The organism is Corynebacterium sp. MSK006, assembly GCF_030232385.1.
Lineage (GTDB): Bacteria > Actinomycetota > Actinomycetes > Mycobacteriales > Mycobacteriaceae > Corynebacterium > Corynebacterium frankenforstense_A.
The window spans coordinates 1-57,671 of the sequence record NZ_JASPJZ010000012.1; the positions used below are offsets into that span (position 1 = coordinate 1).

A 57,671-nucleotide genomic window follows, 5' to 3' on the forward strand; every position below is an offset into this window, starting at 1 on the left:
GGCGAAGCCCGCGTCGCCCGCGGCGCGCGCGGCACACGCAGCACCCGTAACTCTCGGACCGGGCGGGACCGACGGGACGTCGGTAATCGAACGCGCAACGCACCCACGAGCCAAAGGAGATACCACCGATCATGAAGCACGTCCTCGTCGCCGGCGGCGGCACCGCCGGGCACATCGAGCCCGCGCTGGCCGTCGCCGACGCGCTGAGCGCGCGCGGGGCGACCGTCGAGGCGCTCGGCACCACGCGCGGTCTGGAGACCGACCTGGTGCCCGCGCGCGGCTACCGGCTGCGGCTGATCGACCCGGTGCCCATCCCGCGCAAGCTCTCGGCGGACCTGCTCAAGGTCCCCGGGCGCGTGACCAGGGCGGTTCGGCAGGCCCGCGAGATCCTGCGCGAGGGTGACTTCGACGCCGTCGTCGGCTTCGGCGGTTACGTCGCCGCGCCGGCCTACATGGCCGCGCGCACGCTGAAGATCCCGTTCTACGTCCACGAGGCCAACGCGCGCGCCGGCATGGCCAACAAGCTCGGCGTGCGCCTGGGTGGGGTGGGCTTCAACGCGATGGCCGACTCGGGCATGCCCGGCGAGGTCGTCGGCATCCCGGTGCGCCGCGGCCTGACGGGCGACCGCAGCGGCGAGGCCGCCGCGCGCGGGCGCGAGCAGTGGGGCCTCGACGAGGACCGCTCCACGCTGCTGGTCACCGGCGGCTCGCAGGGCGCGGTGCACCTCAACGCCGCGCTCGCCGACGCGCTGCCGGAGATCCTCGGCGAGGGCTTCCAGGTGCTGCACGCCTACGGCAAGAAGAACCCGGCGCCGGAGCCCGCGGAGCACTACACGGCCGTGCCCTACATCGAGGACATGGCGGCGGCCTACGCGGTGGCGGACCTGGTGGTCTGCCGCTCGGGCGCGATGACCGTCGCCGAGGTCACCGCCGCCGGGCTACCGGCGGTCTACGTGCCGCTGCCGCACGGCAACGGCGAGCAGGGCCTCAACGCCGCCGACGTCGTCGCCGCCGGGGGCGCGCGGTTGATCGCCGACGCCGACATGACCGGCGAGGTGCTCGCCGAACAGGTCAAGGAGATCCTCGGCCGACCGGACATCTACCAGGACATGCGCAACGCCGCGCACGCCACCGGCGAGGAGGGCGCGGCCGACCGCATCGCCGCGCGCGTGCTCGCCGACCTCGGGGCCGGCGACCCCGGGGTCGCGGAAGGGAAGGACGCTTAAACCATGGCCGAACACCACGACATCTCCCGGGTCCACTTCGTGGGCATCGGCGGGGCCGGCATGTCCGGCCTGGCGCACATCCTGCTCGAGCGCGGCGGGGTCGTCTCCGGCTCCGACCGCTCCGACGGGGAGAACCTGCGCTGGCTGGAGTCCCTCGGCGCGCACGTGGCCGTCGGGCACGCGGCGTCGAACCTGGAGCTCTCCGGGCAGGCGCCGACGGCGGTGGTGACCTCGTTCGCCGCCATCCCCAAGGACAACCCCGAGCTGGTCGCCGCACGCGAGCGGGGCATCCCGGTGCTGCGCCGCTCGGACCTGCTGGCGGAGCTGCTGGCCGGGCACAACCAGGTGCTCGTGGCGGGCACGCACGGCAAGACCTCGACGAGCTCCTTCGTCGTCGCAGCGATGACCGCCGCCGGGCTGGACCCCAGCTTCGCCGTGGGCGGGGTGCTCGGCTCGACGGGCACGAACTCGCACCAGGGCTCGGGGCCCGACTTCGTGGCCGAGGCCGACGAGTCCGACGCCTCGCTTTTGAGCTACCGCCCGGACATCGCGGTGGTGACCAACATCGAGCCGGACCACCTGGACTACTTCGGCGACGCCGAGAGCTACTTCAAGGTCTTCGAGGACTTCTGCGACCTGCTCGGCCCCGGGGGCACCCTGGTCGCCTGCCTGGACGACCCGCACGCCGGGGGACTGGCGGCGCGCCGCCACCACCAGGGCGTGCGCGTGGCCGCCTACGGCACCGCCCGGGCCGCCGCCGAGCACCCGCACGTGCCGCGCCTGGCGCGGATCCTGGCCACGGAGCACACCGCCACGGGCACGCTGGCTCGGGTGGACCTGGACGGCACGACCGTCGAGTTCACCGTGCACACCCCGGGCGAGCACATGGTGCTCAACGCCACCGGCGCCCTGGTGGCCGGCTACCTGTGCGGCGGCGAGCCGGAGAAGCTGGCCGCCGGCATCACGGCGTCCTCCGGGGTGCACCGCCGCTTCGAGTCGCACGGGACGGTGGCCGCCGGGCGCTGCGCCGGCGCCGAGGTCTTCGACGACTACGCCCACCACCCGTCCGAGGTCGACGCCGTGCTGCGCGCCGCGCGCGCCCGGGTCGAGGCCCGCGGGGCGGGGCGCGTCGTCGTGGCCTTCCAGCCGCACCTCTACTCGCGCACCGCGGAGTTCGCCGACGAGTTCGCCGAGGCGCTCTCGCTGGCGGACGAGGTCGTGGTCCTCGACGTCTACGCCGCCCGTGAGGAGCCGGTCGAGGGCGTGGACGGCGGGCTGATCGCTGGGAAGATCGACGGCGCGGTCTTCGAGCCGGACGCCGAGGCCGCGCCCGCGCGCGTGGCCGAGCTGGCCGGGCCGGGGGACGTGGTGATCACCATGGGCGCCGGCTCCGTGACGAAGCTGGCCGACCCGGTATTCGCCGCCCTCGGCGGGGAGGCGGGGGACGCCGCCGGGGCCATCGACGCAGACTCCGCCGACGCTGACGCCGGGGCTGCCCGGTGAAGCGGCGGGTGGCGTTGATCGTCGCGGCCGTGGTGGCCGTGGCGGTGCTCGCGGGCGTGGCGGTGTGGGCGCTCCCGGTCTTCACGGTGCGCGACATCGAGGTCGAGGGCAACACCAACGTCGCGACCGAGCAGGTCGTCGACGCCACCGGGGTCGGCGAACGCCAGAACCTCGTGCGCGTGGACACCACGGCCGCGGCCGGCGGCGTGGCCTCCCTGCCGTGGGTGCGCCAGGCCACCGTGTCCCGCCATCTGCCCGGCACTCTGAAGGTCTCCGTCGTCGAGCGCACCGCCGTGCTCAAGAGCGGCGACAAGCTCATCGACGAAGAGGGCGAGGAGTTCAGCGTGGACAACCCGCCCGAGGGCATCCTCGAGGCCGAGGGCGCGGCCGCCGCCCCCGAGGTCGCGGAGGCCGCCGCCGCACTCGACGGGGAGACCCGCGGGCAGATGGCGAAGGTCTCGGCCGCCTCGCCGGAGGAGATCACCTTCCACACGAAGGACGGCCGCGAGATCTACTGGGGCTCGGCCGAGGCCGCCCACGACAAGGCCCTGGCCACCCGCACCGTGCTCAAGCGCGAGGGCCAGCACTGGAACGTCTCCAACCCGCAGCTGGTCACCGTCCGCTAGCGGCCGGAAAGCACGCCTGGACCGGAGCTTCGGGTGAGGCACGCCTGAAGGGGCGACAGCCGGGCGGCGTGTCCACCACGCTCGGGTGCACCCACGTCGCGCCCGGGGGAGGGCCGCGCACCCCCACGCGGCAGGCAGCGAAGGCGCCGACGCGTCCCCACACCCGCACCTGCCCCGCGCCCACGCCGCGCCCGCCCCCGCCCCGCACCCACGCGGCGCGGAACCGCGCACCTGCACGGAGGGGGTTGTCGGAAAGCGGCAGGGTACAACCCTCAAGTAGTCATTGAGGGTAGCGACACGCCCGCGAAATGTCCCCCAATTTCGCCCCGCTATCGCGGAAGATGGGGTGCGAACCGCCGGACGTCTTTGGCCGGCCGAGAAGCGTAGTCCCGAAGAATTAGCGAAAGGCGAGCCAGAAGCACATGACCTCTCCGAACAACTACCTCGCCGTCATCAAGGTTGTCGGCGTCGGCGGCGGCGGAGTCAACGCCGTCAACCGCATGATCGAGGAGGGCCTGAAGGGCGTCGAGTTCATCGCCGTCAACACGGACTCCCAGGCCCTGATGTTCTCCGACGCGGACGTCAAGCTCGACATCGGCCGCGAGGCCACCCGCGGGCTCGGCGCCGGCGCCAACCCGGAGGTCGGCCGCGGCTCCGCCGAGGACCACAAGAGCGAGATCGAGGAGTCCCTCAAGGGTGCCGACATGGTCTTCGTCACCGCCGGCGAGGGCGGCGGCACGGGCACGGGCGCGGCGCCGGTCGTGGCGGGCATCGCCAAGAAGATGGGCGCGCTGACCATCGGCGTGGTCACCCGCCCGTTCAAGTTCGAGGGCAAGCGCCGCACGCGCCAGGCCTACGAAGGCATCGACAACCTGCGCGAGGTCTGCGACACCGTCATCGTCATCCCGAACGACCGCCTGCTGCAGCTCGGCGACGCCTCGCTGTCCATGATGGAGGCCTTCCGCGCGGCCGACGAGGTCCTGCACAACGGCGTCCAGGGCATCACTAGCCTGATCACCACCCCGGGCGTGATCAACGTCGACTTCGCCGACGTGCGCTCCGTGATGGCCAACGCCGGCTCCGCCCTGATGGGCGTCGGCTCCTCGCGCGGCGACAACCGCGTGATGGCCGCCGCCGAGCAGGCCATCAACTCGCCGCTGCTCGAGTCCACCATGGACGGCGCGACCGGCGTGCTGCTCTCCATCGCCGGCGGCTCCGACCTGGGCATGATGGAGGTCAACGAGGCCGCCAGCATGGTCCAGGAGCAGGCCGACGACGACGTCAACCTCATCTTCGGCACGATCATCGACGACAACCTGGGCGACGAGGTCCGCGTGACCATCGTCGCGACGGGTTTCGACGCCGCCAACAACCAGGTGGCTGAGGGCGCCGCTTCGTCCGCCTCGGCCGCCCCGGGTGCCGACGCCGCGCAGCACGCCGCGGGCGCGTCCGCTGCGGCGGGCGCGGGTGCGGGCGCCGGCGCAGGCGAAAACCGCCCCGCCGCGGACCCGACCCCGGCCCCGCGCGGCTCACTCTTCGCCGACCGCGGCCGCCACCACCGCGCCGACGAGGGCATGTTCACCGGCGCCGACGACTGGCAGGCCCCGCGCCGCGAGGAGCGCCCCGCCGCCCGCCCGGCCGAGCCGGCCCCGGCCGACGAGGACGACCTGGACGTCCCAGACTTCCTGCGCTGAAGCCCGGACGGTTGAGCCGCTGAAAAGCTGACGCCATGCTGAGGCACCTGTTCACCGCGCGGGCCGGGGGTGTCTCCGCCGCGCCGTACGACTCGCTCAACCTCGGCCACCACGTCGGCGACGACCCGGCCGCGGTGGCCGCCAACCGGGCGCGCCTCGGCGTGGACCCGGAGCGCATCGTGTGGATGGATCAGGTCCACTCCACGACGGTGCGCGTGGTCGACGCCCCGGCCGCGGCGCCGCTGCCGGCCACCGACGCCGTGGTCACGGACCGTCCGGGCGTGGTGCTCGCCGTGCTCGTGGCCGACTGCGTGCCGGTGCTGCTCGGCGACGCCGAGGCCCACGTGGTCGCGGCCGTGCACGCCGGGCGCGAGGGCGCGGCCGGCGGCATCGTGCCCGCCGCGGTGGAGACGATGGTCTCCCTGGGCGCGCGCCCCGAGCGCGTGACCGCCTGGCTCGGCCCCGCCGCCGGGGGTGCGAGCTACGAGGTGCCCGCCGAGATGGCCGCCGACGTCGAGCGCACCCTGCCCGGCTCGCGCTCGACCACCGCGGCCGGCACGTGCGGGTTGGACCTGCGCCGCGGGCTGGCCGCCCAGCTGCGCGCCGCGGGCGTCGCCGAGATCCACGTCGACCCCGCCGACACCATCACCGACGCGCGTTTTTTCTCCCACCGGCGCGAGGGCACCACCGGCCGGCAGGCGGGACTGGTGTGGTGCGAGAGAGGATCCGAAGATGACCGAGATTGACGACGTCGCGCCCGAACGCGTCGCAGAGCTGCGTGCGGCGTTGGCGCGGGTCAAGGCCCGAATTTTTGACGCCGAGCGCGCCGCCGGGCGCGAGCCGGGTTCCGTGCGCCTCCTGCCCGTCTCCAAGTTCCACCCGGCGGGCGACATCGCCGCGCTGGCCGCGGCGGGGGTCGAGGCCTTCGGCGAGAACCGCGAGCAGGAGGCCCGGGAGAAGGCCGCCGCGCTGCCGGGCGTGAAGTTCCACATGATCGGCCAGATCCAGACCAAGAAGGCCAACTCGGTGGCCCGTTGGGCGGCCGTCGTCGAGTCGGTGGACTCGGTGCGCCTGGCCGAGAAGCTCGACCGGGGCGTGGCCCTGGCCGTCGAGCGCGGCGAGCGCGCCGAGGGCGAGCTGCCCTGCCTGGTGCAGTGGTCCGCCGACGGTGACCCCGAGCGCGGCGGCGTGGCCGACGCCGACCTGGACGCGGTGTGCGCCGCGGTCGTGGACGCGGCGCACCTGCGCCTGGCCGGGCTGATGTGTGTGCCGCCGTTGGGCGCCGACGCGGAGGGGACCTTCATGAGGGCACGCGCGATCGTCGATAATTTAGGGGACGGCATGATCCTGTCGGCCGGCATGTCCGCCGACCTGGAGGCCGCGGTCGCGGCGGGCAGCGACCTCGTGCGTGTCGGAACCGGGATCTTCGGGCCGCGCCCGTTAGCCTGAGAACCAACCAATCGCCCTGCCAGCGAGAACCACCACAGACCAACCGGAAGAAGGGGAGAAGATGTCGATCATCAGGAGCGCCCGGGAGTTCTTCGGACTGACGCCGATGGACGAGATCGCGGACGACGAGTACTACGCCGACGAGCCGCGCGAGACCGAGCGTGAGCGCTACTCGGCGCACCGTGAGCCGGCCGCGTCCTACGAGCCGCGCCGCTACGACTACCAGCGCCGCGCCTCCGTGGTGCCGGTCGTGCTGACCTCCTACCGCCAGGCCTCCCGCGTCGGCGAGCCGTTCCGTGACGGCGACGCCGTGGTCTTCGACATCTCCGGCATGGAGCAGAAGGAGGCGACCCGCATCGTCGACTTCGCCGCCGGCATCTGCTTCGCCCTCGAGGGCAAGATGGTCAAGATTGCCCCGCGCGTCTTCGCCGTGACCCCGAAGGGCGCGGACATCGAGCAGTCCGAGCTTGAGCGCGCCGCCCGCGTCCGCTGACGTGGCTGATCGCTGATAGGGTGGCACCTCGTGGAAACCGTCGGAGTGCTGCTGCTGTTTTTGATCGGCCTTTTCCAGCTGGTGCTGGTGGTGCGGATCATCGTCGAGATGATCCACTCGTTTTCCCGCCAATTCAACCCGCCGCGCTGGTTTTACCCGATCGCTGAACCGTTGTTCCGGTTCACCGATCCGCCGGTGAAGGCGCTGCGCAGAATCATTCCCCCGCTGCGTATGGGTGGGGTGGCGCTCGATATTTCCGTCATCGTCCTTTTCATCATCATCCAGCTGATTTCGTTGCTGGTGACGCTGATCTTCTTCCCCGCGCCGGGAATTGCGGTGTAACGGGTCAACGGCCGTTGAGCGGCGTGTTGGTTGGCGAGACGGCTCAATATCAACTAAAGATTAAAGGGGAAGCCCCTGCTTTTCCACTGTTGCCGACGGTACACTGTCGGGGTAGACACGTAAGATATTCACAAACAACCGGTGCGGGCCTGGCAGCTTGCACTCCGTGAACCGAAGGGAACGCCCATGCCGCTGACACCAGCTGATGTGCACAACGTCGCTTTCAGTAAGCCGCCGATCGGCAAGCGTGGCTACAACGAGGACGAGGTCGACCAGTTCCTTGACCTCGTGGAGGACACCCTCGCCCAGTACCAGGACGAGAACGAGGACCTCCGTCAGCGGGTGAGCGAGCTGCAGTCCGGCGAGGGTAAGGACGCGGCCGCCGCGACCCCGGCTCCGGCCCCGGCCGCCAAGACCGAGGACCAGGTCGACGAGGCCGCCCTGCGCAAGGAGATCGAGCAGAAGCTGCGCGCCGAGTACGACGCGAAGCTCGGCGACGCCAAGAAGGCCGCCGACCAGGCCAAGGCCGACGCCGAGAAGGCGCGCAAGGACGCCGAGGAGGCCCGCAAGTCCGCCGCCTCCGCCGGCGAGCAGAAGGCCGCCGCTGCCGCCCCGGCCGCGGGTGCCGCCGGCGCCGCCGGCGGTGCCGCCACGGCCGAGACCCACATGCAGGCCGCCAAGGTGCTCAGCCTGGCCCAGGAGATGGCCGACCGCCTCACCTCCGAGGCCCAGGCCGACTCCTCCTCGATGCTCGAGGAGGCGCGCACCTCCGCCGAGAAGCAGATCTCGGACGCCGAGACCCGCGCCAAGGCCCTGGTCTCCGACGCCGAGAAGAAGGCCGAGCAGACCACCTCCGAGGCGAACTCCCGCGCCCAGGCGCAGATCCGCCAGGCCGAGGAGAAGGCCGCGTCCCTGCAGAAGGACGCCGAGCGCAAGCACAACGAGATCATGACCACGGTCAAGCAGCAGCAGAACGCGCTGGAGACCCGGATCGCCGAGCTGCGTACCTTCGAGCGCGAGTACCGCACCCGCCTGAAGACCCTGCTGCAGTCCCAGCTGGACGAGCTGGACTCCCGCGGCAGCGCGGCCCCGAACGCCAACGAGGGCGGCGAGAACTAACCCGCCTCGCGGGGGCGCGCCGCGTCCCGCTGCGTCGACAGCGCGTCGGCGCGCCAACTCAGGCCCGGCCGGTGGAACCCCCACCGCCGGGCTTTCGGCGTGCGTGGGGGAGGGGACGAACCGCCGGCGCATGGCGGGCCTGGCCGCAGACCGCGCGCGTGCGCCTTGCCTGGGCGGGCAGCTGGAGCCCCCGCGACTACCCGCACGCCTGGGGCGACTGTGCGCCAAGTGGGCCCGGTGGGTGGATCTTCCACGGAGGCTCGTCCCGCGGGCTCGGCCGGCGGCGTGGGGCCGTGCGCCGCGCTAATCTCGGGGTAGCCCCGAAACACCGTCGAACACCCCGAGGAGAGGCCCCCGATGACGAGCGTCGTGCTGCTGCTTGCCTGCATTTCATTCGTGCTCTTCGTCGCCGTCGTGGCCACCAACAACACCGTGCTCGTGGTGCTGATGTTCATCGCCCTGGCCGCCGCCGTGGCCCTGTGGCTCGTCGACTTCCTCCGGATGCGCCGCAACCGCCGCTGAGACGCTTGACGAGTCCACCGGTCCGGCGCCACGGCCACCCCCGGTGGCGTCGAGGACGGCGATCCGCGGTCCATGGGCTAAACTGTTCGCCATCACGGGCAGTGAGCCGGCCATCACCGGGGAGCCTTCCGGAAGAACACCGGCGCCGCGCAAGCGGCGCCGGCAAGTAGAACCGGACGGGTGGGAACCGTCATCTTCCTCCACAAACGAAGCGGCCGCACCACGGTGCGGCAAGCGGGGTGGTACCGCGGGCCGCACACGGCCCGTCCCCGCGGTCGTCGGAAAGCAATGTGGAGGAAGCGATGAGCAAGAACGACGTGGGGCACGCCTACCCCAAGGTCGACATGACGGACGGGTCCACCCGGTTCGCCGAGATGGAGACCAACGTCCTGGCCTACTGGGACAAGGACGACACCTTCCGGGAGTCGCTGCGCCGGCGTGAGGGCCAGCCCGACTACGTCTTCTACGACGGCCCGCCCTTCGCCAACGGCCTGCCGCACTACGGCCACCTGCTCACCGGCTACGTCAAGGACATCATCCCGCGCTACAAGACCATGCGCGGCTACCACGTCCCGCGCGTCTTCGGCTGGGACACCCACGGCCTGCCCGCCGAGCTCGAGGCCGAGAAGCAGCTCGGAATCACCGACAAGGGCCAGGTCGAGGACATGGGGCTCGCGGAGTTCAACGACTACTGCGCCAAGTCCGTGCTCGCCTACACCGACGAGTGGCAGGAGTACGTCACCCACCAGGCCCGCTGGGTCGACTTCGAGGGCGGCTACAAGACGATGGACCTGACCTACATGGAGTCCGTCATCTGGGCTTTCAAGCAGCTCTACGACAAGGGCCTGATCTACCAGGGCTTCCGCGTGCTGCCGTACTCCTGGGCCGAGCACACCCCGCTGTCCAACCAGGAGACCCGCCTCGACGACTCCTACAAGATGCGCCAGGACCCCACCCTGACCGTCACCATTCCGCTGACCGGCGCCTGGGAGGGCACCGCCGGTGTGCAGACCTGGGCCGAGCACCCCGAGCTGCACGACGCCGCCGCCATCGCCTGGACCACCACCCCGTGGACCCTGCCGTCGAACCTGGCACTGGCCGTCCACCCCGAGGTCACCTACGAGCTCGTCCGCGTCGGCGAGAAGACCTCCGTCGCCGAGTTCGCCGGCGCCAAGCTGCTCGTCGCCGCCGAGCTGCGCGGTGACTACGCCAAGGAGTTCGGCGAGGATGCCGAGGTGCTCGGCAGCTTCCTCGGTGCCGACCTGGTGGGCCTGACCTACAAGCCCGCCTTCAGCCACTTCGCCGACCGCGCCGAGTCCGGCGCCTTCCGCGTGCTGGCCGCCGACTACGTCACCACCGAGGACGGCACCGGCATCGTCCACACCGCCCCCGCCTTCGGTGAGGACGACATGAACGTCTGCAACGACAACGACATCGACCTGGTCATCCCGGTCGACATGGACGGCAAGTTCACCTCGCTGGTGCCCGAGTACGAGGGCCAGCTGGTCTTCGACGCCAACAAGGAGATCATCCGCGACCTCAAGGCCGCCGGTCGCGTGCTGCGTCACCAGACCATCGAGCACTCCTACCCGCACTCGTGGCGCTCCGGCCAGCCGCTGATCTACATGGCGCTGCCGAGCTGGTTCATCTCCGTGACCAAGTTCCGCGACCTGATGGTCGAGCTCAACCACGACCAGATCGAGTGGATCCCGGACCACGTGCGCGACGGGCAGTTCGGCAAGTGGCTCGAGGGCGCGCGCGACTGGAACATCTCGCGCTCGCGTTACTGGGGCTCGCCGATCCCGGCGTGGGTCTCGGACAACCCGGAGTACCCGCGCGTGGACGTCTACGGCTCCCTCGACGAGCTCGAGGCCGACTTCGGCGTGCGCCCGACCTCGCTGCACCGCCCCTACATCGACGAGCTGACCCGCCCGAACCCGGATGACCCCACGGGCAAGTCCACCATGCGCCGTGTGACCGACGTCCTGGACGTCTGGTTCGACTCCGGCTCGATGCCGTTCGCGCAGAAGCACTACCCGTTCGAGAACAAGGGCTGGTTCGAGACCCACTCGCCGGCGGACTTCATCGTCGAGTACATCGGCCAGACCCGCGGCTGGTTCTACGTCATGCACGCGCTGTCGACGGCTCTGTTCGGCCGCCCGGCCTACAAGAAGGTCGTCGCCCACGGCATCGTGCTGGGCAACGACGGGCTGAAGATGTCGAAGTCGAAGGGCAACTACCCGAACGTCAACGAGGTCTTCGACCGCGACGGCTCGGACGCCATGCGCTGGTTCCTGATGAGCTCGCCGATCCTGCGCGGCGGCAACCTCATCGTCACCGAGCAGGGCATCCGCGAGGGCGTGCGCCAGGCGCTGCTGCCGATGTGGAACGCCTACTCCTTCCTGCGGCTGTACTCCTCGAAGCCGGCCGAGTGGTCCGTGGAGTCGACCAACGTGCTGGACCGCTACATCCTGGCCAAGCTTCACGACGTCGTGGCCGGCGTGCGCGACGCGCTCGACGCGACGGACATCTCGCGTGCGTGCGACGAGGTGCGCTGGTTCTGCGACGCGTTGACGAACTGGTACGTGCGCCGCTCCCGCGACCGCTTCTGGACGGGCGACGACGAGTTCCCGGAGGCCTTCAACACCCTGTACACGGTGTTGGAGACCCTGACGCGCACCGCGGCGCCGCTGCTGCCGATGATCTCCGAGGTCATCTGGCGCGGCCTGACCGGTGGGCGCTCGGTGCACCTGACGGACTTCCCGGACCCGGAGAACATCCCGGCCGACGCGGACCTGGTCGCCGCGATGGACGCGGCCCGGGCGGTGTGCAGCGCGGCGTCGTCGATCCGCAAGGCACACAAGATGCGCAACCGTCTGCCGCTGGCGAAGCTGACCGTCGCGCTGCCGGACACCGCGGCGCTCGAGCCGTTCGCCGACGTCATCCGCGACGAGGTCAATGTCAAGGACGTCGAGTTCACCGACGACGTCGACTCGGTGGGCTCCTTCCAGGTCGTCGTCAACGCGAAGGTCGCCGGCCCGCGCCTGGGCGGCGACGTGCAGAAGGCGATCAAGGCCGTCAAGGCGGGCAACTACACCCGCGAGGGTGACGACGTTATCGCCGACGGCGTGCGCCTGAGCGGCGACGAGTACACCGAGCGCCTGGTCGCGGAGAACCCGGACTCCACCGCTCGCGTCGAGGGCCTCGACGGCCTGGTGGTGCTCGACATGGAGCTGACCGAGGAGCTCGAGTCCGAGGGCTGGGCCGCCGACGTGGTCCGCGGCCTGCAGGACGCGCGCAAGGCCGCCGGCCTCGAGGTCTCCGACCGCATCGCGGTCGAGCTGTCCGTGCCGGAGGAGAAGGCCGAGTGGGCGCACCGCCACGAGTCCTGGATCGCCGAGGAGGTGCTGGCGACCTCGTTCCAGGTGGTCACCGACGGTCTCGGCGAGGACGCGCACGAGGTCATCGACGGCGTCTCCGCGGTGATCGCGAAGGCATAGCCACGTCGGCTCGGGCACGGTGTCTCTGGCACCGTGCCTCGGGCGCAGTGCCTTGAGCGCAACGGCTCAGGCGCAGTCGCCCAGAGCCCGGGAGGGGCGCACCGTCAGGAGCGCCCCTTTTCGCTTGCCGACGCCGCGCCTTCCGCCACTTGGCGCCGGACTCCCGCCGGGTGCGCCGAGACGTCGGCGCAGGGACGCCGAGGGGCCGTGTACGGGGTGCGCCGCACGGTCCCGCCGGCGTCACACGACGGGTCGTGCGAAGGTCTTCGCAACGCCCACCGCAACCGGGGGCGCCGGGCGGGGCGTACGGGACGTCGGCAATTGGGGGAGTGAATATAACTGCGCTCAAAATAGACCGCTTGGTACGCGACGGGGAGATAATCACAGACATGACAGTCTCCAGTCGACCAGGCGTCGCGCCCGCGCGCGACGAACACGCAGCGGAGACCGCGGGGTACCGCCGCGACCTCAAGCACCGCCACATCCAGATGATCGCCCTGGGCGGGGCGCTCGGCACGGGGCTCTTCCTCGGCGCCGGCGGCCGCCTGCACGCCGGCGGGCCCGGCCTGGCGATCGTCTACGCGGTGTGCGGGCTGATCGGGTACCTGATGCTGCGCTCGCTCGGCGAGATGGTCGTCCACCGGCCGACGTCGGGGTCCTTCACGAGCTACTCACGGGAGTTCCTCGGCGACAAGGCCGCCTTCTTCGCCGGCTGGATCTACTTCATGGCGTGGGTGACCGTCGGCATCGCCGAGCTGACCGCCATCGCCGTCTACCTGCGCTACTGGCCCGTCTTCCAGTCGGTGCCGCAGTGGGCGCTGGTGGCCGTCGCGCTCGTCGTGGTAATCGGGGTGAACCTGGCGGGGGTGAAGGTCTTCGGCGAGGCGGAGTTCTGGTTCGCGTTCATCAAGGTCGCGGCGCTGGTGGTCTTCATGGTCGTCGGCGTGGCCGTGATCGTCACCGGCCACCACGTCGGCGGGCACGAGCCCGGGCTGGCCACGCTCGCCGAGGGCGGCGGCTGGTTCCCCAACGGGGTCGTGCCGCTGGTCGTGATGACCCAGGGCGTGATCTTCGCCTACGCGGGCATCGACATGATCGGCGTGGCCGCCGGCGAGACCGAGGAGCCCGCCCGCGAGATCCCGCGCGCGATCAACACCACGGTCTGGCGCATCGTGCTCTTCTACGTCGGCAGCGTCTTCCTGCTGGCCGTGCTGCTGCCGGCGGACGTCTACTCCGGCGACGAGAGCCCGTTCGTGACGTTCATGACCGCGCTCGGGGTGCCGGTCGCCGGCGACATCATGAACCTGGTCGTGCTCACCGCCGCGCTCTCCAGCGTCAACGCGGGGCTCTACGCGACCGCGCGCATCCTCAAGCCGCTGGCGCACACCGGGTCCGCGCCGGCGTTCCTGGGGCGCATGTCGCCCAGCGGCGTGCCGCGCAACGGGGTGTGGCTGACCGCCGGGCTGATGGTCGCGGGCATCGTGCTCAACTACGTGGTGCCGCACCAGGCCTTCGAGATCGTGCTGAACCTGGGGTCGGTGGGGATCCTGGGGATGTGGCTGATGATCGTCGCCAGCCACGCCGGCATGATGCGCCAGGTGCGCGCCGGGCGGCTCGAGCGGCCGGCCTTCCGCAACCCGCTGGGCACGGCGAGCGACGTGGTCGTCGGGGCGTTCCTGCTCGGGGTGGTCGTGCTCATGGGCTTCGACTACCCGGTGGGCACGTGGACGCTGGCCACGGCGGCCGTCGCGCTGCCGCCGCTGTTCGTCGGCGGGTGGTGGGCGCTGCACCGGCGTCGGTGACGCGCGCGGGTGCCGATACCCTGGGGGCATGCAGCGCTGGGTCCTCCACATCGACATGGACGCGTTCTTCGCGTCCTGCGAGCAGCTGACCCGGCCCACCCTGCGCGGGCGCCCGGTGCTCGTCGGCGGGGTGTCGGGCCGTGGCGTGGTCGCGGGCGCGTCCTACGAGGCCCGCCGCTACGGTGCCCACTCCGCGATGCCGATGCACCGGGCCACCGCGCTGGTCGGCGCGAAGGCCGTGCTCGTCGCCCCGCGCCGCATTGTCTACTCCACGGCCTCGCGCCGCGTCTTCGCCACGGTGGCGCGCTTCGTGCCGGCCGACAAGATCGAGCAGCTGTCCATCGACGAGGCCTTCCTCGAGCCGCCCGACCTGGTCGGCGCCACCGCCGAGGAGGTCACGGAGTGGGCTGAGGAGCTGCGCGCCGCGATCCGCGAGGAGACGGGGCTGCCGGCGTCGGTGGGCGCGGGCTCGGGCAAGCAGTTCGCCAAGATCGGCTCCGGCGAGGCCAAGCCCGACGGCCACCGTGTCATCCCGCACGCCGAGGAGCTCGACTTCCTGCACCCGCTGGGCGTCGACAAGCTCTGGGGTGTGGGGCCGGTGACCGGTGCGAAGCTCCGCACCGCCGGGGTGGAGACGATCGGGGACCTGGCGGCGATGTCGCGCCGCGAGGTCGAGCTGACCCTCGGCGCGACGGTGGGCGTGCAGCTGTGGCAGCTGGCGCGCGGCCACGACGACCGCCCCGTCGAGCCGCGCGCCGAGGCCAAGTCCGTCTCCGCCGAGCACACCTACCCGCGCGACCTGGTCACGCGCGCGCAGGTCGACGCCGCCGTAAAGAGGGCCGCCGAGGACGCGCACCGTCGCCTGCTTAACGACGGTCGCGGGGCGCGCACGGTGACGGTCAAGTTGCGCATGGCGGACTTCCACATCGAGTCCCGTTCGGCGACGCTGGGCCACGCCACCGACGACGAGGCGATGCTGGGGGCGGTGGCGCGCCGGCTGACCCGTTACCCGGACGAGGTCGGCCCGGTGCGCCTGGTCGGGGTGGGCTACTCCGGTCTGGAGGACGCGCGCCAGGACGTGCTCTTCCCGGAGCTCGACGAGCTGCTGGTGGCCACGCCGGTCAGCTCGGCGGCCACCGACGACTACGAGGTGGGCGCGGCGGCCCCGGCCGACGGCGCCGGCCTGGAGATCACCGTGGAGTCCGAGGCCGCCGAGAGCGGCTGGCGGGCCACGGAGGACGTGGTGCACAGCGAGTTCGGGCACGGCTGGGTGCAGGGCACGGGCTCCGGGGTGGTCACGGTGCGCTTCGAGACGCGCGCGACGGGGCCGGGCCGGGCGCGAACCTTCGCCGTCGACGACCCGGACCTCGCCCCGGGCGATCCGTTGGACTCGCTGGACTGGGGCGACTGGCTCGCGGCGCAGGAGGAGCAGGAGGAGTGAGAGGCGTGCGAGGCGAAAATATCTTCACACGTCACTCGCGTGTACCCTGTTAACGGAAATCTCCCCGGTGGCGCCGCCGGGGAAGGACTGAACCGAGGAGAGATCTTGAAGTTTTCCACGATCACCGCCGCGACCGTCGTCGTCGGACTCGGCCTGACCCTGAGCGCCTGCTCGGACGACTCCGACAACGGCGAGGCCACCTCGTCGTCCGCGGCGACCTCGTCGGCGACGCAGGCCAGCGTCGAGCCGCCGACCGCCGAGGAGCTCAACGCGGTGCTGCAGCGCGCCACCGACCCGAACGTGCCGCTGGAGGAGAAGACCCAGACCGTGCAGGGCGGCGAGACCGCCCCGGAGCTTTTCGACGTCATGACCGCCTCGCAGCAGGACTCGGGCGCGAAGTTCACCGTGGTCGACCCGATCCTGCCGGGCTACACCCCGGAGTACGTCATCGCGAAGGTCGTCTTCAGCGTGCCCGACCAGGAGGACCAGGTCGCCGAAGACGTCGAGTTCGTCCACGAGGACGGCGTCTGGAAGCTCTCCCAGTCCTGGGCGTGCATGCTGGTCTCCAACACCGTCGAGCCGGAGCAGGTCCCGGCTATGTGCCAGGGTGACGCCCCGGCCGAGGACCCCGCCGAGGGTGCTCCTGAGGGTGCGCCCGCCGAGGAGGCTCCGGAGGGTGCGCCCGCCGAGGCCCCCGTCGAGGAGGCCCCGGCGCAGTAGTAAGCGCCGCCGCGCCACGTCGCTTGCCGACGTCGCGCCCCACCCGACCCCGCGTACCGTGCGGTATGCGGGGCCTTCGGCGTTGTGTGCGCTGTCTCGGCTCCAGAGACCCCGGCCTCCGACGGCCATTACGGCGACGGCGCGCCGCGGGAGAGAACTAGGCGCGGCCGTCGACCGGCTCGAGGTGCAGGACCTTGCCCTGCCAGCGGCGGCGCACCCAGCGGTCGTGGGTGGCCATGAACACGGTGCCCTCGAAGTCGGCCAGCGCGTCCTCGAGCTCCTCGGCCAGAGCCAGGGAGAGGTGGTTGGTCGGCTCGTCGAGAAGCAGCAGGTCCGGGGGAGAGGCCAGCACCGCGCCGAGTGCCACACGGCGGCGCTGCCCGAAGGACAGGGCGCGCAGCGGGCGCGCGGCGTCCTCCTCGGAGAGCAGCCCCAGCTCGGCCAGCGTCGGCGGGGTCTTCGCCTTCCTCGACCGGCCCCACGGCCCCTTGGCGACCTCCCGCTCGAAGGCCACCGCAGCCGGCAGGTCCAGGTCCTCCCAGTGGTCGTCCTGGCGCAGCCGGGCGATCGTGACCTCCTCGGGGATGCGCACCTCGCCCGCGGTCGGCGCCACGGTGCCCTCGATGACCGAGAGCAGCGTCGACTTGCCGGCCCCGTTGGGCCCCTCGATCAGCCAGTGCGCGCCGGGCTGCACCTTCAGGTTCACCGGCGCCAGCCGCCCCGCGACCGCCACGGACCGCGCCGTCACCGTCGGCTCACCGAGGCTGGCCAGGTGGCTGTCCGGCACGCCGCGGAAGCGCAGCCGCTCCGGCGGCGCCGGGATCTCGTCGCGCTCCAGGTCCGCCAGCCGCGACTTCGCCGAGCGCACCCGCGCCCCCACCGTCTTGGCCGCCCGGTCCGCCTGGAACTTCGCGGCCATGCGCACCTCGGACTTGGCCACCTGCGAGTGGAAGACGTCCTCGCCGGTCTGCCGTGCGCGCGACTCGAGGCGCTCGCGCTCCTGCTCCTGGGCGTTGTAGCGCTCCCGCCACAGCCGCCGGGCCTTCTCGCGCGCCTTCAGGTAGTCGGAGAACCCGCCGCCGAAGAGCGTGTCCTGGCGCGTCAGCCCCTCCTCGGCCCGCCCCTCCGGGTCCAGCGAGGGGTCCATGTCCACGATGAAGTCGGCCACCTCGTCGAGGAAGTAACGGTCGTGGCTGGCCACCAGCACCGGCCCGGGGAAGGCCCGCAGCTCGTCGATGAGGAAGTCCACCGCGTCGTCGTCCAGGTGGTTGGTGGGCTCGTCGAGCACCATCGCGTCCAGCGGTCGCAGCAGCAGCGCCGCCAGCGCGAAGCGGCGGCGTTGCCCGCCGGACAGGTCGCCCAGCGGCGTCTTCAGGTCCACCCCCGCCAGCCCCAGCCCGGCGAGCACCTCGGCGATGCGGGCGTCCAACTCCCACACACCTGCCTCGGCCGCACGCGCCAGTGCGGCGTCGAAGGCCGCGGCGTCGTCAATTCCGGCGGTGCCGGCGGCCATGGCCTCGGACAGGCGCGTGATCTCGGCCTCGATGCCGCGCAGCTCGGCGACGGCGGCGTCGATAAGCTCGTGCGCCGGTGCGGTGGCCGGCAGCGAGGTCTCCTGCTCCATGAAGCCGGTCACCGGCGGGCGCACCACCGAGCCGGTGTCTCGGTGGCGCTGCTTGCTGATCAGCGAGATCAGCGTCGACTTGCCGCTGCCGTTCTCGCCGATCAGCCCGATCACGCGGCCGGCGGGCACGGTGAACGTCACGTCCGTGAGCACGCGGTGGGTGGGGTAGGAGAAGCCCACCCCGTCCAGCTTGATGTGGTGGTACCTGGTCTCGGTCACGGTTCCTGCCGTTCTAGCCGAAGGAGAGGGCGGTGGTGGTGTCCTGCATGACGCGGTTGTCGCCGTCGCCGCCGTAGGTCACGCGGGTGGTCGCCGCGACCGTGCCGGCCACCGGCAGCGGCCGGGTCAGGTCGACGTTCAGCGAACCGCGCGAGGACGTGGTGGAGTGCAGCACCCGCAGCTCGCCGTCGGGGGCGTCGGGCACCCCGGACATGTCGAGCGCGCCGACCGCCGGGCGCTGTTGGACGGCCACGGACAGCTCGACACGGTCGCCGTCGACGTTGTCCAGCGTGTAGGTCGTCGTCTGCAGCAGCGTCGACTGGCCGGTCACCCGCGAGTCGACGGTCCAGGACGCGCCGGGGCCGACGGGGTCGGCGGGGAAGACGACCGGCAGCGAGGCGATGCCCATCACGGCGTCCTCGGCGGCGGCGCGGGTGTCGTCGTCGGCGTCGACGGGCGGGGCGAGACGCACGGTGGAGACCTTGCCGGAGGCCTCCGCGGTCCAGCCGGCCTCGAAACCGGCCGCGCCGGGCAGGTCGTCGGTCTCGCCGAGGCGGAACTGGACGCGCCGGGTGCCGTTGTCCTCCGCGGCGGCCTCCGTGGTCGCGGCGGTGAGCGGCAGCGAGGTCGCCTTCAGCCCCGGTGCGTCGAGGCTCTCCGGCGCGGCGGGCGCGGCCGGGTCGGCCTTTTCCGCGGGGGCGACGGACTGCGCGAAGCCGCGTGCGACCGTCGCCGTCGTCTCCTGCGCCGGATTGTCGACGTCCCGGAACTCCAGGTTGGCGCGCGGCTCGGCGCCGGCGTCCTGGACGGTGACGCGCACGGGGTCGACCTCGAGGCCGACGGCCTGCTCGGTGCGGGTGTCGTCGTCGGGCAGACCCGCCTCCGAGCCGCAGCCGACCAGGGCGAGGCTCAGCGACGCCGCCAGGGCGAGCAGGGCGCGCCGGCGCGGGAATTGCGGTCGAGGGGTTTCAGACACGGTGACTAATTTACCGTGCGTGCCGGGTGCGGTTGGCCACGGGCGCACCGCGGCGGTGATAATGGTCGCGTGAGTACGAAGCCGAGAGAGAACGGGGGCGGATACCCCGCCATGATGGCCGCGGTGGTGGTCGCCGTCGCCGTGGTCGACCAGTCGGTCAAGACGCTGATGCTCGGGTGGCTGGAACCCGGGCAGCCGGTGGCGGTGATCGGCGACTGGTTCCGCTTCACGCTCCTGTTCAACTCCGGCGCGGCCTTCTCCATGGGCAGCGACTCGACGTGGCTGTTCACCTGCATCCAGATCGCGTTCGTCGTCGGTGTGGCCGCCGCCGCGCCGCGGGTGCATGACCGGTGGACCGCGGTGGGGCTGGCCCTGATCGCCGGGGGAGCGGCCGGCAACCTCGTCGACCGGCTCTTCCGCGAGCCCGCGTTCTTCGTCGGCCACGTCGTCGACTTCATCTCCGTGGGCAACTTCGCCGTGTTCAACCTCGCCGACTCCGCGATCACGGTCGGGGTGGTCGTCTTCGTGCTGGGCATGTTCTTCGGCGAGCAGGCCGGCGAGCAGCCGGGCGACGACGAGGCCGACGCGGGGGAGACCGATGCGGGGTCCGGCGAGACCGGTGCACCGGACGCGGGCGCCACCGCCGCCGGCGCAGCCACTGCCGCCACCGCCGCAGAAACCGACGCCGAGGGAGAGGAGCCCGCCCGTGCGTGAGGTCCGCCAACTTCCCGTCCCCGAGGGCCTGGCCGGCATGCGCGCCGACGCCGGCGTCGCCCGCCTCTTCGGCGTCTCACGCGCCGTCGCCGCACAATTGGCGGAGGACGGTGACGTGCTCGTCGAAAATTCGCCCGTGGGCAAGTCCGCGCGCCTGGCGGAGGGTGCCTGGCTGGAGGTCACCCTCCCGGAGCCGGCGCGCCCGCTGGAGGCCGAGACGCCGCGCGAGGTCGAGGGCATGGACATCCTGTACTCGGACGCGGACGTCATCGCCGTCAACAAGCCGGTGGGCGTGGCCGCGCACCCGACGGTCGGCTGGGACGGGCCCACCGTCACCGGCGGGCTGGCCGCGGCGGGCTTCCGCATCTCCACCTCGGGCCCGCCGGAGCGCAAGGGCATCGTCCAGCGCCTGGACGTGGGCACCTCCGGGGTGATGGTCGTGGCCGCCAGTGAGCGCGGCTACTCGGTGCTCAAGCGTGCCTTCCGCGAGCGCACGGTCTCCAAGACCTACCACGCGCTGGTGCAGGGCCACCCGGACCCGTTCAACGGCACGGTCGACGCGCCGATCGGCCGCCACCCGAAGGCCGGCTGGCGCTTCGCGGTGGTCTCCGACGGCAAGCCGGCGGTCACGCACTACAAGACCCTGGAGGCCTTCCCCGAGGCGACGCTGCTGGAGGTGCACCTGGAGACGGGCCGCACGCACCAGATCCGCGTGCACATGTCCGCGTTGCGCCACCCGTGCGTGGGCGACCCGATGTACGGCGGCGACCCGAGGCTCGCTGAGCGCCTCGGCCTGAACCACCAGTGGCTGCACGCGGTGTGCCTGGGCTTCGACCACCCGGCCGACGGCCGCCGCATGGAGATCACCGCGCCCTACCCGGAGGACCTCTCGCGGGCGCTGGAGATGGTCCGGCGGTGAGGCGGGGCGTCGTCGCGGCGGCGGTGCTGGCGCTGATCGCCCTGGCGGTGGTGCTGCTGGCGTCGCGTTCGGACCTGACCGACCGCCCGGACCCCGTCAACGGCGACCAGCTGGGCATGGACTCCCACGAGTCCGTGGCGGACTACCGCTCGCGTGCCGCCGACTCGCTCGCCGAGGCCCCCGCCGACCAGCCCGTGTGGGCCCTCGTGACCTTCGCCGCGCCGCTGGACACCGAGGCCGCGGACGAGGCGACGCGCGGCCTGGGGCGGGTCTCGGCGGTCGTGGCCCACGAGGCCGGCCTGATCCAGATTCCCGAACCCGTCGCCGGTGCCACCCGCGCCGACGTCTTCGCCCGCGAGCTGGCCCGCGCCCCGTTCGAGGCCGACCGCCTCGACGGCGTCGTCGCCTACGACTCCGGTTCTGCGTTGCGTGCGCTCACCCAGATTGACGACGTCGCGGTGGTCGAGGCCCTGCCCTCCGATGCGGCGTGGGGCCGCACCGGCGTGCGCCCCGTCGTACTGGACTGACTGAGCCGCGTTCACTGTGCCGCGCTGACTACGCTGTGCTGACCACGCTGTGCTGACCACGCTGTGCTGACAGCGCTCCCCCTGCTGGCTGTGGCGCAGCTCCGTGCGGTTGCGCACTGACTCCGGGCACGCCGAGGCCCGGCCTGCTCCGGCGTGTGGGGAGGGCCGGTGGCGTCGGGCATGCCGGATTCCCGGTTCCTCCCCCCCCTCGTGGAGGAACCGGTCCGGGTGTCTCCCCGCGATATATGCAGGGGCGCGTGGAGCGCGGGGCCGTGTGGCCGACTCGGCTCGGTGCGTCGCGCGCGGGGCGCGGCTGGCTCGGGGCGCGCGCGGGGTGCGGCCGGCTCGGGGCCGGCGCCGGGTCAGGCGCCGGGGCAGGCGGCGGCGCTGGCCTCGGCGTGGGCGTTCAGGATGCGCCGTGCCATCGTCGGCGTGTGGTCCCGCTGCCGCCTCCCGCCCGGCAGCCGCCGGTAGACGTCGAGCCCGTCGGACTCGATGCGGCCGTGCCGGGCGGGGGCGTCCGGGTCGTCGTCGTTGGCGGCGTTGTGCCAAGGGCAGAGCAGCAGCAGGTTGTCCAGGTTGGTCATCCCGCCGCGGGCGAAGCTGCCCTTGTGGTGCGCCTCGCTGTAGGTGCCCGGCCGGTTGCACTCCGGGTGGGCGCAGACCCCGTAGACCTGCTGGAGGATCTCGCGCTGCTTGGGCGAGGCGAAACGCTCCAACCGGTAGAGGTCGACCGGCCCCTTGACCGGGTGGACCAGCACGGCCCGGTCGACCACCGCGCGGTCCCGGAGCATGAGCCGGACGAACTCGGAGCCGGTCATCCGGGCGCCGTCGGAGGCGAGCAGCTGGACGTCGTCGCCGTCGCCGGCGAGGACCTGCGTGTACTCGTCAAGCACGATGCCGACCCCCGCGTGATAGACAGTCTCCGGGACACCCCGGGCGAGCACCTCGGCGAAGGCCTCGCCGAGATCGAACCGGTCGATCCGGGCGCCGTCCTGCCCGTCGGCCTGCGTACCCGGCTGCGGTGCCGGCCGGCCGCCGGTGACGGCGTCGGCAGCGCCGTGGAGATCCGTCTGGACGTCGGACCGGCCATCCGACTCGGCGTCATCCTGGGCGGCGGCCCGGGCGAGGTTCTGCCGGGCCTGCTCGAAGGCGGCCCGGTAGATCGTGGAGACCTGGGTGGAGGAACCGTGGAAGATGAGCCCGGGGCCGCGCGTCTTCGAGTTGATCAGGCGCAGCGACGCCCGCCGCTCCGGTTCCGGGGCCTCCGGCCCGTTGAACTCGAGGAGCAGACGCTCGCAGGCCTCCTTGACGGCCTGGTGGTCGCCGGCCGTGCCGCAGGCCCGCCTGCGGAAGCCCCAGGCACGGCGCTGGTCGGTGACTTTGCGTGCGTAGTTCTCGATCATGTCGAGGGTGGCCAGCGAGTGGCGGTTCTCGTGGGCCGCGGCGATCGCCGGGGACGTGGTGCGGTTGGCGGGGAAGTAGATCGCGGAGACGCGGGCGATCTTCTGCGCGTCCGCCGGCACGACGCCGAGATCGATGAGTCGGTGCCGGCTCAGCCCGGCGGCGGCCTCGGCTACGGCGATGCCCCGGCCGGAGACTTCGATGAATTGGTCGAGCGGGTTCATGGCCCCCAGCATCCCGGCCGCCGCCCCGCTCCGCGAGAGCACGGCCGCCCGGCTGTGGAACACCCCCGGGCATCCACACCCCGGCCCGCCCCGCAGTGGCGCAGCCCGGCTGTCTCAGCTAAGGGCCCGGGAATCCGCGAGGCGGATCGACGGAGCTCGGAGGCCCGGAATCCGGTGTGCTCCGGAGATAAAGGGAAGCAGGAGAGCGGCGGCAGGGCCGCGGCGGGGTGAGGACACGGGGGGGACGAGGAGACGGGTGTCTAACCCGCAGCGTCGCCACGCGGGGCGTCGTCAATCGGGGCGGCGCCCGCACAGCGGGCGCGTCGGGCGCGACGGGCGGTGCGCGCGATGTCCGCAATGAATACGGCGACGGCCACCCAGATGATCACGAAGCCCGCCCAGCGCGCCGGGCTGAGCTGCTCGTCGACCACGAACAGCGCCCACAGCATCTGCATCGTCGGCGTGAGGAACTGCAGCATGCCGATCGTCGCCAGGGGCAGGCGGTGCGCCGCCGCGCCGAAGAGCAGCAGCGGCAGCGCCGTCACCACGCCGGAGACCGCCAGCAACGCCGCATTCGTCGCACCCGCGTTGCCGAACGTCGCCTGCCCGCCCACGGCGAGCACCGCCAGATACACCGCCGCCACCGGCGTGAGCACCAGCGTCTCCGCCGTCAGGGACGCCGCCGAGGACACCGTCACCTTCTTCTTGAGCAGCCCGTAGCAGCCGAAAGTCAGTGCCAGGCCCACGCCCATCACCGGCGGCTGCTCGCTGAGCACCGCCAGCCACACCACGCCCACCGCCGCGATGCCCACCGCCGCCGTCTGCGCCGGGCGCAGCCGCTCGTTGAGGAAGAGCACGCCGAGCAGCACACTGACGATCGGGTTGATGAAGTAGCCCAGCGCCGCGTCGGCGACGTGGCCCGAGTTGACCGCGACGACGTAGATCAGCCAGTTGCCGGCCACGACCACGCCCGCCAGCGCCATGCGCGCCCACTGCGCCCGCCCGGCCGCGCGCAGCTCGCGCCACCCGCGCGTCACCGCGAGCACCACGACCATCAGCAGCGCCGTCCACACGATGCGGTGGGCCAGAATCTCCAGCGGACCGGCGGGCAGCAGCAGCGGGAAGAAGGCCGGGAAAACGCCCCACAACAGGTAGGCCAGGACACCGAAGAGCATGGCCGTGATCGTACTTGCGCGCATCGATACACTGGCTGCCATGGTCAAAAAATCGGGCTTCGTCCACCTGCACAACCACACCGAATACTCCATGCTCGACGGCATGGCGAAGGTGGACATGCTCGCCGAGGAGGCCGTCCGCCAGGGCATGCCCGCCGTCGGCATCACCGACCACGGCAACATGTTCGGCACCGACAACTTCTACCGGACCATGACCAAGGCCGGCATCAAGCCGATCATCGGCATCGAGACCTACATGGCGCCCGAGAGCCGCTTCAACAAGAAGCGCATCCGCTGGGGCGAGCCGCACCAGAAGTCCGACGACGTCTCCGCCTCCGGCGCCTACCTGCACCAGACCATGCTCGCCGAGAACGCCACCGGCCTGCACAACCTCTTCAAGCTCTCCTCGCTGGCCTCCTACGAAGGTCAGCTGGGCAAATGGCCGCGCATGGACGCCGACCTGATCGCCGAGCACGCCGAGGGCATCATCGCCACCACCGGCTGCCCCTCCGGCGACGTGCAGACCCACCTGCGCCTCGGCCAGTTCGACGCCGCCGTCGAGGCCGCCGCCAAGTGGCAGGACATCTACGGCAAGGACAACTTCTTCCTCGAGCTGATGGACCACGACCTCGACATCGAGCAGCGCGTGCGCCGCGAGCTCCTCGAGGTCGGCCGCAAGCTCAACCTGCCGCCGCTGGTGACCAACGACTGCCACTACGTGCTGCAGTCCCAGGCCGGCCCCCACGAGGCCATGCTCTGCGTCCAGACCGGCAAGACCCTGCACGACCCGGACCGCTTCAAGTTCAACGGCCCCGAGTACTACCTGAAGTCCGCCGAACAGATGCGCGAGATGTTCGACGACATCGTGCCGGACGGCTGCGACAACACCCTCTGGATCGCCGAGCGCGTCGGCGACTACTCGGAGCTGTGGGAGAAGCACCCCCACGACCGCATGCCGATCGCCGACGTCCCGGAGGGCTACACCCCGACCTCCTGGCTGACCGAGGAGGTCATGCGCGGGCTGGCCAACCGTTTCCCGGACGGCGAGGTGCCCGAGAAGTACACCGAGCGCGCCAAGTACGAGATCGGCGTCATCGACATGAAGGGCTACCCGTCCTACTTCCTCATCGTCGCCGAGCTGATCAAGCACGCCCGCAAGGTCGGCATCCGCGTCGGGCCGGGTCGTGGCTCGGCCGCCGGCTCCCTGGTCGCCTACGCGCTGACCATCACCAACATCGACCCGATGGAGCACGACCTCCTCTTCGAGCGATTCCTCAACCCGGAGCGCCCCTCCGCACCGGATATCGACATCGACTTCGACGACCGCCGCCGCGAGGAGATGATCCGCTACGCCGCCGACCGCTGGGGCGCGGACAAGATCGCCCAGGTGATCACCTTCGGCACCGTCAAGACCAAGCAGGCGCTGAAGGACTCCGCCCGCGTGCAGTTCGGCCAGCCCGGCTACCAGATGGCCGACCGCATCACCAAGGCCCTGCCGCCGGCGATCATGGCCAAGGACATCCCGCTGCACGGCATCACCGACCCGGAGCACAACCGCTACGCCGAGGCCGGCGAGGTGCGCAGCCTCATCGAGTCCGACCCGGACGTGCGCAAGATCTATGACACGGCCCTCGGCCTGGAGGGCGTGGTCCGCCAGGCCGGCGTCCACGCCTGCGCGGTGATCATGGCCTCGGTGCCGCTGATGGACCACATCCCGATGTGGAAGCGGCCCGCGGACGGGGCGATCATCACCGGCTGGGACTACCCGGCCTGCGAGGCCATCGGCCTGCTGAAGATGGACTTTCTGGGCCTGCGCAACCTGACCGTGCTGGGCGACGCCGTGGAGAACATCAAGAAGAACCGCGGCGAGGAGATCCACCTCGAGGAGCTGGTCACCGACGACCCGAAGGTCTACGAGCTGCTCGGCCGCGGCGACACCCTCGGCATCTTCCAGCTCGACGGCGGCGGCATGCAGGAGCTGCTCAAGCGCATGAAGCCGACGGGCTTCAAGGACATCGTCGCCTCCCTGGCCCTCTACCGTCCGGGCCCGATGGGCGTCAACGCCCACTTCGACTACGCCGACCGCAAGAACGGCCGTAAGCCGATGACCCCGATCCACCCGGAGCTGGAGGAGCCGCTGCACGACATCCTGGAGGAGACCTACGGTCTGATCGTCTACCAGGAGCAGATCATGCGTATCTCGCAGAAGGTGGCCAACTACACCGCCGGCGAGGCCGACAACTTCCGTAAGGCCATGGGCAAGAAGAAGCCCGAGGTCCTGGCGAAGCAGTACGAGAAGTTCGCCGGCGGCATGAAGGACAACGGCTACTCCAAGGACGCCATCGACGCGCTGTGGGGCACCATCGAGCCGTTCGCCTCCTACGCGTTCAACAAGTCCCACGCCGCGGGCTACGGCCTGGTCAGCTACTGGACGGCCTACCTGAAGGCGAACTACACCGCCGAGTACATGGCCGCGCTGCTGTCCTCGGTGGCCAGCAACAAGGACAAGTCGGCGCTATACCTCTCGGACTGCCGCCACCTGGGCATCCGCGTGCTCTCCCCGGACGTCAACGAGTCCGAGGACGACTTCATGGCCGTCGGCGAGGACATCCGCTTCGGCCTGGGCGCGATCCGCAACGTCGGCCACGACGTCGTCGCCGGCATCGTGCGCGCCCGCCAGGAGAAGGGCGCCTACCGGGACTTCTCCGACTACCTGGAGAAGATCGACCTCGTCGCCTGCAACAAGCGCGTCACGGAGTCCCTGATCAAGGCTGGCGCCTTCGACTCGATGGACCTGCCGCGCAAGGGCCTGGCGCTGATCCACGAGGACGCCGTTGACGCGGTGACCTCCACGAAGAAGGCGGCCGACCGCGGCCAGTTCGACCTCTTCGCGGGCCTCGGCGGCGGGGAGGAGGCCTCGGCGGTGGACAACGTCTTCGCCGTGGACGTCCCCGACGAGGAGTGGGACCGCAAGCACAAGCTCGCTCTGGAGCGCGAGATGCTCGGCCTCTACGTCTCGGGTCACCCGCTCGACGGCTTCGAGGAGGCGCTCAACGCGCAGACGGACACCCCGATCACGAAGATCATCTCCGGCGACGTCCACGACCGCCAGGAGCTGGTCATCGGCGGCATCATCTCGGCTGTGGACCGGCGCTTCTCCAAGAAGGACGGCTCGCCCTGGGCGATCGTCACGGTGGAGGACCACAACGGCGCCTCGGCGGAGATCCTGGTGTTCAACAAGGTCTACTCGCTGGTGGCCCCGCAGATCGTCGAGGACAACATCATACTCGCCCGCGTGCACGTCAACGTGCGCGACGACCGCATGAGCCTCTTCTGCGACGACCTGAAGGTCCCGGACCTCGGCGCCGGCAACGGCCGCGGCCTGCCGCTGCGCCTGACGATGCGCACCGACCAGTGCACCCTGACCAACATCGCCAAGCTCAAGCACGTGCTGCAGCGCAACCCCGGCGACAGCGACGTCTACCTCAACCTGACCAACGGCTCGGACAGCCAGCTGATGGTGCTTGACGAGCACCTCCGCGTCGAGCGCTCCTCCTCCCTGATGGGCGACCTCAAGGCGTCGATGGGCCCCGGCATCCTGGGCTGACGCCCCTCAATTGCCGACGTCCCGTCGGTCCCCGTGCGCGGTTCCCTTCGGGTTGGGCGCTGCTGCGCGCAAGTGCCGGCGCCTGCGCTGCACCTCGGTGTGGCAGCCCCGGGAACCGCAGAAAGCGGGCGCCCCGTGTGGGGCGCCCGCTTTCAGGCTTTCGGGTTCTCAGATCCTCAGGTCAGCGCGCCGGGGGAGTGGGAGCGGCGGGGATGTCCCGCCGCGGTCCGGTCAGCTGGTGTGCTGCCCGCTGCCGGCGCTGGTGCGCTGGGCCCGCCGCCCGCCCGGGTGACCTGTGCCTGCGTGCCTACTTGCTGGTGTCGGGCTCGGCGTTGACGTCGAACTTCGACTCGTCGAGGCCCAGCGCGTCGCGGACCGTGAAGAAGAGGTCGGTCTGGTCGGTCAGGCCGGTCACGTTCGCGGCGCCGGGGCCGAAGGCGGCGATGCGCAGCTGGGCGCCGGTGTGCGACTGGTCGGTGACGTCCATGTTCTCGCTGGTGGCGTAGCCGACGGTCATCTCGGCGCCGTCCTTGGTGACGAGCTTGCGCGACAGGCCCGGGTAGACCGCGGCGCGGACCTCCTCCTCGGACTTGCCGGACTCCTCGGCCATCTCCTTGATGTCCTCCTCGGAGACGTTGCCGATGACCTGGCTGGTGTGGGCGTGGTCGGCGGTGACGACGACGAGGGTCTCGCCGTCCTCGGCCGCGAAGTTCAGGGCCTCCTGGACGGCCTCGTCCAGGTCGACGGTCTCACCGATCTGGCCGCAGGGGTTGGCGGCGTGGTCCTGCTTGTCGATGCTGGCGCCCTCGACCTGCAGGAAGAAGCCGTTCTCGTTGTCCTTGAGCAGGTCGATGGCCTTGGAGGTCATGTCGGCCAGCTTCGGGATGTCCTCGGTGCGCTCCGGGTTGTCGGTGCACTTGGCGGCCTCGTCGAGGTAGCCCTCCTTCTCGGCCTTCGGGCCCTCCCAGCGCACGGGCATGTTGCCCTCGGAGAACAGGCCCAGAACCGGGGAGTCCTGGTTGGCCTCGGTGATCTTGTCGAGCTCCTCGGCGTTGGTCGGCAGCTGGTAGCCGCGCTCCTCGGCCTGCTCGCGGAGGGTCTTGCCCTCCCACTCGCCGGCCTTGGCCTTCTGGTCGAAGCTCTCGGAGCCGCCGCCGAGCACGACGTCGGCGCGGGTGTTGAGCAGCTGCTCGGAGATGGAGCCGCGGCCAGCCTTGTCCAGCAGGTCGTCACCGCACTTCTCGGTGTCCTCCGGGCCGTAGCACTTGCGCTTCTCCACGTGCGCCAGCTGGACGGCCGGGGTGGCGTCCTGGATCTCGGCGGTGGAGACGTTGCCGGTGCCCAGGCCGTTGGCCTTGGCGATCTCCAGCAGGTTGGCCTGCGGCTTGTTGTCGGCGTCGACGGAGATGGCGCCGTTGAAGGTCTTGGTGCCGGTAGCCCACGCGGAGCCGGAGGCCGCCGAGTCGGTGACGTAGCTCGGCGTCTTGTCGTCCTTGTTCAGCGAGTAGTGGGTGTACTGGCCGGTCACGGGCAGGGTGTCGATGCCGGCGAAGTCGCCGCCGGCGCCCTCGGCGTAGTTGCGGGCCACGGTGATCTCGGAGTCGCCCATGCCGTCGCCGATGAGCAGGATGACGTTCTTGGCGTCCGACTTCTCGATCGCCTTCTGCAGCATGGCGGCCTGGTCGCCGTCGATGCGGCGCGCACCGCCGTGGGTGGCGATGTCGCCGTTGGCGGAGCGGTCGGCGAGCAGGTCACCGGCCTCGCCCTCGCGGGTCTCCGCGACCTGGGCGCCGGAGGCCTCCGAGGAGCCGGAGTCGTCCGCGCAGGCGGTCAGGGTCACGGCCAGGGCGGCGGCCGACAGGCCGGCGAGGGTCGTGCGCAGGGTCTTGTGCTTCACTTGTGCTCCCGTTCGATAAAGCGTCTGGAATTCTCGGCACGGGCTGGGCGCAGCGGGTGCACCCGGTCTTCTGCCTTGTTACACGATGAACCTGCGCTGTGAACGCTTACTGAAAGTAAATTGAAAAGCCCGTGAACTTCACGGCTACACTGTGACTGCGTAACCTGCGGCACCCACGGCGCCCACCGGGACGTCGTCAATCGCCCGCACCCGAGACCGAGAGGAACTGGCCCTTGACCACGCGCATCCGCACCACCCACGTCGGCTCGCTGCCGCGCACCCCGCAGCTGCTGGAGGCGAACAACCGCCGCCACGCCGGCGAGATCGGCGACGAGGAGTTCCGGGAGATCCTGCAGGCCTCCGTCGACGAGGTCGTCGCCCGCCAGGTCGAGCTGGGCATCGACATCGTCAACGACGGCGAGTACGGCCACATCACCTCCGGTGCCGTCGACTACGGCGCCTGGTGGAACTACATCTTCTCCCGCCTCGGCGGCCTGACCATGACCGAGGAGGACCGCTGGGCCAACCAGGACGTCGTGCGCTCCACCCCGGGCAACATCAAGCTGACCAGCTTCGCCGACCGCCGCGACCGCGCCCGCTTCAGCGAGGCCTACTCGGACCCGGACTCCGGCATCCTCACCGGCCGCGCCAAGGTGGGAAACCCCAAGTTCACCGGTGAGATCACCTACGCCGGCGGCGAGGAGGTCGCCCGCGACACCGCCCTGCTGCGCCACGCCGTCGACGCCGCGGGTGCCCAGGCCGGCTTCATCGCCGCGATCTCCCCGGGTGCCGCCGCGCGCCTGAAGGACGAGCACTACGGCGACGACACCGCCGTGGTCAACGCCTGCGCGGCCGCACTGCACGAGGAGTACAAGGCCATCACCGACGCCGGCTTCACCGTGCAGCTCGACGCGCCGGACCTGGCCGAGGCCTGGGACCAGATCAACCCGGAGCCGTCCATCGAGGACTACCGCGCCTGGCTGCGCATCCGCATCGACGCCATCAACGACGCCCTGGCCGGCCTGCCCGTCGAGCAGACCCGCCTGCACATCTGCTGGGGCTCCTGGCACGGCCCGCACACCACGGACGTGCCGTTCGCGGACATCATCGACGAGATCCTGCGCGCCAAGGTCGGCGGCTTCTCCTTCGAGGGCGCCTCGCCGCGCCACGCCCACGAGTGGCGCGTCTGGCAGGACCACGAGCTCCCCGAGAACACCCTGATCTATCCGGGTGTCGTCTCGCACTCGATGAACGCCGTCGAGCACCCGCGCCTGGTCGCCGACCGCATCCTGAAGTTCGCCGAGCTCGTCGGCCCGGAGCGCGTCATCGCCTCCACCGACTGCGGCCTCGGCGGGCGCCTGCACCGCCAGATCGCGTGGGCGAAGCTGGAGTCCCTGGTCGAGGGCGCGCGCATCGCCTCCGAGGAGCTCTAGGGCCCCTCAATTGCCGACGTCCCGTCGGTCGCCCGGGTACTGATTGTCGCGCTCGGGCGCGGGGCGGGGGCGGGGCGCGAAGCTGGCGCTTCGCGCGGGTGGCGCCGGTCCATGGCTTGGACGGGCGTGCACCGGTTGCGCCGCCTGACGCACGCAGCAGAAAGGCGCGGAGCGTTTCGCTCCGCGCCTTTCTCGCGTCTGTGTGCTGTGCGCCGGGGCCGGCGGGGTGCGCCCGCGGCCCGGGGTTCCTTAGAAGCGCAGGGCGCCCTGGATGTCGTTGATCAGGTTCGGGTTGATCTTGAAGATGAACCCGACGACACCGGCCACGGCGGCCAGGACGGCCAGGACGGTGTTGAATATGGCCAGGCCCTTGTTGAACTCCTGGTTGGGGTAGGCCCACGCGGGCTGGTTGCCGTAGGAGCACTTGGACTTGGCGGCCTCGTAGCCCAGCTTGTCGCCCTTGACCTCGATCGTGAAGTCCTTCGGGTACTCCTCCGCCTTCTTGTCCGAGGCGCAGAACTCCTTGAACTCGGGGAACGCCTCGAAAAGGGTCTCCGAGGCGCTGGAGCCGTTGGTGCTGGAGTTGGTGTCCGTCGCGGTGGCGGACGGGGTCGGCTCGCCGGTCTTCTTGTCCTCGGTGCTGGAGGAGTTGTTGTCGGCCGGGGCCGTCGTCGAGGCGGCGGTCTCCTCGACGGAGCTCTGCGCGTTAGCGGCGACGGGGCTGAGCAGCGAGCAGGCGGTCATTGCGGCGGTGGCCAGCGCGAGGCCGGTGCGGCGGCGGAAGTTCTTCACGGTGGTGGTTCCTCTCGAAGTGTCGTGTTCGCCGGCTTCTGCGGTGACGCGGGTTCCGGCTCGGCCTGCGGGGGCCGCGGGCGGTGCCGCCGGGAGCGCCGGACACGGGCGCCGGGGCGGGTTCCGGAGAAGCACTCTACCAGGATCCTCCTAAGTCATAAACAGGAAAGTTTGTTCGCAGGGAAACGATCCTGCGGAAACGATCCCCCGGGAACTTAAGGCGGGCCTGCGACCCCCCCCGTGCGCGGGAGGCGAGGTTAGAATCTCCTCCATGACTGAGACGCGCACCACCGACGAGACCCCGGCCTTCGACCCCGTTCACGCGGCCGACATTCAGCAGGCCCAGGCGCGCATCTCCGCGGTCATCGCCCCGACCCCGCTGCAGTACTGCCCGCGCCTGTCGGAGGCCGTCGGCGCCCAGGTCTTCCTCAAGCGCGAGGACCTGCAGGACGTGCGCAGCTACAAGATCCGTGGCGCCTACAACGCCGTCAGCCAGCTCAGCCCCGAGGACCGCAGTGCCGGCATCGTCGCCGCCTCGGCCGGCAACCACGCCCAGGGTGTCGCCTACGCCTGCAAGGCGCTGGGCATCCGCGGCAAGATCTTCGTGCCGGTCCAGACCCCGAAGCAGAAGCGCGACCGGATCCGCGTCCACGGCGGCGACGCCGTGGAGCTGGTGGTCACCGGCAACAACTTCGACGAGGCCGCCGACGCCGCGCGCGCCGACGCCGCCGAGCGCGGCGCCGTGATGGTCGAGCCCTTCGCCGCCCGTGACACCGTCATCGGGCAGGGCACCGTCGCCGCCGAGATCCTCTCGCAGCTCTCCGCCCAGGGCAGGACCCTGGACACCATCTACGTGCCGGTCGGCGGCGCGGGTCTGCTCGCCGGCGTGACCAGCTACCTGGCCGACATGTCCCCGCGCACCGGCGTGGTGGCCGTCGAGCCCTCCGGGGCGGCCAGCCTGACCGCGGCCCTGGCCGCCGGCCACCCGGTCGCCCTCGAGACCGTCGACCCCTTCGTCGACGGCGCGGCCGTCAAGCGCATCGGCGACATCAACTACGACATCGTCGAGCGCAACCTCTCCCGCGTGCACGTCACCGACGTCTCCGAGGGTGCGGTGTGCACCGAGATGCTGGACCTCTACCAGAACGAGGGCATCATCGCCGAGCCCGCCGGCGCGCTGTCGGTGGCAGCCCTCAAGACCGTCGACGTCGCCCCGGGTGCGACCGTGGTCTGCATCATCTCCGGCGGCAACAACGACGTCCTGCGCTACAACGAGGTCATGGAGCGCTCGCTGGTGCACCGCGGCCTGCGCCACTACTTCCTGGTCAACTTCCCGCAGGAGCCCGGCCAGCTGCGTCACTTCCTCAACGAGATCCTCGGCCCGGACGACGACATCACCCGGTTCGAGTACCTCAAACGCAACAACCGCGACACTGGCGCGGCCCTCGTCGGCCTGGAGCTGGGCCGGGCCTCGGACCTGGAGGGCCTGCTTGAGCGCATGGCCGAATCCCCGCTCGACTGCCAGCAGCTCCACCCGGGCACCCCGGAGTACTCCTTCCTCATCTAGGGAGGGGCGCCGGCTCCCGACTGGGCTCGGACCAGTGACCTGATCGGGCGCGCCTCTCACGGGGGAGGGGCGCAGCAGGGAGCTTCAGGGTGGCGGCGCCGAGCTCGCGGGGCGCCGCCACCTCAGCGCAGCAGGACCGCGAACTCCCAGGGACCGAGCCGGGTCTCGTCCGCGCCGACCTCGGGCTCGGTGAAGGAGTAGCGCAGCTCCCCGCCGAAGGGCACCGTGACCGGCTCGGGGGAGAAGTTGCCCACCAGCGTCCACTCGCGCCCGTCGGGCGCGGTGCGGTGCATGGCCACCCACCCGTGCTCCAGGGCCACGGCGTCGGCGCCGACCGCGGCCCCGGAACCCGCCTCCCGCACGGTGGCCGTCACGGCGTGGTCGACGCGCACGTCGGAAAGCACGCCCGAGGCGCAGCCGAGCTCGCGGCGCAGCCGCAGCAGCTCGCGCACGGCGGCGACGATGCCCCGCTGGGCGTCGTCAAGCTCCCAGTCCAGCTTGGCGGAGGCGAACGTCTCCTCGGCGGCCGGGTCCGCGATCGTGTCCGGGTCCCAGCCAGAGGAGGCGAACTCGCGCAGCCGGCCGGTGCGCGTGGCCTCCAGCAGCCCCGGGTCGGTGTGCGAGGCGAAGAAGGGGAAGGGCTGGCGCGCGCCGAACTCCTCGCCCATGAAGATCATCGGCGTGAACTCCGAGAGGTAGACGAACGCGCACTTGAGCAGGTGCTGCGTCGGGGTGATGCGCTCGGCGGCGCGGTCGCCGGCCGCGCGGTTGCCCGTCTGGTCGTGGGTGGTGGTGTAGGTGACGAAGCGCGCCCCGGGCATCCGCGTGCGGTCGAAGCCGCGCCCGTGCGAGCGCCCGCGGTGCAGCGAGTAGTCACCGGTGAAGCGGTACGCCTCGCTGAGCGTGCGCGCCAGGTCGCCGACGCGCCCGTAGTCGCGGTAGTAGCCGTACTGCTCGCCCTCGGTCAGCGTGTGCAGGCAGTGGTGGACGTCGTCGAGCCACTGCGCGTCGAGCCCGCAGCCGAGGTCCTCGACTGGGGTGATCAGGCGCGGGTCGTTGAGGTCGCTCTCGGCGATGACGCAGCGCGGCACGCCGGTGCACGCGGCGACGTCGCGCGCGACGTCGGCGATCTGCTCCAGCACGGAGACCGCGCCCCGGTCGTCGAGCGAGTGCACCGCGTCCAGGCGCACGCCGTCGACGTGGAACTCCCCGAGCCACTGGCGGGTGGCGTCGAGGATGAAGCGGCGCACCTCGTCGGAGCCCGGGCCCATCAGGTTGACCACGTCGCCCCAGTCCGTCGCCGCGCCCGTGGTGTACGGCCCGAAGAAACCGGTGTAGTTGCCGTCGGGGCCGAAGTGGTTGAACACCAGGTCCATGACCACGGCCACGCCGTGGGCGTGCGCGGCGTCGACGAAGGCCTTCAGCCCCGCCGGCCCGCCGTAGGCCTCGTGGACGGCGAACCAGCTGACCGGGTCGTAGCCCCAGTTGCGCTCGCCGCCGAAGGGCTGGACGGGCATCAGTTCCACCGTGGTCACCCCCAGCTCGCGCAGGTGCGCGAGCTTTCCGACGGCCGCGTCGAAGGTGCCGTCGGCGGTGAAGGCGCCGACATGCAGCTCGTAGAGCACCTGGCCGGGCAGCGGGCGGCCCGTCCAGGTCGCGTCGGTCCAGTCGAATTCGGTCGGCACGACCTCGGAGAAGCCGTGCACGCCGTCGGGCTGGCGGCGCGAGCGCGGGTCCGGCAGCAGGATGGACCACTCGGGCTCGGGCGCCTCGGCGGCCGGCTCGGTGGCCAGCTGGAAGGCGTAGCGGCGTCCCGGGGTCGGCGCGGGGGCGTCGGCCGGCGGGACGAACCAGCCGCCGTCGGCGCGCTCGAGATCCACGCGCCCGCCGTCGGGGTCGTCGAGGACCAGCCGGACGCGGTCGGCGTTCGGGGCCCACACGGAGAAGATCGGGTGGCGGTCGGGTTCAGTGGGGGAGCTCATGGTCTCCACACTAAAAGACCGCGCCCGCCGGATGTAGCGGGTGCGGGGAAAATCGGCGGCGGGCCGGGGGCGGGCCGGTGCCGGCCGGGCCGGAGCCGCCCGGATCAGTTGTTGGCCAGGGCGGCGGTGGCGGCCTTGTCGATGCGGCCGAAGTTGTAGTACGCCGCGCAGGCACCCTCGGGCGAGACCATGCAGGTGCCGATCGGGGTGTCCGGCGTGCACGCGGTGCCGAAGACCTTGCACTGCCAGGGCTTGATACGCCCGGTCAGCACGGAGCCGCACTCGCAGGCGACCGGGTCGGCCACGCGGTCGTCCGGGACGTCGAAGAGGCGCTCGGCGTCGAAGTCGGCGTAGGCCTCGGAGATACCGAAGCCCGAGTTCGGCAGCCAGCCCAGGCCGCGCCACTCGAAGCTGTCGCGCACGGTGAAGACCTCGTCGAAGAGGCGCTGGGCGGCGACGTTGCCCTCGCCGGTGACCACGCGCGAGTACTGGTTGCCCACGCTCGCCTCGCCGCGGGCGACCTGCCCGGAGACGAACTGCTCGAGCAGCATGGCGACCGACTGCAGGATGTCCAGCGGCTCGAAGCCGGCCACCGCGACCGGCAGGTTGAACTCCTCGGCCAGAAAGTCGAAGGCCTTCGTGCCCACGATGGTGGCCACGTGGCCGGGCCCGATGAAGGCGTCGACCTCGGTCTCGCCGCCGTCGGCGATCGCACGCAGCGGCGGCTCGATGGTGACGTGGTTGGAGAACACGGAGAAGTTCTTCACCCCGCGCGCCTTGGCGGTGCGCAGCGTGACGGCCGTGGACGGTGCGGTGGTCTCGAAGCCGACGGCGAAGTAGACGACCTTGCGGTCCGGGTTCTCCTGGGCCAGCTTCAGCGCGTCCAGCGGGGAGTAGACGAAGCGCACGTCGCAGCCGCGGGCGCGGGCCTGCAGCAGCGACTCGTCGGAACCCGGCACGCGCATCATGTCGCCGAAGGTGGTCAGCATGACGTCGTCCTGGCGGGCCAGCCACAGCGCGTCGTCGACGCGGCCCATCGGGATGACACAGACCGGGCAGCCCGGCCCGTGCACCAGGTCGATGTTGTCGGGCAGGAGGTTCTCCAGCCCATAGCGGTAGATGGTGTGGGTGTGGCCGCCGCAGATCTCCATGATCTTGATCGGGCGGTCCAGCTTGGCCGCGTCGTGCTCGATGCGCTTGAGCAGGGCGCGGGCCGCAGCCGGGTCGCGGAACTCGTCGACGAACTTCACTTGGCAGTGCACCTTCCTGGAGAGGGGCGGAAACGGGAAACAGGGGCGGCGCGCAGGCGCCGGGCGTCGGGGCGCCGGCCGCGCACCGCCGACCACGCACCACGGGTGCGGGGCCCGGCGACGGGGACCGACGCGACGTCGAAGAGCGGGCCGGATGGAGGGTCCGGCCCGCGGGTCAGTCGATTCTGGATGTCGAGAACGAGTCGAGCTCGTCCTCGTAGGTGTTGGCGCCGAGCTGCCGGATCTGCTGCAGCGTGGTCGTCGCCTCGTCCTCGTCGATCTTGCTCAGGGCGAAGCCGACGTGGACGAGCACCCACTCGCCGACGTCGAGGCCCTCGTCGACGAGCAGATCAGTGGAGATGACGCGGTTGACGCCGCCGATGGTGACGGTGGCGCGGCCGGGATCCTTCATCTCGACGATCTGGGCGGGCACTCCGAGGCACATGTGCAACCTCCTCAAGGTTTTCTGGACTACCGTCGAGCCTAACACCGAACCCCGTTATCTCCCGAGAAAGGCCGTGAGTAAGCGTGGAACCGAAAAACCGCATCAACCAGGACGAGGAGCGCGTCAATGACAACATCTCGCGCGTGCGGCGTCACCCCGGCCGGCTGAAGGACGACCACATCACGTTGTCCCACGGCGCGGGCGGCAAGCAGTCGACCACGCTGCTGGACCGCCTGTTCTTTGACGTCTACGGCAATGAGATGCTCGACCAGGGCGGCGATTCCGCGGTCGTGGACCTGCCGAGCCTGCTGGCCGACGCCCAGGCCGAGGGCGCGAAGCTCGCCTTCACCACCGACTCCTACGTGGTCAACCCGATCGAGTTCCCCGGTGGCTCCATCGGCGAGCTCGCCGTCAACGGCACCGTCAACGACCTCTCGGTCGCCGGCGCGGACCCGAAGCTGATCTCGGTGTCCTTCATCCTGGAGGAGGGCCTGGAGGTCGCCACCCTGCGGCGTGTGGCCGAGGCCGTGCGCGACGCCGCCGCCGAGGCCGACGTGACCATCGCCACCGGCGACACGAAGGTCGTCCCGCGCGGGGCCGCCGACCACCTGTACATCACCACCGCGGGCGTGGGCGTGATCCCGGCCGGCCGCGACACCGGCTTCGGCAAGGTGCAGGTCGGCGACCGGATCCTGCTGTCCGGCCCGATCGCCGACCACGGCATGGCCGTGATGATGGCGCGCGGCGACCTCGCCCTGGACGCGCCGATCGCCTCCGACACCCGCGCGGTCAACAAGCTGACCGCCGCGCTGCTCGAGGCGGTGCCGGACACCCGCTGGATGCGCGACGCCACCCGCGGCGGCGTGGCCACCGTGGCGAACGAGCTGGCCGACGCCACCGGCCTCGGCGTCGCCTTCGAGGACGAGGCCATCCCGGTGCGCGACATGACGCGCGCGGCCTGCGACGTGCTGGGCATCGACCCGCTCTACGTGGCCAACGAGGGCACCTTCCTGGCCGTGGTGCCGAAGGACTCCGCCGACGCCGCCGTCGAGGCCGTGCGCGCCGCCGGGGCTCCCGAGGCCCGCCTGGTCGGCCGCATCGTCGAGGAGCCGGCCGCCTCCGTGGTGCTGGTCACCGGCTTCGGCGGCGCGCGCATGGTGGACAAGCTCGCCGGCGACCCGCTGCCGCGCATCTGCTGATTTTGCTTGACGACGCCCGCGGTGCGCCCCGTGGGCGGTTCCGTGCGGCGTGCGGCGCCGTGATTGCCGACGCCCGCGCGTCAGTTGAGGCGGGCGAAGTCGTCGACGCCGGCGCGGGCGGCGGCCGCCTGACCCAGCGAGAGCCCGCCGTCGTTGGCGGGCACCGTGTGGTGCTCGAGAAGCTTCAGGCCGCGGGCCGAGAGAGCGGTGGCGAGATCGCTGACGAAGAGCCGGTTGAGCGCGCAGCCGCCGGTCACCCCGACCACGGTCGTGCCGGCCTGTTCGGCCGCGGCCTCGAGGCGCGCGGCGAAGAGTCCGGCGAGGCCGCGGTGGAAGTCCCGGGCGCGCTCCGCGACGGGGGCGGAGCGACCGGCCACCGCGGCGAGCAGCGCGGCGACGGCCTCGCGGTCGTCGTCGGGGGTGCGGTGCGCGGGGGCGGGGGAGTGCGTCGGGGAACCCGCCTGTGGCCCGGTCGCCCGGGGCGCGGCGGGCCCGGCGTCGCCCGGCGCGGCACCGGCCGAGCGCGCCAGGGCCTCGAACTCCATGGCCGCCTGGCCCTCGTGGCTGACCGGCCCGGTGAACGCGCCCGAGAGGAACGCCGCGGCGTCGAAGAGGCGGCCCGCCGAGGAGCACTCCACGGTGCCCGTGCCCGAGGCCAGCTGCGAGTCGACCAGCCGCAGCTCGGCGGCGTCGACCCCGGCGAAGCAGTCGGCCTCCGCGACCGCGGCGGCCAGGCGCCGGCGGGCCGTGTCTGCCGCGTCATCCGGGCCGTCACCGGTACCTCCGCCCAGCGCCGCGACGAGCCCGCGTGCCAGCCGCCAGGGGTTGCGCACCGCCTTGTCGCCGCCGGCCATCCGGAAGACCGGCAGGTGCCAGGCGCGCGACCAGTCCGGCCCGGACGCGTCGACGGCGAGCACCTCGCCGCCCCACACAGTGGCGTCCGTGCCGAAGCCGGTGCCGTCGACCACGGCGACCACCGCCCGGCCGGTCACCTCGTGCTCGGCCAGCAGCGAGCGCGCGTGCGCGTGGTGGTGCTGCACGCCGATCAGCGGCACGTCGTGCTCCTCGGCGAAGCGCTCCGCCCACGCCCTCGTCGAGTAGCCCGGGTGCAGGTCGCAGGCCACCGCCGTAGGGGTGGCCCGCTGCATGGTCAGCATGTCCGCCGTCGAGGCGTCGAAGGCCCGCCTGCCGGCGAGCGAGGCCATGTCGCCCAGGTGACCGGCCACGTTCGCGCGCTTGCCCACGGCGAGCGTGAAGGCGTTCTTCAACTCCCCGCCCACGGCGAGCACGCACGCGACGTCGGCCGGCGCGGCGTCGTCAAGCGGGAGACGTAGCGGCAATGGGGCGAATCCGCGCCCGCGGCGCACGGGGCGGGTGCCGCGGAAGACGGAGTCCTCGACGGGCAGGTGGATGGGGCGGTCGTGCAGGACGAAGAGGTCGACGAGGCGGGCCAGCTTCGCGCGCGCGGCGTCGTTGGTGTGGCAGACCGGCTCGCCGGGCACGTTGCCCGAGGTCGCGATGACCGGGCGGTCCACCAGCAGCTCGTGCAGCGGGGAGTAGGGGCGCATCACACCGACCTCGCCCAGGCGCGGGGCCACGCCGGCGGCCAGCACGCCCAGGTCGCGGCCGATGACGATGGGCGCGGCGGGCGAGTGGACGAGCTCGAGCTCGGCGTCGGTGAAGCCGGCGACCTCCTCGGGGCGCGGGGCCATCACGGCGAAGGGCTTGTCCGGGCGGTGCTTGCGCTCGCGCAGCAGGGCCACGGCCTCGGGGTTGCGGGCGTCGGCGAGCAGGTGGAAGCCGCCGATGCCCTTGACCGCCAGCGCCCCGCCGCGGTCGAGCTCCGCGCGGGCGAGGGCGAACAGCTCGTCCGGCTCGCCGTCGAGGCGCTCCCCGTCGCGCTCCAGCCACATCGTCGGCCCGCAGTCCGGGCAGGCCACCGGCTGGGCGTGGAAGCGGCGGTCCAGCGGGTCGGCGTACTCGGCGGCGCAGCGCGGGCACATCGGAAAGCCCGCCATCGTCGTGTTCGGCCGGTCGTAGGGCAGGTCCGTGATGATCGAGTAGCGCGGCCCGCAGTTGGTGCACGTGATGAACGGGTGGTGGTAGCGGCGGTCGTCGGGGTCGTGCAGCTCGGCCAGGCAGTCGGGGCACGTCGCCGAGTCCGGGGGGATGAGCGTGCGCTCGCCGGAGGCCCGTTCGGACGCCACGATGCGGAAGATCTCCTCCCCCTCAACGGGGGAGACCGGGGTCTCACGCCGGTCTGTGATCTTGGCCAAGGGGGGCAGTGTTCCGAGCGCCTCGTCGAGGAAAGAGTGCACCGCCTCACGCGTGCCCTGCGCCTCGATGAAGACCTCACGGTCGTCGTTGCCCACCAGCCCCGTGACCGGGTGGCGCGCGGCCGTGCGCGCGATGTGCGGGCGGAAGCCCACCCCCTGCACGACGCCGGTGACCAGGGTGCGGACGCGGATGATCTGGGCCATGGTCCCCGAGCCTAGCCGGGGCGTGCACCCGGGCCCGGGGCCGGCCGATAGGGTCTGGGGCGTGCATGAAGTCGCGTTGAGCAACCAGCTGGCGGGGGTGGTCCGCCGTGCCGCCGGCGGGCGCCGGGTCACCGGCGTGCACCTGAAGATCGGGGCGTTGCGGCAGGTCGTGCCCGAGACCCTGCGGTGGGCCTGGGGCTTCGTCATCGACGGCACCGACCTGGCCGACGCCGGGCTCGAGGTCGAGTGGGTCCCGCTGGTCATCGAGTGCGCCAACGGGCACGTCACGGAGGTGAGCGGGCAGCTCGACCTGACCTGCCCGGAGTGCCCCGCGAAGACCACTATCGTGGGCGGGGAAGAGTTCACCGTCGTGGACATCGAGGTCGCCTGAGACCCCGCGAGAACGTCACCGGCGGGAACTGCACACCTAGAGGTCTTTGGGCGCCCCGCGCCCGGGAGGGATGTTTTCCATGGGACGTTTCCACCGTCACGCCGACGGCACCGTGCACGAGCACCACCACGGCCATGACCATGACCACGGTCACGACCACACCCACGACCACGACGTGATCGTCCACCACGAGGACCACCGCGACGTCGGCGACCACTCCGGCTACGAGACGGGCCGCGAGCGCATCGACGTGCTCGAGGACATCTTCTCGGAGAACGACCGGCTGGCCGCCGCCAACCGCAAGGCCTTCGACGACAACTCGGTGACCTGCGTGAACCTGATGAGCTCGCCGGGCGCCGGCAAGACGACCCTGTTGCGCCACACCCTGGCCGCCGCCCAGAACCGCCTGCGCGTCGGCGTGATCGAAGGCGACATCGAGACCGGCATCGACGCCGAGAAGCTCGCCGGCTTCGGTGCCCAGGTCTCCCTGCTCAACACCGGCGCCGGCTTCGGCGGCGAGTGCCACCTCGACGCCCCGATGGTCGCCCACGCCCTCGAGGGACTGGATCTTTCCACCCTCGACCTGGTGCTCGTGGAGAACGTGGGCAACCTGGTCTGCCCGGCCGAGTTCGAGGTCGGCGCGCACCGCCGCGCCATGATCGCGTCGGTGACGGAGGGCGAGGACAAGCCGGTCAAGTACCCGGTGATGTTCCGCTCCGTGGAGGTCGTCGTGGTCAACAAGATGGACCTGCTGCCGCACCTGGACTTCGACATGGAGCTCTTCCGGGCCAACCTGGAGAAGGTCAACCCGGGTGTGAAGGTCATCGAGTGCTCGGCGCGCACCGGCGAGGGCGTCGACGAGTGGCTCGCCTGGCTCGACCCGCGCCTGGCGCGGTAGCCACGGGCCACGGACCGGTCTCCGGCGGCATCCGGGTCGCCCACGGACCGGTCCCGGCCCGACTCCGCCCCGGCCCGGGTGCCCCCGGGTCGAGGCCGCTGACTGAAGTTTCTTAGGACACCCAGCCCAAAGTGCTTATCTCCGGTTCTGTCAGAACCTATCAGCGCTGATAACCTGGGTTTGTGTATGTGCGGTTACCGCACCCCCCTGTTCGGGGGCGGGCGGTCTCACCGCGGTTTCCCCACAACAGATTGAGGTTCCAACATCATGGATCTTGCACACGTGTGGCGGGGCGGCACCCTGCTGGAGAACCTGGAGCGGCAGGGGGTGAAGCGCCGCAACTTCATGCAGCTGTGCGCCGCCATGGCCGGGCTGTTCGCGGTGGGCCGCCCGGACCCGGCCTACGCCGACGCCGAGGAGACGGACAAGATCGCCGAGGCCCTCGGCGGCGCCGACAAGCCGCTGGTCGCCTGGCTGCAGCTGCAGGAGTGCACCGGCTGCACGGAGTCCCTGCTGCGCTCGGGCTCGTCGACCGTCGAGGACCTGGTGCTCAACCAGCTGTCCATGAACTACAACGAGCTGATCATGGCCGCCGCCGGCACCGCGGCCGACGAGGCGCTCTACGACATGTTCAAGGAGCCGCACATCCTGGTGGTCAACGGCTCCGTGCCCACCAAGGAGAACGGCGCCTACTGCACGATCGCCGGCAAGTCCGCCGAGCAGATTCTGCTCGACGCCGCCGAGAACGCCACCGTGGTGCTCGCCGTGGGCGCCTGCGCGGTGTGGGGCTCCGTCCAGGCCGCCAACCCGAACCCCTCGGGTGCGGTCGGCGTGGACCAGATCATCAAGGACAAGCCCGTCATCCAGGTCGCCGGCTGCCCGCCGATCGGCGAGGTCATCACCGCGACCATCACCTACCTGCTCACCTACGGCAAGCCGCCGGAGGTCGACAGCCAGGGCCGCCCGAAGTTCGCCTACGACCAGCGCATCCACGACTCCTGTGAGCGCCGTCCGCACTTCGACGCCGGCCAGTTCGTCCGCGCCTTCGACGACGAGGGCGCGCGCAACGGCTGGTGCCTCTATGAGGTCGGCTGCAAGGGCCCGTCGACCTACGCGCCCTGCCCGATCGTGCAGTGGAACATGAAGACCAGCTGGCCCATCGGCGCCGGCCACCCGTGCATCGGCTGCACGGAGAAGGACTTCTTCGACAAGTTCACCCCGTTCTACGAGGTGCTGCCGAACATCCCGGGCCTCGGCGTGGAGGCCTCCGCGGAGAAGATCGGCCTCGGCCTGCTCGGCGTCGCCGGCGCGGGCGTGGCCGTCCACGGCGCGATCACCGCCTTCAAGACCATCGGCGTGCGCCGCGAGTCCGGCGAGGTCGAGCTGCTCGCCGCCTTCGGCGACGACAACGACAAGCAACCCGCCGGTGCCACGGCGACCACGATTGACGACGCCGTGTCGCCCGGCGCGGGCGGTTCCGGCGCCCACGGCGTGGGCGGACCCGACGGTGTGACCGGCACCGGCAGCGACGGCGCGAAGTAGAGGAGACCCGAGAACAATGGCAGAACGCATCGTCGTCGACCCGATCACCCGCATCGAGGGCCACCTGCGCATCGAGCTGGAGACGGAGAACGACAAGATCACCGACGCGTGGTCGGAGACCACGCAGTACCGCGGCATCGAGGACATCTGCCGCGGGCGCGACCCGCGCGACGTCTGGGCCTTCGTCGGCCGCATCTGCGGCGTGTGCACGGCCGTGCACTCGATCGCCTCGGTGCACGCCGTCGAGGACGCCATCGGCTCGCGGCCGCCGGAGCAGGCGCAGCTCATCCGCGACATGGTGCTCAGCTCCCAGGAGCTGCACGACCACGTCGTGCACTTCTACCACCTGCACGCCCTGGACTGGGTCAACGTGGTCGCGGCCGCCGAGGCGGACCCGAAGAAGACCGTCGAGTTCGCCCAATCGATCGGCTCGAAGTGGAAGCTGAACTCCGAGGAGAAGTTCACCCAGGTCAAGAACACCCTCCAGGAGATCCTGGACTCCGGCCAGCTGTCGGTGTTCACCAACGGCTACTGGGAGCACCCGGACTACCGGCTGCCCCCGGAGGCCAACCTGATGGCCGTGTCCCACTACCTGGACGCGCTGCAGTTCCAGCGCTCGATCATCCGCATCAACACCGTCTTCGGCGGCAAGAACCCGCACCCGAACTTCCTGGTCGGCGGCATGGCCTGCTCGATCGACACGGAGAAGTCCGAGACGGTCAACCAGGTGCAGATCGACAAGATCCGCCAGTGGATCGAGGAGATCCACGAGTTCGTCAACGACTGCTACCTCCCGGACGCCCTGGCGATCATGGGCGTCTACAAGGACTACTTCGACATCGGGGCCGCGGCGCCGAACTTCCTGGCCGTCGGCATGGCCGGCACGGCCTACGTCGGCCACGACCTCGACCAGCCGGTCTCGCTGGGCGACGACGGGGTGCGCCCCGGCGTCATCCTCGACGGTGACTACTCCAAGGTCCACCCGCTGGACCCGGACCTGATCAAGGAGTACATCTCCTCGGCCTGGTTCACCTACGAGGAGGGAAACGACGTCGGCCTGCACCCCTCGGTCGGCGAGACCACGGCCAACTACACCGGCCCGGAGCCGCCGTACGAGTGGCTCGCGCACGCCGACGACGGGCGCTACACCTTCTCCAAGGCGCCGCGCTACGACGGCCGCCCGACCCAGGTCGGCCCGATCTCGCGCGTGCTCAGCGCCTACATCCAGGGCCACAAGCGCACCAAGGAGCTCGTCGACTCCGCCCTCAAGAAGTACGACATCAAGGTCTCCCAGCTGAACTCGACCGCCGGGCGTACCCTGGCGCGCGCTGTGGAGTCGGTGACGGCCTCGGAGAAGCTGCGCGACGAGATCTTCCCCAAGTTCATCGACAACCTGCGCAACGGGGACTTCGACGTCTTCGACAAGACCCGCTGGGAGCCGAGCTCCTGGCCCGAGGAGGCCGACGGCTTCGCCATCGTCGAGGTCGCCCGCGGCTGCCTGAGCCACTGGGTCACCGTCAAGGACAAGAAGGTGGCCAACTACCAGGCCGTCGTCCCGACGACCTGGCTGGCCGGCGGCCGTGACCCGGAGGGCAACCGCGGCCCCTACGAGGAGTCGCTGGCCGGCGGCCACCCGCTGGTCGACCCGAAGCAACCGCTCGAGGTCCTGCGCACCATCCACTCCTTCGACCCGTGCATGGCCTGCGGCGTCCACCTGCTGGACCCGGAGGGCAACGAGATCTTCCAGGTGATGACAGAATGACCTCCTCGCTGCGACGGGCGGCCTCGGACGCCCCCGCGATCCGCGCCTACCAGGCCTTCGCCCTGTCCCGGCTGGCTCCCACCGAGGTGCTCGAGGCGGCGGCCGTCGCCCCGGCCGGCTCCGACGACCCGGTTGACCGGGCCCTGATCGGCTCGCTGCGCGCGAACCGCCAGGGCGTGGAGCCGGAGATCGTCCCGGATGAGAAGTTCACCCCCGCGACCCCGGAGCAGCGCTACTCGCGCGCCGACATGGAGGACCGCGTGATTTTGCGCGGCGACCTCGAGTCGGTCGCCGAGGTCGCCGAGATGACCGGCGCCCAGCGCCGCCTGCTCAACCGCAACGTCCGCTCGATGGGCCGGATGGGCCGGCGCTGCCTCGGCGTGGCCGTGGCGGAGAAGGACCTGCTGGGCAACGTCGGGCCGATGCAGATGCAGGGCTTCGTGGCCATGTCCGTGGTCAAGGAGTCCGAGCTGGCCCGCGCCGTGGACAACAACACCCCGGAGTGGGTGCGCGTGGAGGTCTGGCCGACCGCCCTGCGCTGGCAGCACTGGATCAACCTGGCGCTGATCATCCTGCTGACGCTGACCGGCTACTTCATCATGGACCCGTTCTTCGGGCCCGACCCGGCCGCCGACACCGGCTTCCTGATGGGCTGGATCCGCTTCGCCCACATCGCCTGCGGCTTCGCCTGGTGCGTGCTGGCGCTGTGGCGGGTCTGGCTGCTGTGCGTGGCCAAGACCCGGCAGAACCGGTGGCGCTCCCTGTGGCCGATCTACAACATGGAGGACGCCAAGAACATGCTGCGCACCGCGCAGAACTACCTGTTCCTCGGCAAGGGGCCCGCGCCCCTCTACGTCGGCCACAACGCGCTGCAGCAGTTCGCCTACACGGGCATCTACGCGCTCTCGGTCATCCAGATCTTCACCGGCCTTGCGCTCTACGCGCTGCCCAAGCCGTCGGTCTGGTACTGGGACATCGTGCGCCTGCCGGTGGACCTGCTGGGCATCCCGTGGGTGCGTCTGATCCACGCCGCGATCATGTTCATCATCTGGGCGTTCGTGATCCTGCACGTCTACCTGGTCATCCGCGCCGACTCGGTGGAGGAGCACTCCGGCCTGTCCGCCATGCTCAACGGCGGCTACTGGCTGCACCGCGACTCCAACCCAGTCGACGGCCCGAGGATCGGCTGACGTGACCGTCCCCGGAAAGGTCACCTGCCTGGCGGTGGGCAACACCATCATGGGCGACGACGGCATCGGCCAGGCACTCCTCGAGCTCGTCGAGGACCGCGGCCCGGCCGGCGTGGACTACGTTGACGGGGCGATCGCGGGCCTGGAGCTGCTCGGCGAGTTCCAGGACGCCGAGCGACTGCTGGTGCTCGACGCCGTGGCCGGCCCCGGCGCCCCCGGCGAGGCCGTGCGGCTCGAGGGGGCGGAGATCCGCCGCTTCATCCCGCAGAACGTCTCGCCGCACCAGGTGGGACTGATGGACCTCTTCGGCGCGGCGCGCCTGCTCAACGACGAACCGGCCGAGCTGGTCGTCGTCGGCGTGGTCGCCGAGAAGATCGAGCTGACCGTCGGGCTGACCGAGACCGCGCAGGGCGGCCTGGAGGCCGCCGCACGGCTCGCCCTCGACCAGCTCGCCGCCTGGACCGGTGGCGCCGACGGTGCCGCCGGCGCAGACGACCCGGCTCAGTCCGCCGAGTCCGCGGCGTCCCCGTTGGCCACGTCGACCCAGTCGAGCGTGAACTCACGCCCGTGACGCAGGTCCGCCGTCGGGGTGTGGCAGACCGGGCAGGTCAGGTCGAAGAACTCGTCGATCTCCCGCTCGGCCGCACACTCCGGGCAGTACACCGTCGCCGGCACGTCCGTGACCTCGAGGCGCGCGCCCTCGCACACCGTGCCCGCGCGCGCCACCGGCCACGCCCCGTGCAGCGCCTCGAGCACCACCCCGGAGCGGCGCCCCACCGTCAGCCCTACGGCCTCGATCGCGCGCCCGCCGGCGCTCGACTCGACGGCGTCGACCACCCCGGTCAGAAGACTCAGCTCATGCATGGCCCCCATCCTAGGGACAACCGCCTGCCTGGGATCGCGGGCAGGGGCCACACCCCGTGAAAGGAAGGATCCGGAAGCGATGACAGAGAAACTCCGCGTCGACCAGCTCGTCGACCCGGCCGGTGCCGTGGTGCACGTGCGCCACGACGCCGAGGGCCACGTCGACGAGGCCGCCTTCGACCTCAGCGGCTTCCCGCGCGTGGACCCGATGCTCGTCGGGCGCACCACCGCGGAGGTCCCGCAGCTGGTCACCCGCCTGTGCGGGCTGTGCCCGGTCACCCACCACCTCGCCGCGATGCGCGCCCTCGACGACCTCACCGGCCTCACCGTCCCGCCGCGCGCGCTGGCGGTGCGCTCGCTGCTGCACCACGGCTCGGTGCTCGACACGCTCGCCCCGAAGCTGCTGTTCACCCACCGCGAGCTGGCCGTCGAGCTCAAGCGATTCGGCAAGCAGGTCCTCGAGGCCGCCGGCTGTCCCGGCCACTTCCCGGACGTCGCCGTGCCCGGTGGCGTCAAAAGCGACGCCGACACCTCGATTGTCGACGTCGCGGTGCTCGCCGACCTACGAGAACGTGCCGCCGCGCTGCCGGGGCTCGCAGCCCCGGCCTTCACCGGCGCCGCCGACGTCTTCCTGTGCGACGCCGACGGCACCTGGGACCCGCTCGGCACGTTCTTCGCCGTGGTCGCCGGTGACACCCGCGAGATCCACCCTGTCGCCGAGTTCCCGGAGCGGGTGCGCGAGTCGCGCCCCGGTGCCACCTCACCGCGCCCGGAGGTGCTCTTCGGCGGCGACTGGCTGCCCTACCGCGTGGGCCCGGCCGCCCGGGGTACCCGCGGCGACCGCTTCGGCGTGGCCGACAGCCTCGACGGGGTGGCCGCCGCACTGGACGCGCTCGGGGAGACCACCGGCGACGGCGCGCTGCGCGCCGGCGGCGACCACGAGGGCGTCGTCAAGCACCAGGGCCGCGGCGTGGGCCTGGTCGACGGGCCGCGCGGGCTGCTCGCGCACGTCTTCGACGTCGACGCCGAGGGCACGCTCACCGGCTGCTGGATCCTCACGCCCACCGCGCAGAACGAGCCGTGGCTGGCGGCGATGCTCACCGACGCGGCGCGCTCCGGCGCCGGCGAGGAGGGCATGGAGCAGGCGATCCGCACGGCCGACCCGTGCCTGCCGTGCTCCTCGGCGCCGCCCGGGGCGATGCACGTGGAGGTCGCTACGATGGAACCCGGAGAAAAGGAGTAAGCGTATGTGCCTGGGAATCCCCGGAAAGGTGATCAAGACCGGTGAGGGCCTGATGCCGATGGGCCTCATCGACGTCGTCGGCGACGAGCGGCCCTGCTGCTTCGCCTATACCCCGGAGGTCGAGGTCGGTGACTTCGTGATGTTCCAGCACGGCTTTGCCGTCGACACCGTCGAGAAGGCCGAGGCCGAGGAGACGCTGCGCACCATGCACGAGTTCGACATGCTCGGCGGATGAGCTCCTACCTGCTGCCCGTCGCGGGCGAGACGTTCCGCGGCGAACACGAGATCAAGCGCTCCCGGTTCATCTGCCTGATCCGCCGGGTGCGCGACGAGGACGAGGCCCGGGCCTTCATCGACGCCACGCGCGCCGAGTTCCCGGACGCGCGCCACCACTGCTCGGCGTTCATCCACCACGTCGACGACGCTAACCCGGTCGAGCGCTCCTCCGACGACGGCGAGCCCTCCGGCACCGCCGGGCGCCCCATGCTCGAGCAGCTGAAGGGCTCCGGGATGCTGGACGTCGCCGCGGTGGTCGTGCGCCACTTCGGCGGGGTCAAGCTCGGCGCCGGCGGGCTGGTGCACGCCTACTCCAACGCTGTGGGCGACCTGCTGCCGAAGGTGCCGCGGGTGCGGCGGGTCCGCCGGCGCCTGTTCACCTTCGAGCTGCCGCACGCCGACGCCGGGCGCGTCGAGGCCGATCTGCGAGCGCGCGGGGTCACGGTCACCGACGTCGCCTACGGCGCGGCGGTCACCCTGACCGTGGCCTGCGACCTCGACGGCCTCGAGGGGCTGTTCACGACGCTCGCGGCCGTGACCGCCGGCGCGGCCGAGCCGGCGGAGGCCGGCACCGCCTGGGTGGAGGTCCCCGCCGAGAGGTGAGAGCGGCGGGGGAGCGGATAGAATCGTCCGCATGAGCATGCAGCGCTACCCCCGCAACCCCATCGAGGCCCGCAAGTCCGCCGTGCGAACCTATTCGCGCAACGCCGCGGTCTGCGTCGGCGGCGGCGTGGTCGGCGGCGTCGCCCTGGGTCTGCTGTTCACCAGTTGGACCTGGCTGGTCGTCGGATTGGTCGTCGCGGTGGTCGGCGGCGGGTACTACTGGTCGCGGATCCGCAAGATCGTCAACCACAGGGACCAGTACTAGACGAGCGCTGCGGCGCCCGCGGCGCTCGAGGCGCCGGGCCTGCGGCGCACGGCGCACGAGGCGCACGGCGCCCGAGGCGCACGGCGCCCGAGGCGCCGCCGCGGCGTGGATGCGCGCCCGGCACGGGCGCGACGGAGGATCAAGACGATGGCGAAGAGCGGTGGGGGACCCGGACGCGGGGAGCCCTCGGGGCTGCCGGTGCGCATCGACGTGTGGGTGTGGGCCGTGCGCCTGATCAAGACCAGGTCCGCGGCCGGCCAGGCATGCCGGGCCGGGCACGTCAAGCTCAACGGGGCCTCGGTCAAGCCCGCCCAGCAGGTCGTGCCGGGTGACCGGGTGCGCGTGTGGGCCAACCACCACGAGGTCGACGTCGAGGTCACCGCGACCGTGCGCACGCGGGTCTCCGCGCCCGTGGCGCGCAGTTGCTACATCGACCACACACCGCCGCCCCCGCCGAAGGAGATCCTGGCGAGCATGCCGGTGCGAGACCGGGGCGCGGGGCGCCCGACGAAGAAGGAGCGTCGCGAGCTCGACCGGCTGCGCGGGCACTCCAGCCGCGACCGGCGGCGGTGAGGGGTATAACGGGCCGCATGACCAACCCCGCTGCGTCCCCCGACGTTTCCGACGAGCGCGTCATCCACGTCTGCGGCCTGATCGCCCGCCGCGACGACGGCGCGGTGCTGCAGGTGCGCAAGCGCGGCAGCGGGAAGTTCCAGTTCCCCGGTGGCAAGCCCGAGGCGGGCGAGACCGAGGACCAGACCATCCTGCGCGAGTGCGCCGAGGAGATCGGCTGCACCCCGGACCGCTCCCGCATGGTGCGCCTGGGCAGCCTTGCGGCCCGGGCGGCCAACGAGCCCGGCTTCACCGTGCGCGGCGAGCTGTGGCTGACCGACGAGGTCCTCGAGGCCCGCCCGGACTCCGAGATCGCCGAGGCCCGCTGGCTGACCCCCGCCGATCGCGAGGGGCTCGAGCTCGCGCAGCTCTCGCGCACCGCCCTGGCGGGCCTGGAGCGGCTGCGTGCCTGTGGCACGGCGACCGTCTACGCCGGCTCCGCCGAGGGCGTCGACCCGCGCGGGCGTGCCCTGGCCGCGGGCCTGGGCGCAGGGCTGGCGCGCGCCGGGGTGGAGGTCGCCTACGGCGGCGGTGCCGTGGGGCTGATGGGGGTCCTCGGCGACGCGGTGGTCGAGCACGGTGGCAGGCTGCGCGGCATCATGCCGGAGAGCATGATCGACGCCGAGATCGCGCACCCGCGCCTGAGCGAGCTGACGCGCACCCCCGACATGGCAGCCCGCAAGGCCGCCCTGCGCGAGGCGGCCGGTGTCGTCTTCGTGCTGCCGGGCGGCTCGGGCACCCTCGACGAGTTCTTCGAGACCTGGACCCTGCAGCAGCTCGGGCACTTCCCGTACCCGATCGTGCTGCTGGGCACGGCCTACTGGACCCCGCTGGTCGACTACCTGCGCACCGTCGTCGGCGCCGGGTTCCTCTTGGGGAGGTACCTCGAGCGCCTGATCGTCGCCGACGACCTCGCCTCCGCCGGCGCGGCGCTGGCGCAGTGGGAGACGCCGGCGTCGAAGTACCCGCGCTAGGGGAGGGCGCACCCGGGGCGGGAAGGCCGCCCGCGCCGCCCGCGCCGCCCGCCCAGCCGCGCCGGGCCCTAGGGCTTCCGCGCGCGCAGCACCTTGAGGCGGCGGCGCAGCCGGCCGGGCCGCTGCCCGGGGCGCCGGCCGGTCTCGCCGGTGCGCTCGATGTGCTTCTCGCCGAAGCGCGCGAGCAGCAGGTCGTCGATCAGGCGCACCTGTCCGGGCCGGTAGCGGTAGGCCATCGCGTGGCGCACCGCGTCGACGTCCGCGGCGGTGAGCAGCCGGCGCAGCTGGCCGACGGTGGTGATCCCGTTGGCGGCCAGCAGCTGGTTGAGCCACGGGTAGTCGTCGGAACGCGGCCGCGGGTAGCGCGTGCCGCCGACCACGGCGAGCACCCCGGGCAGGGTCTCCGGGGTCAGCTCGACGTCGTCGGCGGCGTCGACCTCGGCGCCCTGGATCGCGGCGATCTGGTCGAACTGCTGGTCCGCCAGCTCGATCAGCCCCGCGGCCAGCGTGAAGGCCCGGTCGACGCGCGGGTCGATGCCGTCGACGCCGGACTTGTAGCGGATGTCGTGCTCGAACTCGGCCCACGCGTGCTGCAGCACGGTGCGGATCTGGACCTCGAAGGTCATCCCGGCGTAGGCGTCGAGCTCCACGGCCTCGTGGGCGGTCTCGTCGACGGCGAGCACCAGGTGGTGTGAGCCGTAGCCGAAGGAGCCGGCGATGCGGGTCTCGGCGGTCTTGTCCACGCTGCGGCGCACGGTGAACGACTCGGTGAGCGTGTCGACGGCGCGCGGGATCTCCGTGGAGTGGAAGACCGTCACGCGTACGCCGACGACGTCGTGGATGTCCGTCCACGGCTCCGGGTAGGACGGCGTGCCGTCCTCGCGGGTGCGCCGGGCCTTGTCCTTGAGCGAGCGCCACGTCTTCACGCGCGCGACGACGCGGTCGAAGGTGACGCCGGCGTCGGTGAGCAGCTCCTCGATGGCGTCGGCGAACTCGACGTCGGCGTGCGGGTGGCGCCGCCGGAACTCGTGGTAGCGGTTGCCCAGCTCGGCGATGGTCTGGTCGTCCTGCTTGACGACGCCCGCGTCCGTCCCGCCGTGCGCATCCGTCGCCCGGGCTGCGTTCCTGCCGCCGCGGTCGCCCGCGGCGGCGGCGTTGTCCGGCTTTGCCTTGGCCTTGGGCTTGGCTTTGCCGCCGCGGCCGGTGCGGCGCACGGCGCGGGCGGCCGCGGCCTTCCTGCGGTCCTTCTTCTTCGCCCCGGCCATCTAGGCCTCCGCCTCCCGGGCGGCGTCGGCGGCGTCGTCGGCGCCGGCGTCGGCGGGCACGAGCACCGCGGTGGGCAGCGCGGCGAAGATCGCGGCGGCGTCCACGGTGCCCGAGAAGGTGCGGCCGGTGATCTTCTCGGTCCACTCGCCCTCGGGCAGGGTGACCGTGGTGCCGCGCCAGCCGCCCCGGTAGGCCAGCGACAGCGGGCGGCGCACCGCCAGCGCGATGACGCTGACCTTCGGCGGCTCCGGCTCGTCGAGGCCCTCCTCGCCGATGATGTCGGCGGCGTCGACGGCCTCGCCGCGGGCCATGCCGATCACGTGCGCGATGCCCGGACCCTCGGCGAAGACGGCCTGGTAGTCGCCCTCGACGAAGGCGTCGGGGAAGGCCCGGCGCACCGTCAGGGCGGTGTGGGTGACGTACTGCTTGACCCGGTCCGGCGAGGCGAGCGCGGCGTGCCAGGCGGGGAAGACCTCCTCGATGAGCCCCCGCGGCCGCTTCGGCTCCTCGCCGGTGTCGCCGGCGCCCGCGGCGCCGGCCGAGCCGGCGTTCGCGACGGTGCCGTCGGTCGCCGCGGCGGCCTCCGCGACGTCGTCAGTCGTGGCGCCGGAGGCGCCGCCGGCGAGGGCGGCGAAGTCCGGCGCGCCCGTGGCCAGGGTCTGCGCGCGGGCGGTGTAGTCGACGAAGCGGCGGTTGTCCGGGTCGACCAGGGAACGGTCGACGTACTCGGTGCCCTGGTAGACGTCCGGGACGCCGGGGCCGAGCAGCTGCAGGACCTTACGCCCCAGGGTGACGGTGAGCGCGCCGTCGTCGAGCGCGGCGACGAAGGCGGTGATGCGGCTGGTCACCGGGCCGTCGACGAGCACGTCGATCCAGTCGAGCACGTTGGTCTCGAAGGCGGAGTCCTGGTCGAACCAGGTGGTGTGCACGCCGGCCTCGCGCACGGCCTTGAGCGCGTAGTCGCGCAGGCGCCCGCGCAGCTTCTCGGTGACCTGCCCGTCGGCCGGCCACACGCCGATGATGTTCTGCAGCAGGAAGTGGCCCGTGGCCGCGTCCGGGGCGGGCACCACGGAGGTGACCTCGCCGACGAACTCGGCGAAGTCGTTGGGGAACTCCGACAGCTCGATGATGCGCGCGCGGGTATCCTCGCTGCGCTTGGTGTCGTGGGTGGTCAGCGTCGTCATCGCGCGCGGCCACAGGCGGGCGCGCTCCTGCTGGAGCAAGTGGAACTCGGCCGCCGAGACCCCGAAGCGCCCAGGCGCGCCGCCGACCTCCTGCAGGGAGACCAGCCGGCAGGCCCGGTAGAACAGCGTGTCCTCCACGCCCTTGGCCATGACGGCACCGCAGACCTGGGCGAAGCGGGTCATCGCCTCGCCGTCGTCGGCCAGCAGCGCCGCGGAGATCAGGTCCAGGGCGTCGCGGCGCGACGGGAAGCGCTGCGACATCTCCGCGACCACGGTGGCCGTCACGCGCGACAGCGACAGGTAGTCCGCGCGGTAGACCGGCATCGCGGCGACCAGGTGCATGATCGTGGAGACCAGGCGGTCCTCCGAGACGTTGGAGCCGGCGGTGGAGAAGTTGTCGCGGCGGATGGCACGGGCCAGGCGGCGCACCTCGGCGGCGAGCTCGAACTCGGCCACCCCGTGCTTGAGCTGGTGCTCGCTGGCCTCGATGGCCTGCGCGTTCCAGGTCGAGCCGGACTGCTCGAGGGCGAGCATGGACAGCGAGTCCTCGGCGGCGCGGTTGACGAAGACCCCGTCGAGCTCGCGCAGCGCGTCGTAGCCGGTGGTGCCGTCGGCGGGCAGGCGGGCGTCGAGCGGCTCGTCGACGCCGAGGATCTTCTCGACGACCAGCCAGCGCTCCGGGCCGATCAGACGCCGCAGCCGGCGCAGGTACTGGAACGGGTTGGCCATGCCGTCCGGGTGGTCCACGCGCACGCCGTCGATGAGGTCCTCGCGGCACAGCTGGCGCAGCACCCGGTGGCTGGCGCGGAAGACCTTCGGGTCCTCCTGGCGGATGCCGGCCAGCCCGTTGACGGAGAAGAAGCGGCGGTAGGAGATGACCCCCTCGCGCCAGTACATCAGCCGGTAGTGCTGGCGGGAATGGACGGCCACCGGGTCGTCGTCCGGGCCCGAGCAGGTGCCGGGGGCGACGGGGAAGACGTTGTCGTAGTAGGCGAGCACCACGTCGTCGGAGCCGTCCTCGGCGGCGCGTTCCTCGAGGCCTTCCGGGTAGGCCTCGTCGCCGCGGGCGATCAGCGTGAGCGCCTCGACGTCGTCCGGCGACCCGAGCACCGGCAGGCCGAGGCGGCCGTCGGCGCCGTTGTCGTCGTGCCAGTCGATGTCGAAGAAGTCCTCCCAGGCGGAGTCGCGCCCGTGCTTGAGCGTGTCCCACCACCAGGGGTTCAGGTAGGCGGTGTCCACGCCCAGGTGGTTGGGCACCAGGTCGACGATGACGCCCATGCCGGCCTCGCGGGCGGCGGCGGACAGGCGGCGCAGCCCCTCGATGCCGCCGAGTTCCGGGTTGACCTCGGTGGGGTCGACGACGTCGTAGCCGTGGTTGGACTCGGCCGGGGCGGACAGGACGGGGGAGAGGTAGAGGTGACTGATCCCGAGGTCCTTCAGGTACGGGATCTGCGCGCGGGCGTCGTCGAAGGTGAAGGCGCGCCCGGCCCCGTCGGGGTCGGCGGCGGGCCCGCGCAGCTGCAGGCGGTAGGTGGCGATGATGTCTCGGTTGACCACGTCGGCTCAACAATCCTTCCCATGCGATCCTTACTCCCTCACAGGCTAGTGGTCACCGCGGCGGCGTGCCCGGCCACCAGCCGCGGAAAGCCGCGGGCGTACTCGATGAACCGCCCGCTCAGCGCCATTTTCCCGGCCGCGTGGGCCGCCTCGCGGGCCCAGTCGCCCAGTGCGTGCGCCGCAATTTCCGACGTCGCGACGAGCACCCCTCTGCGCGGGGCGACGTAGCGCGGCGTGGTGCCCGTGAGGCGTTGCAGGTGCGCGTGCAGCACAGCGAAGGTGCGCGGGTGGGCCAGCCAGGCGGTCGGGTCCGTGCCGCCGTGGACGGCGACCTGGAGCGCGCCGGGCGGGGCCTGCGGGCACAGCCGGCTGGCCGGGCGGGTGAGGAAGCGCAGTCCGTACTCGGTGCGCGCGGCGGCCAGCAGGGTCTCCGAGGCACGCAGCCACGCGCGGTGGAGGCTAAGCCCAGCGGCGGCGAGGTCCTCGTGGGCCGCGGGGCGGCCGTCGAGGAGCATGCCGGCGGTCAGCTCGCGGGACAGCGCGACGGTGGCGCGCCGACGGGCGAAGGCGGCCTCGCCGAGGCCGGGCACGCGCGCGGGCGCGGCGATCAGCTCGGGGACCAGGCGTGGCGGGCGGCGCTGCGGGTGGGCCGGGTTCGGCGGGCGGTGCGGAAACGGGTGCACGGGGGCTCCTCGGATCGGGGTGCTCTCACCCGTATCCGACTGCCCGCACCCTTCCCTCGGTTCCCACGGTGGTTGTGCGGGGGACGCCGCCGCACCCCCGAGGGGCCGGAGCGGCCGGTGCCGTCGACGTGCCGCAGCCCCGGTGCCGGTGGGCAGGGGTCAGAAGGGCGGTTCCTCGTCGAGGCCGAGGGCGGCCAGCAGGTCGGCGGCCGGCCAGATCTGGATCTCCTGGCCCTTCGCCTGCAGCTCGCGGGCGCGTTTCTCCTTGGAGGTCGTCGAGGCCCAGGAGCCGACGACCAGGATGGTCGTCTTCTTGGTGACGTTCTTGCCGATCTTCGCGCCGTGGTGGGCCAGGCCCGCCCACAGCTGCCCCTTGTCGAAGGGCTCGAAGTCTCCGGTCAGGGTGACGTTCTCGCCGAAGAGCACGCCCTCGGGGTCGGCATTCGGGTTCGGCTCCGGGATCGTGTCCGGCGTGGCCACGGCGGCCCAGGGCGCCGGCCCGCGCGAGCCGCCGGACCTGCCGGACTTGGCCGAGCCGGCGGACTCGTTGCGGGCGGTCGCCGAGAGCTCAGCGGTAGAGATCAGCGCCTCCTGGACGGCATTCGAGGAGTCGGTCTCGGTCGACTCCGCCGTGGAACCGGACCCGGCGTCGGCGGCGCCAGCCTTCTGGGAATCGGCCTTCGGGGTGCCGGTCTTCGGGGTGCCGGAGGACTTCGCGGTCTCCGTTGCGGCCGGGGAGTCGGCGTCCGCGGCCCCACCGGCCAGGGCGCGGCGCTGGGCGGCCACGGCCGCACCGGAGAGATCGTGCAGGACAGGGTAGACGGTGCCGTCGGCACGCACCTCACCCAGCGTCAGCCTCCGGTCGTGGAAGAGGCCAGCGACGTCGCCGCCGTGGCCGAAGGAGCGCGCCAGGCCCGCGAGCACCCCGGCCACGCGCGCCGCGCCCTCGCCCCGCACGCCGAGGGCCTCGGCCAGGCCGGCGAGCGTGTGGTCCGCCGCCGGCGGGTCGAGGCGCGCGGCGCGGGCCAGCGCCAGCGTGCAGCCGAAGGGGACGGGACCGGAGACCAGCCCCGCGCGTACCAGCTCGCCGAGCAGAAGCTGGGCGTTGTGGGCCACCAGCACCCGGGAGCCGAGCGCATCGGCGAGCCCCGCGGCGTCGGAAATCTCTCTTTCCGCCCCGGCGACGCCGTCGGTGACCTCTGCGAGCGTCACGGACTCCACCGGCCCGGAGTTGCCGTCGCGCAGGCGCACGTCGGCGACCACGCAGTCCAGCCCCGGCACGGGGATCGCGGCCGCGTCGTCGGACGGCGTCTCGCCGCGCATGGCCGCGCGCACGGCCTCGGCGAAGAACTTGGCCTCCGCGCCCTGGTGCGGCGCGAAGCGCACCGCCACCGTCTCACCGGCGCAGGCGAGTCGCACGGCACCGGGGAGGTACTCGTCCGGGGCGACGAGCGCGACGTCGTCAATCCTCTTGACGTCGAGCACACACT

General features: G+C 71.8%; 48 protein-coding genes (1 of these 48 running past the window's edge). 33 read left to right on the forward strand and 15 right to left on the reverse strand.

Annotated elements, in window-relative coordinates; genetic code table 11:
* Positions 1-131: 131 nt before the first annotated feature.
* The 14 genes from murG (at position 132) to QQA02_RS07890 (ending at position 16,437) form a co-directional block, all read left to right on the forward strand.
* Positions 132-1,226, forward strand: a complete 1,095-nt coding sequence (gene murG, locus QQA02_RS07825) for an undecaprenyldiphospho-muramoylpentapeptide beta-N-acetylglucosaminyltransferase (protein ID WP_284863994.1) — start codon at positions 132-134, stop codon at positions 1,224-1,226.
* A gap of 3 nt (positions 1,227-1,229) precedes the next feature.
* Entirely contained in the window at positions 1,230-2,729 is a 1,500-nt protein-coding gene (gene murC, locus QQA02_RS07830; protein ID WP_284863996.1) for a UDP-N-acetylmuramate--L-alanine ligase, read from the forward strand.
* An 8-nt stretch (positions 2,730-2,737) separates the two neighbouring features.
* Positions 2,738-3,355 (forward strand): cell division protein FtsQ/DivIB, encoded by a 618-nt coding sequence (locus QQA02_RS07835; protein ID WP_284773115.1) that lies wholly within the window; start codon positions 2,738-2,740, stop codon positions 3,353-3,355.
* Between the two features lie 422 nt (positions 3,356-3,777).
* The gene (ftsZ, locus tag QQA02_RS07840) at positions 3,778-5,049 is read left to right on the forward strand and encodes a cell division protein FtsZ (RefSeq protein WP_284773117.1); all 1,272 of its coding nucleotides are present in this window, start codon (positions 3,778-3,780) and stop codon (positions 5,047-5,049) included.
* Between the two features lie 35 nt (positions 5,050-5,084).
* Entirely contained in the window at positions 5,085-5,795 is a 711-nt protein-coding gene (gene pgeF, locus QQA02_RS07845) for a peptidoglycan editing factor PgeF (protein ID WP_284863998.1), read from the forward strand.
* A complete protein-coding gene (locus tag QQA02_RS07850) occupies positions 5,782-6,498 on the forward strand; it encodes a YggS family pyridoxal phosphate-dependent enzyme (RefSeq protein WP_284773119.1) in 717 nt (238 codons plus the stop codon). The genes pgeF and QQA02_RS07850 overlap by 14 nt, the downstream gene beginning before the upstream one ends.
* 61 nt (positions 6,499-6,559) lie before the next feature.
* Entirely contained in the window at positions 6,560-6,991 is a 432-nt protein-coding gene (locus tag QQA02_RS07855) for a cell division protein SepF (RefSeq protein WP_284773120.1), read from the forward strand.
* A gap of 30 nt (positions 6,992-7,021) precedes the next feature.
* Complete coding sequence (locus QQA02_RS07860; protein ID WP_284773121.1) at positions 7,022-7,333, forward strand: YggT family protein; 312 nt, start codon at positions 7,022-7,024, stop codon at positions 7,331-7,333.
* 186 nt (positions 7,334-7,519) lie between these two features.
* The gene (wag31, locus tag QQA02_RS07865) at positions 7,520-8,452 is read left to right on the forward strand and encodes a DivIVA-like cell division protein Wag31 (protein ID WP_284864000.1); all 933 of its coding nucleotides are present in this window, start codon (positions 7,520-7,522) and stop codon (positions 8,450-8,452) included.
* Between the two features lie 357 nt (positions 8,453-8,809).
* Entirely contained in the window at positions 8,810-8,974 is a 165-nt protein-coding gene (locus QQA02_RS07870) for a hypothetical protein (RefSeq protein WP_284864002.1), read from the forward strand.
* 302 nt (positions 8,975-9,276) lie between these two features.
* On the forward strand, positions 9,277-12,474 hold the full coding sequence (gene ileS, locus QQA02_RS07875) for an isoleucine--tRNA ligase (protein ID WP_284864003.1): 3,198 nt from the start codon (positions 9,277-9,279) through the stop codon (positions 12,472-12,474).
* A gap of 389 nt (positions 12,475-12,863) precedes the next feature.
* Positions 12,864-14,276, forward strand: coding sequence for an amino acid permease (locus QQA02_RS07880; protein ID WP_284864005.1), 1,413 nt, complete (start codon positions 12,864-12,866; stop codon positions 14,274-14,276).
* Positions 14,277-14,304: 28 nt separating this feature from the next.
* Complete coding sequence (locus tag QQA02_RS07885; protein WP_284864007.1) at positions 14,305-15,717, forward strand: DNA polymerase IV; 1,413 nt, start codon at positions 14,305-14,307, stop codon at positions 15,715-15,717.
* Positions 15,718-15,822: 105 nt separating this feature from the next.
* On the forward strand, positions 15,823-16,437 hold the full coding sequence (locus tag QQA02_RS07890) for a WKL family lipoprotein (RefSeq protein ID WP_284864009.1): 615 nt from the start codon (positions 15,823-15,825) through the stop codon (positions 16,435-16,437).
* 157 nt (positions 16,438-16,594) lie between these two features.
* Here QQA02_RS07890 and QQA02_RS07895 read toward each other — a convergent pair whose 3' ends face one another.
* Together QQA02_RS07895 and QQA02_RS07900 are read right to left on the reverse strand one after the other, a co-directional pair.
* Positions 16,595-18,280 (reverse strand): ABC-F family ATP-binding cassette domain-containing protein, encoded by a 1,686-nt coding sequence (locus QQA02_RS07895; RefSeq protein ID WP_284864011.1) that lies wholly within the window; start codon positions 18,278-18,280, stop codon positions 16,595-16,597.
* Positions 18,281-18,293: 13 nt separating this feature from the next.
* Positions 18,294-19,256 (reverse strand): hypothetical protein, encoded by a 963-nt coding sequence (locus tag QQA02_RS07900; protein WP_284773130.1) that lies wholly within the window; start codon positions 19,254-19,256, stop codon positions 18,294-18,296.
* A gap of 111 nt (positions 19,257-19,367) precedes the next feature.
* Here QQA02_RS07900 and lspA point away from each other — a divergent pair, with 111 nt between their 5' ends.
* From lspA to QQA02_RS07915, 3 genes are read left to right on the forward strand one after another with little or no spacing between them, the layout of a single operon-like run.
* Positions 19,368-19,970 (forward strand): signal peptidase II, encoded by a 603-nt coding sequence (lspA, locus tag QQA02_RS07905; RefSeq protein WP_336620394.1) that lies wholly within the window; start codon positions 19,368-19,370, stop codon positions 19,968-19,970.
* Positions 19,963-20,889: an RluA family pseudouridine synthase gene (locus tag QQA02_RS07910; protein WP_284864013.1), complete on the forward strand. Its 927-nt coding sequence runs from the start codon at positions 19,963-19,965 to the stop codon at positions 20,887-20,889. The genes lspA and QQA02_RS07910 overlap by 8 nt, the downstream gene beginning before the upstream one ends.
* The gene (locus tag QQA02_RS07915) at positions 20,886-21,416 is read left to right on the forward strand and encodes a hypothetical protein (protein ID WP_284773134.1); all 531 of its coding nucleotides are present in this window, start codon (positions 20,886-20,888) and stop codon (positions 21,414-21,416) included. Before QQA02_RS07910 ends, QQA02_RS07915 begins: the two co-directional genes overlap by 4 nt.
* Before the next feature lie 362 nt (positions 21,417-21,778).
* On the opposite strand, the gene QQA02_RS07920 is transcribed toward QQA02_RS07915, so the two are convergent.
* Positions 21,779-23,044: an HNH endonuclease signature motif containing protein gene (locus tag QQA02_RS07920; RefSeq protein ID WP_284864015.1), complete on the reverse strand. Its 1,266-nt coding sequence runs from the start codon at positions 23,042-23,044 to the stop codon at positions 21,779-21,781.
* 260 nt (positions 23,045-23,304) lie between these two features.
* Positions 23,305-24,219: an EamA family transporter RarD gene (gene rarD / locus QQA02_RS07925; protein ID WP_284864018.1), complete on the reverse strand. Its 915-nt coding sequence runs from the start codon at positions 24,217-24,219 to the stop codon at positions 23,305-23,307.
* A 40-nt stretch (positions 24,220-24,259) separates the two neighbouring features.
* On the opposite strand from rarD, the gene dnaE reads away from it, so the two are divergent.
* Positions 24,260-27,826, forward strand: coding sequence for a DNA polymerase III subunit alpha (gene dnaE / locus QQA02_RS07930; protein ID WP_284864020.1), 3,567 nt, complete (start codon positions 24,260-24,262; stop codon positions 27,824-27,826).
* Positions 27,827-28,133: 307 nt separating this feature from the next.
* On the opposite strand, the gene phoA is transcribed toward dnaE, so the two are convergent.
* The gene (gene phoA, locus QQA02_RS07935) at positions 28,134-29,723 is read right to left on the reverse strand and encodes an alkaline phosphatase (RefSeq protein ID WP_284864022.1); all 1,590 of its coding nucleotides are present in this window, start codon (positions 29,721-29,723) and stop codon (positions 28,134-28,136) included.
* 233 nt (positions 29,724-29,956) lie between these two features.
* Here phoA and QQA02_RS07940 point away from each other — a divergent pair, with 233 nt between their 5' ends.
* On the forward strand, positions 29,957-31,156 hold the full coding sequence (locus tag QQA02_RS07940) for a cobalamin-independent methionine synthase II family protein (protein WP_284864024.1): 1,200 nt from the start codon (positions 29,957-29,959) through the stop codon (positions 31,154-31,156).
* A gap of 249 nt (positions 31,157-31,405) precedes the next feature.
* On the opposite strand, the gene QQA02_RS07945 is transcribed toward QQA02_RS07940, so the two are convergent.
* Positions 31,406-31,948 (reverse strand): hypothetical protein, encoded by a 543-nt coding sequence (locus QQA02_RS07945; RefSeq protein ID WP_284773141.1) that lies wholly within the window; start codon positions 31,946-31,948, stop codon positions 31,406-31,408.
* A 271-nt stretch (positions 31,949-32,219) separates the two neighbouring features.
* Between QQA02_RS07945 and ilvA the strand changes: the two genes are divergently transcribed.
* Complete coding sequence (gene ilvA / locus QQA02_RS07950; RefSeq protein ID WP_284864026.1) at positions 32,220-33,515, forward strand: threonine ammonia-lyase IlvA; 1,296 nt, start codon at positions 32,220-32,222, stop codon at positions 33,513-33,515.
* 122 nt (positions 33,516-33,637) lie between these two features.
* On the opposite strand, the gene treZ is transcribed toward ilvA, so the two are convergent.
* The 3 genes from treZ to QQA02_RS07965 form a co-directional block, all read right to left on the reverse strand.
* A complete protein-coding gene (gene treZ / locus QQA02_RS07955; RefSeq protein ID WP_284773145.1) occupies positions 33,638-35,497 on the reverse strand; it encodes a malto-oligosyltrehalose trehalohydrolase in 1,860 nt (619 codons plus the stop codon).
* A gap of 104 nt (positions 35,498-35,601) precedes the next feature.
* Complete coding sequence (gene hypD / locus QQA02_RS07960) at positions 35,602-36,747, reverse strand: hydrogenase formation protein HypD (protein WP_284773147.1); 1,146 nt, start codon at positions 36,745-36,747, stop codon at positions 35,602-35,604.
* Between the two features lie 175 nt (positions 36,748-36,922).
* Complete coding sequence (locus QQA02_RS07965; RefSeq protein WP_075664178.1) at positions 36,923-37,192, reverse strand: HypC/HybG/HupF family hydrogenase formation chaperone; 270 nt, start codon at positions 37,190-37,192, stop codon at positions 36,923-36,925.
* A gap of 83 nt (positions 37,193-37,275) precedes the next feature.
* Here QQA02_RS07965 and hypE point away from each other — a divergent pair, with 83 nt between their 5' ends.
* On the forward strand, positions 37,276-38,391 hold the full coding sequence (hypE, locus tag QQA02_RS07970; protein WP_284773149.1) for a hydrogenase expression/formation protein HypE: 1,116 nt from the start codon (positions 37,276-37,278) through the stop codon (positions 38,389-38,391).
* 80 nt (positions 38,392-38,471) lie between these two features.
* Here the strand turns inward: hypE and hypF are convergent, their stop codons facing one another.
* Complete coding sequence (hypF, locus tag QQA02_RS07975) at positions 38,472-40,871, reverse strand: carbamoyltransferase HypF (protein ID WP_284864029.1); 2,400 nt, start codon at positions 40,869-40,871, stop codon at positions 38,472-38,474.
* A 61-nt stretch (positions 40,872-40,932) separates the two neighbouring features.
* On the opposite strand from hypF, the gene QQA02_RS07980 reads away from it, so the two are divergent.
* The 6 genes from QQA02_RS07980 to QQA02_RS08005 all read left to right on the forward strand — a co-directional run bounded on the left by QQA02_RS07980 (position 40,933) and on the right by QQA02_RS08005 (position 47,225).
* Entirely contained in the window at positions 40,933-41,262 is a 330-nt protein-coding gene (locus tag QQA02_RS07980) for a hydrogenase maturation nickel metallochaperone HypA/HybF (protein WP_284773151.1), read from the forward strand.
* Between the two features lie 79 nt (positions 41,263-41,341).
* Positions 41,342-42,160, forward strand: a complete 819-nt coding sequence (gene hypB / locus QQA02_RS07985) for a hydrogenase nickel incorporation protein HypB (protein WP_284864031.1) — start codon at positions 41,342-41,344, stop codon at positions 42,158-42,160.
* A 267-nt stretch (positions 42,161-42,427) separates the two neighbouring features.
* Positions 42,428-43,702: a hydrogenase small subunit gene (locus QQA02_RS07990; RefSeq protein ID WP_284864033.1), complete on the forward strand. Its 1,275-nt coding sequence runs from the start codon at positions 42,428-42,430 to the stop codon at positions 43,700-43,702.
* A gap of 16 nt (positions 43,703-43,718) precedes the next feature.
* Positions 43,719-45,464, forward strand: coding sequence for a nickel-dependent hydrogenase large subunit (locus tag QQA02_RS07995; RefSeq protein WP_284773156.1), 1,746 nt, complete (start codon positions 43,719-43,721; stop codon positions 45,462-45,464).
* On the forward strand, positions 45,461-46,654 hold the full coding sequence (cybH, locus tag QQA02_RS08000) for a Ni/Fe-hydrogenase, b-type cytochrome subunit (RefSeq protein ID WP_284773158.1): 1,194 nt from the start codon (positions 45,461-45,463) through the stop codon (positions 46,652-46,654). Before QQA02_RS07995 ends, cybH begins: the two co-directional genes overlap by 4 nt.
* Before the next feature lies 1 nt (position 46,655).
* Positions 46,656-47,225 (forward strand): hydrogenase maturation protease, encoded by a 570-nt coding sequence (locus tag QQA02_RS08005; protein ID WP_284773160.1) that lies wholly within the window; start codon positions 46,656-46,658, stop codon positions 47,223-47,225.
* Here the strand turns inward: QQA02_RS08005 and QQA02_RS08010 are convergent.
* Positions 47,156-47,518 (reverse strand): hydrogenase maturation nickel metallochaperone HypA/HybF, encoded by a 363-nt coding sequence (locus QQA02_RS08010; protein ID WP_284773161.1) that lies wholly within the window; start codon positions 47,516-47,518, stop codon positions 47,156-47,158. The two genes, QQA02_RS08005 and QQA02_RS08010, sit on opposite strands and share 70 nt — an antisense overlap.
* Positions 47,519-47,597: 79 nt before the next feature.
* Here QQA02_RS08010 and QQA02_RS08015 point away from each other — a divergent pair, with 79 nt between their 5' ends.
* From QQA02_RS08015 to QQA02_RS08040, 6 genes are all read left to right on the forward strand, one after another.
* Positions 47,598-48,761: a nickel-dependent hydrogenase large subunit gene (locus QQA02_RS08015; RefSeq protein WP_284864035.1), complete on the forward strand. Its 1,164-nt coding sequence runs from the start codon at positions 47,598-47,600 to the stop codon at positions 48,759-48,761.
* Between the two features lie 4 nt (positions 48,762-48,765).
* Positions 48,766-48,996 carry a HypC/HybG/HupF family hydrogenase formation chaperone gene (locus QQA02_RS08020; protein ID WP_284773165.1) on the forward strand — a complete coding sequence of 77 codons (231 nt, stop codon included), beginning with the start codon at positions 48,766-48,768 and terminating at the stop codon, positions 48,994-48,996.
* Positions 48,993-49,640, forward strand: a complete 648-nt coding sequence (locus tag QQA02_RS08025; RefSeq protein ID WP_284864037.1) for an IMPACT family protein — start codon at positions 48,993-48,995, stop codon at positions 49,638-49,640. Before QQA02_RS08020 ends, QQA02_RS08025 begins: the two co-directional genes overlap by 4 nt.
* Positions 49,641-49,671: 31 nt before the next feature.
* Positions 49,672-49,905 (forward strand): hypothetical protein, encoded by a 234-nt coding sequence (locus QQA02_RS08030; protein ID WP_284773169.1) that lies wholly within the window; start codon positions 49,672-49,674, stop codon positions 49,903-49,905.
* A gap of 147 nt (positions 49,906-50,052) precedes the next feature.
* On the forward strand, positions 50,053-50,478 hold the full coding sequence (locus QQA02_RS08035; RefSeq protein ID WP_284773170.1) for an RNA-binding S4 domain-containing protein: 426 nt from the start codon (positions 50,053-50,055) through the stop codon (positions 50,476-50,478).
* Between the two features lie 17 nt (positions 50,479-50,495).
* Positions 50,496-51,491, forward strand: coding sequence for a TIGR00730 family Rossman fold protein (locus tag QQA02_RS08040; protein WP_284864039.1), 996 nt, complete (start codon positions 50,496-50,498; stop codon positions 51,489-51,491).
* A gap of 68 nt (positions 51,492-51,559) precedes the next feature.
* Here QQA02_RS08040 and QQA02_RS08045 read toward each other — a convergent pair whose 3' ends face one another.
* The 4 genes from QQA02_RS08045 to QQA02_RS08060 form a co-directional block, all read right to left on the reverse strand.
* Positions 51,560-52,756 carry a GTP pyrophosphokinase gene (locus tag QQA02_RS08045; protein WP_284864041.1) on the reverse strand — a complete coding sequence of 399 codons (1,197 nt, stop codon included), beginning with the start codon at positions 52,754-52,756 and terminating at the stop codon, positions 51,560-51,562.
* Complete coding sequence (gene treY / locus QQA02_RS08050; RefSeq protein WP_284773175.1) at positions 52,757-55,498, reverse strand: malto-oligosyltrehalose synthase; 2,742 nt, start codon at positions 55,496-55,498, stop codon at positions 52,757-52,759. It abuts the gene before it with no gap.
* Between the two features lie 38 nt (positions 55,499-55,536).
* Positions 55,537-56,181, reverse strand: coding sequence for a hypothetical protein (locus QQA02_RS08055; RefSeq protein ID WP_284773176.1), 645 nt, complete (start codon positions 56,179-56,181; stop codon positions 55,537-55,539).
* A gap of 159 nt (positions 56,182-56,340) precedes the next feature.
* On the reverse strand, positions 56,341-57,671 hold the 3' portion of the coding sequence (locus QQA02_RS08060) for a DNA polymerase III subunit epsilon (protein WP_284864043.1). 94 nt of this gene lie beyond the right edge of the window; 1,331 of the gene's 1,425 nt are visible here — the last part of the coding sequence; the start codon falls outside the window, past its right edge; its stop codon occupies positions 56,341-56,343.

Coding starts and splice junctions, on each gene's coding strand:
- murG (WP_284863994.1), top strand. CDS start 132: ATGAAGCACGTCCTCGTCGCCGGCGGCGGCACCGCCGGGCACATCGAG.
- murC (WP_284863996.1), top strand. CDS start 1,230: ATGGCCGAACACCACGACATCTCCCGGGTCCACTTCGTGGGCATCGGC.
- ftsZ (WP_284773117.1), top strand. CDS start 3,778: ATGACCTCTCCGAACAACTACCTCGCCGTCATCAAGGTTGTCGGCGTC.
- pgeF (WP_284863998.1), top strand. CDS start 5,085: ATGCTGAGGCACCTGTTCACCGCGCGGGCCGGGGGTGTCTCCGCCGCG.
- QQA02_RS07850 (WP_284773119.1), top strand. CDS start 5,782: ATGACCGAGATTGACGACGTCGCGCCCGAACGCGTCGCAGAGCTGCGT.
- QQA02_RS07855 (WP_284773120.1), top strand. CDS start 6,560: ATGTCGATCATCAGGAGCGCCCGGGAGTTCTTCGGACTGACGCCGATG.
- wag31 (WP_284864000.1), top strand. CDS start 7,520: ATGCCGCTGACACCAGCTGATGTGCACAACGTCGCTTTCAGTAAGCCG.
- QQA02_RS07870 (WP_284864002.1), top strand. CDS start 8,810: ATGACGAGCGTCGTGCTGCTGCTTGCCTGCATTTCATTCGTGCTCTTC.
- ileS (WP_284864003.1), top strand. CDS start 9,277: ATGAGCAAGAACGACGTGGGGCACGCCTACCCCAAGGTCGACATGACG.
- QQA02_RS07880 (WP_284864005.1), top strand. CDS start 12,864: ATGACAGTCTCCAGTCGACCAGGCGTCGCGCCCGCGCGCGACGAACAC.
- QQA02_RS07885 (WP_284864007.1), top strand. CDS start 14,305: ATGCAGCGCTGGGTCCTCCACATCGACATGGACGCGTTCTTCGCGTCC.
- lspA (WP_336620394.1), top strand. CDS start 19,368: ATGATGGCCGCGGTGGTGGTCGCCGTCGCCGTGGTCGACCAGTCGGTC.
- QQA02_RS07920 (WP_284864015.1), bottom strand. CDS start 23,044: ATGAACCCGCTCGACCAATTCATCGAAGTCTCCGGCCGGGGCATCGCC.
- rarD (WP_284864018.1), bottom strand. CDS start 24,219: ATGCTCTTCGGTGTCCTGGCCTACCTGTTGTGGGGCGTTTTCCCGGCC.
- dnaE (WP_284864020.1), top strand. CDS start 24,260: ATGGTCAAAAAATCGGGCTTCGTCCACCTGCACAACCACACCGAATAC.
- ilvA (WP_284864026.1), top strand. CDS start 32,220: ATGACTGAGACGCGCACCACCGACGAGACCCCGGCCTTCGACCCCGTT.
- treZ (WP_284773145.1), bottom strand. CDS start 35,497: ATGAGCTCCCCCACTGAACCCGACCGCCACCCGATCTTCTCCGTGTGG.
- QQA02_RS07965 (WP_075664178.1), bottom strand. CDS start 37,192: ATGTGCCTCGGAGTGCCCGCCCAGATCGTCGAGATGAAGGATCCCGGC.
- hypF (WP_284864029.1), bottom strand. CDS start 40,871: ATGGCCCAGATCATCCGCGTCCGCACCCTGGTCACCGGCGTCGTGCAG.
- hypB (WP_284864031.1), top strand. CDS start 41,342: ATGGGACGTTTCCACCGTCACGCCGACGGCACCGTGCACGAGCACCAC.
- QQA02_RS07990 (WP_284864033.1), top strand. CDS start 42,428: ATGGATCTTGCACACGTGTGGCGGGGCGGCACCCTGCTGGAGAACCTG.
- QQA02_RS07995 (WP_284773156.1), top strand. CDS start 43,719: ATGGCAGAACGCATCGTCGTCGACCCGATCACCCGCATCGAGGGCCAC.
- cybH (WP_284773158.1), top strand. CDS start 45,461: ATGACCTCCTCGCTGCGACGGGCGGCCTCGGACGCCCCCGCGATCCGC.
- QQA02_RS08010 (WP_284773161.1), bottom strand. CDS start 47,518: ATGCATGAGCTGAGTCTTCTGACCGGGGTGGTCGACGCCGTCGAGTCG.
- QQA02_RS08015 (WP_284864035.1), top strand. CDS start 47,598: ATGACAGAGAAACTCCGCGTCGACCAGCTCGTCGACCCGGCCGGTGCC.
- QQA02_RS08020 (WP_284773165.1), top strand. CDS start 48,766: ATGTGCCTGGGAATCCCCGGAAAGGTGATCAAGACCGGTGAGGGCCTG.
- QQA02_RS08025 (WP_284864037.1), top strand. CDS start 48,993: ATGAGCTCCTACCTGCTGCCCGTCGCGGGCGAGACGTTCCGCGGCGAA.
- QQA02_RS08030 (WP_284773169.1), top strand. CDS start 49,672: ATGAGCATGCAGCGCTACCCCCGCAACCCCATCGAGGCCCGCAAGTCC.
- QQA02_RS08035 (WP_284773170.1), top strand. CDS start 50,053: ATGGCGAAGAGCGGTGGGGGACCCGGACGCGGGGAGCCCTCGGGGCTG.
- QQA02_RS08040 (WP_284864039.1), top strand. CDS start 50,496: ATGACCAACCCCGCTGCGTCCCCCGACGTTTCCGACGAGCGCGTCATC.
- QQA02_RS08045 (WP_284864041.1), bottom strand. CDS start 52,756: ATGGCCGGGGCGAAGAAGAAGGACCGCAGGAAGGCCGCGGCCGCCCGC.